General features: G+C 38.0%; 48 protein-coding genes and 6 tRNA genes (1 of these 54 only partly in view). 13 read left to right on the plus strand and 41 right to left on the minus strand.

What is annotated here, in order from left to right; genetic code table 11:
- A protein-coding gene (locus GKE48_RS01690) for a 6-phosphofructokinase (protein WP_055286929.1) crosses the window boundary here: on the plus strand, window positions 1-422 show its 3' portion. 802 nt of this gene lie to the left of the window's left edge; only the last 422 of its 1,224 coding nucleotides appear in the window; its start codon lies off the left edge, out of view; it ends in the stop codon at window positions 420-422.
- Window positions 423-485: 63 nt separating this feature from the next.
- Here the strand turns inward: GKE48_RS01690 and GKE48_RS01695 are convergent, their stop codons facing one another.
- From GKE48_RS01695 to GKE48_RS01710, 4 genes are all read right to left on the minus strand, one after another.
- Window positions 486-2,384, minus strand: a complete 1,899-nt coding sequence (locus tag GKE48_RS01695; RefSeq protein WP_154300333.1) for an ABC transporter ATP-binding protein — start codon at window positions 2,382-2,384, stop codon at window positions 486-488.
- Window positions 2,385-2,394: 10 nt separating this feature from the next.
- Complete coding sequence (locus GKE48_RS01700) at window positions 2,395-4,140, minus strand: ABC transporter ATP-binding protein (RefSeq protein ID WP_022099200.1); 1,746 nt, start codon at window positions 4,138-4,140, stop codon at window positions 2,395-2,397.
- Complete coding sequence (locus GKE48_RS01705) at window positions 4,134-4,589, minus strand: MarR family winged helix-turn-helix transcriptional regulator (RefSeq protein WP_022099199.1); 456 nt, start codon at window positions 4,587-4,589, stop codon at window positions 4,134-4,136. The genes GKE48_RS01700 and GKE48_RS01705 overlap by 7 nt, the downstream gene beginning before the upstream one ends.
- Window positions 4,590-4,729: 140 nt before the next feature.
- On the minus strand, window positions 4,730-5,959 hold the full coding sequence (locus GKE48_RS01710) for a 6-phosphofructokinase (RefSeq protein WP_055216959.1): 1,230 nt from the start codon (window positions 5,957-5,959) through the stop codon (window positions 4,730-4,732).
- A 449-nt stretch (window positions 5,960-6,408) separates the two neighbouring features.
- Between GKE48_RS01710 and dtd the strand changes: the two genes are divergently transcribed.
- Together dtd and GKE48_RS01720 are read left to right on the plus strand one after the other, a co-directional pair.
- Window positions 6,409-6,855, plus strand: a complete 447-nt coding sequence (dtd, locus tag GKE48_RS01715; protein ID WP_055286921.1) for a D-aminoacyl-tRNA deacylase — start codon at window positions 6,409-6,411, stop codon at window positions 6,853-6,855.
- Window position 6,856: 1 nt separating this feature from the next.
- The gene (locus GKE48_RS01720) at window positions 6,857-7,129 is read left to right on the plus strand and encodes a hypothetical protein (RefSeq protein ID WP_012738333.1); all 273 of its coding nucleotides are present in this window, start codon (window positions 6,857-6,859) and stop codon (window positions 7,127-7,129) included.
- A 190-nt stretch (window positions 7,130-7,319) separates the two neighbouring features.
- Here the strand turns inward: GKE48_RS01720 and GKE48_RS01725 are convergent, their stop codons facing one another.
- The 3 genes from GKE48_RS01725 to GKE48_RS01735 all read right to left on the minus strand — a co-directional run bounded on the left by GKE48_RS01725 (window position 7,320) and on the right by GKE48_RS01735 (window position 9,281).
- Window positions 7,320-8,282 (minus strand): D-2-hydroxyacid dehydrogenase, encoded by a 963-nt coding sequence (locus GKE48_RS01725; RefSeq protein WP_022099196.1) that lies wholly within the window; start codon window positions 8,280-8,282, stop codon window positions 7,320-7,322.
- A 33-nt stretch (window positions 8,283-8,315) separates the two neighbouring features.
- Window positions 8,316-8,510 carry a hypothetical protein gene (locus GKE48_RS01730; RefSeq protein ID WP_022099195.1) on the minus strand — a complete coding sequence of 65 codons (195 nt, stop codon included), beginning with the start codon at window positions 8,508-8,510 and terminating at the stop codon, window positions 8,316-8,318.
- 78 nt (window positions 8,511-8,588) lie between these two features.
- Window positions 8,589-9,281 (minus strand): 5'-methylthioadenosine/adenosylhomocysteine nucleosidase, encoded by a 693-nt coding sequence (locus GKE48_RS01735; protein WP_012738330.1) that lies wholly within the window; start codon window positions 9,279-9,281, stop codon window positions 8,589-8,591.
- Between the two features lie 245 nt (window positions 9,282-9,526).
- Between GKE48_RS01735 and GKE48_RS01740 the strand changes: the two genes are divergently transcribed.
- The 6 genes from GKE48_RS01740 to GKE48_RS01765 all read left to right on the plus strand — a co-directional run bounded on the left by GKE48_RS01740 (window position 9,527) and on the right by GKE48_RS01765 (window position 14,593).
- On the plus strand, window positions 9,527-9,793 hold the full coding sequence (locus tag GKE48_RS01740; protein ID WP_465220344.1) for a TIGR03905 family TSCPD domain-containing protein: 267 nt from the start codon (window positions 9,527-9,529) through the stop codon (window positions 9,791-9,793).
- A complete protein-coding gene (locus GKE48_RS01745; RefSeq protein WP_154300334.1) occupies window positions 9,786-10,589 on the plus strand; it encodes a radical SAM/SPASM domain-containing protein in 804 nt (267 codons plus the stop codon). Before GKE48_RS01740 ends, GKE48_RS01745 begins: the two co-directional genes overlap by 8 nt.
- 52 nt (window positions 10,590-10,641) lie before the next feature.
- On the plus strand, window positions 10,642-11,706 hold the full coding sequence (locus GKE48_RS01750) for an undecaprenyldiphospho-muramoylpentapeptide beta-N-acetylglucosaminyltransferase (protein ID WP_022099192.1): 1,065 nt from the start codon (window positions 10,642-10,644) through the stop codon (window positions 11,704-11,706).
- 18 nt (window positions 11,707-11,724) lie between these two features.
- Window positions 11,725-12,126: a Fur family transcriptional regulator gene (locus GKE48_RS01755; RefSeq protein WP_012738326.1), complete on the plus strand. Its 402-nt coding sequence runs from the start codon at window positions 11,725-11,727 to the stop codon at window positions 12,124-12,126.
- 168 nt (window positions 12,127-12,294) lie between these two features.
- Window positions 12,295-12,843: a ferritin family protein gene (locus tag GKE48_RS01760; RefSeq protein WP_055216971.1), complete on the plus strand. Its 549-nt coding sequence runs from the start codon at window positions 12,295-12,297 to the stop codon at window positions 12,841-12,843.
- A 169-nt stretch (window positions 12,844-13,012) separates the two neighbouring features.
- Window positions 13,013-14,593 carry a glucose-6-phosphate isomerase gene (locus GKE48_RS01765; protein WP_154300335.1) on the plus strand — a complete coding sequence of 527 codons (1,581 nt, stop codon included), beginning with the start codon at window positions 13,013-13,015 and terminating at the stop codon, window positions 14,591-14,593.
- A gap of 42 nt (window positions 14,594-14,635) precedes the next feature.
- Here the strand turns inward: GKE48_RS01765 and GKE48_RS01770 are convergent, their stop codons facing one another.
- The 7 genes from GKE48_RS01770 to GKE48_RS01800 all read right to left on the minus strand — a co-directional run bounded on the left by GKE48_RS01770 (window position 14,636) and on the right by GKE48_RS01800 (window position 19,230).
- Complete coding sequence (locus tag GKE48_RS01770) at window positions 14,636-15,586, minus strand: HipA domain-containing protein (RefSeq protein ID WP_055216974.1); 951 nt, start codon at window positions 15,584-15,586, stop codon at window positions 14,636-14,638.
- Window positions 15,583-15,912, minus strand: a complete 330-nt coding sequence (locus GKE48_RS01775) for a HipA N-terminal domain-containing protein (RefSeq protein WP_055216976.1) — start codon at window positions 15,910-15,912, stop codon at window positions 15,583-15,585. Before GKE48_RS01775 ends, GKE48_RS01770 begins: the two co-directional genes overlap by 4 nt.
- A complete protein-coding gene (locus GKE48_RS01780; protein ID WP_022099187.1) occupies window positions 15,912-16,112 on the minus strand; it encodes a type II toxin-antitoxin system Y4mF family antitoxin in 201 nt (66 codons plus the stop codon). The genes GKE48_RS01775 and GKE48_RS01780 overlap by 1 nt, the downstream gene beginning before the upstream one ends.
- Window positions 16,113-16,295: 183 nt before the next feature.
- On the minus strand, window positions 16,296-17,234 hold the full coding sequence (gene cysK / locus GKE48_RS01785; protein ID WP_055216978.1) for a cysteine synthase A: 939 nt from the start codon (window positions 17,232-17,234) through the stop codon (window positions 16,296-16,298).
- Window positions 17,235-17,391: 157 nt separating this feature from the next.
- Window positions 17,392-18,192, minus strand: coding sequence for a tRNA threonylcarbamoyladenosine dehydratase (locus tag GKE48_RS01790; protein ID WP_022099186.1), 801 nt, complete (start codon window positions 18,190-18,192; stop codon window positions 17,392-17,394).
- Window positions 18,193-18,338: 146 nt separating this feature from the next.
- Window positions 18,339-19,070 carry a type II toxin-antitoxin system PemK/MazF family toxin gene (locus GKE48_RS01795; RefSeq protein WP_022099185.1) on the minus strand — a complete coding sequence of 244 codons (732 nt, stop codon included), beginning with the start codon at window positions 19,068-19,070 and terminating at the stop codon, window positions 18,339-18,341.
- Window positions 19,057-19,230: a hypothetical protein gene (locus GKE48_RS01800; protein ID WP_022099184.1), complete on the minus strand. Its 174-nt coding sequence runs from the start codon at window positions 19,228-19,230 to the stop codon at window positions 19,057-19,059. Before GKE48_RS01800 ends, GKE48_RS01795 begins: the two co-directional genes overlap by 14 nt.
- A 292-nt stretch (window positions 19,231-19,522) precedes the next feature.
- On the opposite strand from GKE48_RS01800, the gene trhA reads away from it, so the two are divergent.
- Complete coding sequence (trhA, locus tag GKE48_RS01805; RefSeq protein ID WP_055216998.1) at window positions 19,523-20,173, plus strand: PAQR family membrane homeostasis protein TrhA; 651 nt, start codon at window positions 19,523-19,525, stop codon at window positions 20,171-20,173.
- Here trhA and GKE48_RS01810 read toward each other — a convergent pair whose 3' ends face one another.
- The 11 genes from GKE48_RS01810 to GKE48_RS01860 form a co-directional block, all read right to left on the minus strand.
- Window positions 20,174-20,350 (minus strand): hypothetical protein, encoded by a 177-nt coding sequence (locus tag GKE48_RS01810; RefSeq protein ID WP_154300337.1) that lies wholly within the window; start codon window positions 20,348-20,350, stop codon window positions 20,174-20,176.
- 3 nt (window positions 20,351-20,353) lie between these two features.
- Window positions 20,354-21,157, minus strand: a complete 804-nt coding sequence (locus GKE48_RS01815) for a M23 family metallopeptidase (protein ID WP_022099182.1) — start codon at window positions 21,155-21,157, stop codon at window positions 20,354-20,356.
- Between the two features lie 141 nt (window positions 21,158-21,298).
- Window positions 21,299-23,773: a glycogen/starch/alpha-glucan phosphorylase gene (locus GKE48_RS01820; RefSeq protein WP_055216982.1), complete on the minus strand. Its 2,475-nt coding sequence runs from the start codon at window positions 23,771-23,773 to the stop codon at window positions 21,299-21,301.
- Window positions 23,774-23,928: 155 nt separating this feature from the next.
- On the minus strand, window positions 23,929-26,025 hold the full coding sequence (locus GKE48_RS01825) for a hypothetical protein (protein ID WP_154300338.1): 2,097 nt from the start codon (window positions 26,023-26,025) through the stop codon (window positions 23,929-23,931).
- A gap of 7 nt (window positions 26,026-26,032) precedes the next feature.
- Window positions 26,033-27,409 (minus strand): hypothetical protein, encoded by a 1,377-nt coding sequence (locus GKE48_RS01830; RefSeq protein WP_022099180.1) that lies wholly within the window; start codon window positions 27,407-27,409, stop codon window positions 26,033-26,035.
- A gap of 110 nt (window positions 27,410-27,519) precedes the next feature.
- Window positions 27,520-28,818 carry a sensor histidine kinase gene (locus GKE48_RS01835; RefSeq protein WP_022099179.1) on the minus strand — a complete coding sequence of 433 codons (1,299 nt, stop codon included), beginning with the start codon at window positions 28,816-28,818 and terminating at the stop codon, window positions 27,520-27,522.
- Window positions 28,803-29,516 carry a LytR/AlgR family response regulator transcription factor gene (locus GKE48_RS01840; RefSeq protein WP_022099178.1) on the minus strand — a complete coding sequence of 238 codons (714 nt, stop codon included), beginning with the start codon at window positions 29,514-29,516 and terminating at the stop codon, window positions 28,803-28,805. Before GKE48_RS01840 ends, GKE48_RS01835 begins: the two co-directional genes overlap by 16 nt.
- A 147-nt stretch (window positions 29,517-29,663) precedes the next feature.
- Window positions 29,664-32,861: an isoleucine--tRNA ligase gene (gene ileS, locus GKE48_RS01845; protein WP_334296461.1), complete on the minus strand. Its 3,198-nt coding sequence runs from the start codon at window positions 32,859-32,861 to the stop codon at window positions 29,664-29,666.
- A 469-nt stretch (window positions 32,862-33,330) separates the two neighbouring features.
- The gene (locus tag GKE48_RS01850) at window positions 33,331-34,314 is read right to left on the minus strand and encodes a cytidylate kinase-like family protein (protein WP_154300340.1); all 984 of its coding nucleotides are present in this window, start codon (window positions 34,312-34,314) and stop codon (window positions 33,331-33,333) included.
- Window positions 34,315-34,330: 16 nt separating this feature from the next.
- On the minus strand, window positions 34,331-35,722 hold the full coding sequence (locus tag GKE48_RS01855) for a sodium:proton antiporter (RefSeq protein ID WP_243138414.1): 1,392 nt from the start codon (window positions 35,720-35,722) through the stop codon (window positions 34,331-34,333).
- Window positions 35,723-35,782: 60 nt separating this feature from the next.
- A complete protein-coding gene (locus tag GKE48_RS01860; protein WP_022099174.1) occupies window positions 35,783-36,796 on the minus strand; it encodes a sugar kinase in 1,014 nt (337 codons plus the stop codon).
- A gap of 159 nt (window positions 36,797-36,955) precedes the next feature.
- On the opposite strand from GKE48_RS01860, the gene GKE48_RS01865 reads away from it, so the two are divergent.
- Both GKE48_RS01865 and GKE48_RS01870 read left to right on the plus strand, forming a co-directional pair.
- Window positions 36,956-37,393: a MarR family winged helix-turn-helix transcriptional regulator gene (locus tag GKE48_RS01865; RefSeq protein ID WP_012738310.1), complete on the plus strand. Its 438-nt coding sequence runs from the start codon at window positions 36,956-36,958 to the stop codon at window positions 37,391-37,393.
- 30 nt (window positions 37,394-37,423) lie between these two features.
- Window positions 37,424-37,582 (plus strand): hypothetical protein, encoded by a 159-nt coding sequence (locus tag GKE48_RS01870; protein ID WP_154300341.1) that lies wholly within the window; start codon window positions 37,424-37,426, stop codon window positions 37,580-37,582.
- A gap of 199 nt (window positions 37,583-37,781) precedes the next feature.
- On the opposite strand, the gene GKE48_RS01875 is transcribed toward GKE48_RS01870, so the two are convergent.
- A complete protein-coding gene (locus GKE48_RS01875; protein WP_154300342.1) occupies window positions 37,782-40,103 on the minus strand; it encodes a hypothetical protein in 2,322 nt (773 codons plus the stop codon).
- A 16-nt stretch (window positions 40,104-40,119) separates the two neighbouring features.
- Window positions 40,120-42,210 carry an efflux RND transporter permease subunit gene (locus GKE48_RS01880; protein WP_055216988.1) on the minus strand — a complete coding sequence of 697 codons (2,091 nt, stop codon included), beginning with the start codon at window positions 42,208-42,210 and terminating at the stop codon, window positions 40,120-40,122.
- A 401-nt stretch (window positions 42,211-42,611) separates the two neighbouring features.
- Here GKE48_RS01880 and GKE48_RS01885 point away from each other — a divergent pair, with 401 nt between their 5' ends.
- Window positions 42,612-43,229: a TetR/AcrR family transcriptional regulator gene (locus tag GKE48_RS01885; protein ID WP_055216990.1), complete on the plus strand. Its 618-nt coding sequence runs from the start codon at window positions 42,612-42,614 to the stop codon at window positions 43,227-43,229.
- Window positions 43,230-43,233: 4 nt separating this feature from the next.
- Here GKE48_RS01885 and rsmI read toward each other — a convergent pair whose 3' ends face one another.
- The 14 genes from rsmI to GKE48_RS01955 form a co-directional block, all read right to left on the minus strand.
- Window positions 43,234-44,112, minus strand: a complete 879-nt coding sequence (gene rsmI, locus GKE48_RS01890) for a 16S rRNA (cytidine(1402)-2'-O)-methyltransferase (RefSeq protein ID WP_022099170.1) — start codon at window positions 44,110-44,112, stop codon at window positions 43,234-43,236.
- A gap of 13 nt (window positions 44,113-44,125) precedes the next feature.
- Window positions 44,126-44,845, minus strand: a complete 720-nt coding sequence (locus GKE48_RS01895; protein WP_055216991.1) for a tRNA1(Val) (adenine(37)-N6)-methyltransferase — start codon at window positions 44,843-44,845, stop codon at window positions 44,126-44,128.
- Window positions 44,838-45,752: a PSP1 domain-containing protein gene (locus tag GKE48_RS01900; RefSeq protein ID WP_022099168.1), complete on the minus strand. Its 915-nt coding sequence runs from the start codon at window positions 45,750-45,752 to the stop codon at window positions 44,838-44,840. Before GKE48_RS01900 ends, GKE48_RS01895 begins: the two co-directional genes overlap by 8 nt.
- 14 nt (window positions 45,753-45,766) lie before the next feature.
- On the minus strand, window positions 45,767-46,762 hold the full coding sequence (locus tag GKE48_RS01905; RefSeq protein WP_022099167.1) for a DNA polymerase III subunit: 996 nt from the start codon (window positions 46,760-46,762) through the stop codon (window positions 45,767-45,769).
- A gap of 51 nt (window positions 46,763-46,813) precedes the next feature.
- Window positions 46,814-47,254 (minus strand): YaaR family protein, encoded by a 441-nt coding sequence (locus GKE48_RS01910; RefSeq protein WP_012738300.1) that lies wholly within the window; start codon window positions 47,252-47,254, stop codon window positions 46,814-46,816.
- Complete coding sequence (locus GKE48_RS01915; RefSeq protein WP_012738299.1) at window positions 47,244-47,846, minus strand: nucleoside/nucleotide kinase family protein; 603 nt, start codon at window positions 47,844-47,846, stop codon at window positions 47,244-47,246. The genes GKE48_RS01910 and GKE48_RS01915 overlap by 11 nt, the downstream gene beginning before the upstream one ends.
- Window positions 47,834-49,237 carry an aminotransferase class I/II-fold pyridoxal phosphate-dependent enzyme gene (locus GKE48_RS01920; RefSeq protein ID WP_154300343.1) on the minus strand — a complete coding sequence of 468 codons (1,404 nt, stop codon included), beginning with the start codon at window positions 49,235-49,237 and terminating at the stop codon, window positions 47,834-47,836. Before GKE48_RS01920 ends, GKE48_RS01915 begins: the two co-directional genes overlap by 13 nt.
- A 20-nt stretch (window positions 49,238-49,257) precedes the next feature.
- On the minus strand, window positions 49,258-50,298 hold the full coding sequence (locus GKE48_RS01925) for a L,D-transpeptidase family protein (RefSeq protein WP_154300344.1): 1,041 nt from the start codon (window positions 50,296-50,298) through the stop codon (window positions 49,258-49,260).
- 91 nt (window positions 50,299-50,389) lie between these two features.
- Window positions 50,390-50,462 (minus strand) — tRNA-Phe (locus GKE48_RS01930).
- A gap of 4 nt (window positions 50,463-50,466) precedes the next feature.
- Window positions 50,467-50,540: transfer RNA gene (locus GKE48_RS01935), tRNA-Met, on the minus strand.
- A 49-nt stretch (window positions 50,541-50,589) separates the two neighbouring features.
- A tRNA-Tyr gene (locus tag GKE48_RS01940) sits at window positions 50,590-50,671 on the minus strand.
- 45 nt (window positions 50,672-50,716) lie between these two features.
- Window positions 50,717-50,788 (minus strand) — tRNA-Thr (locus GKE48_RS01945).
- A gap of 8 nt (window positions 50,789-50,796) precedes the next feature.
- Window positions 50,797-50,869, minus strand: a tRNA-Val gene (locus GKE48_RS01950).
- 53 nt (window positions 50,870-50,922) lie between these two features.
- A tRNA-Asp gene (locus GKE48_RS01955) sits at window positions 50,923-50,996 on the minus strand.
- Window positions 50,997-51,171: the final 175 nt, after the last annotated feature.

Raw genomic sequence — 51,171 nt, forward strand, 5'->3', positions numbered from 1 at the left:
GCCACAAGCAGCTTGCTGGTTCAGCTAAATTCCTTGCTAACAAAATTGGTGCTGAACTTGGCATCAAGACTCGTGCTATCGAGCTTTCAACACTTCAGCGTTGTGCAGCTCATATGACAAGCCGTACAGATATCACAGAAGCATACAACGTTGGTGGTGCTGCTGTTAAGGCTGCATTTGAAGGCGAGACAGGTAAGGTTGTCGTTCTTAAGAGAGTTTCTGATGACCCATATATGTGCATCACAGAGACTAACGATGTTCACCAGATTGCTAACATCGAGAAGAAAGTTCCTCTTGAGTGGATTACAGATGATGACTTCGTAACAGACGACCTCATCCACTACATCAGACCACTTATCCAGGCTGAGCTTTCACCAATCATGGTAGACGGTCTTCCAAGACATCTTAATATTAATTCATAATAATATTATTACATAACAAAAAGCAGGTAGGGAATTTCCTCACCTGCTTTTTTGTTTCTGTCTCTACGCTGATATGCTCTTACCAGTATACAACTGATAATATCTGCCCTTCTCTTCCATGAGCTGGTCGTGTGTTCCACGCTCGATAATTCTTCCCTGTTCCATAACCATAATACAGTCTGCATTGCGGACTGTAGAAAGTCTGTGTGCAATAACAAATGATGTTCTTCCTGACATAAGCGCATCCATACCCTTCTGGACAAGTCGCTCTGTTCTTGTATCAATAGATGAAGTAGCTTCATCAAGAATAAGTACAGGTGGGTCTGCTACCGCTGCTCTTGCAATTGCAAGAAGCTGTCTCTGTCCCTGGCTTAAATTAGCACCTCCGCCATGAAGCACAGTGTTATAGCCATCAGGAAGTCTCTTGATGAATCCGTCAGCATTGGCAAGTCTTGCTGCTGCGATGCATTCCTCATCACTCGCCTCAAGTCTTCCGTATCTGATATTATCCATGATTGTACCCGTAAATAGGTTAGTATCCTGAAGAACGATACCAAGGCTTCGTCTTAAATCATTTTTCTTAATATTGTTGATGTTAATTCCATCATATCTGATCTTACCATCCTGAATATCATAGAACCTGTTGATAAGATTAGTAATTGTAGTTTTTCCTGCTCCGGTACTTCCGACAAATGCAATCTTCTGTCCCGGTGTAGCATACATTTTAATATCGTGAAGTACCATTTTGTCCGGATTATAGCCAAAGTCAACTCTGTCAAATGTTACATCACCAGCAAGTCTTGTGTACTCTGCACTGTTACCATCCTTTGCAGGCTTCTTCCAAGCCCACATCTCAGTATTTTCTTTAGTCTCAATAAGCTCATTGTTCTTGTTGTATCTTACATTTACAAGCTCAACGAAACCTTCGTCAACCTCCGGCTTCTCGTCACATAACTCAAATACTCTTCCGGCACCAGCCATCGCCATAACGATACTGCTCACCTGCTGGCTTATCTGGGTTACAGGCTGTGTAAAGCTCTTGTTAAGACTTAAGAAAGCAACAAGTGTACCAATTGTAAGTCCTGAAAAATCACTCAGAGCAAGAATACCACCAACTATTGCACATAATACATAGCTGATATTACCTATATTACCATTAACAGGCATTGTGATATTAGCAACCTTGTTAGCGTTATTGGCACTCTCACGAAGCCTGTTGTTAATCTCCTTAAACTGCTCAATACTCTTATCCTCGTGGCAGAACACCTTGACAACCTTCTGTCCTTCCATCATTTCCTCGATATAAGCATTAACCTTACCGATATCCTTCTGCTGCTCAACGAAATATTTTCCGGAAAGTGCACTCAGCTTAGAAGTTACATAAAGCATAATAACAACCATCACAACCGATACGATTGTAAGCGGAATATCAAGCACAATCATACTTACAAATGTAGATACAAGTGTAATGCATGAATTGATAACCTGAGGTATACTCTGACTTATAAGCTGTCTTAATGTGTCAATATCGTTAGTATATACTGACATGATATCGCCGTGTGCATGAGTATCAAAATACTTAATAGGAAGTGACTCCATATTAGTAAACAGCTCTAATCTCAACTTCTTTAAAGTTCCCTGACCAACATTTACCATAATTCTGTTGTAGCAATATGAACATAATACACCGACCATAAGAACTGCAGCGAGCTTGATAAGTGCGCCTGCAAGCGGTGCATAATCATGTACTGCTGACTGTGTCAGCGGAATAATATAACTGTCAATAAGCTTCTGGATAAACAGCGTTGCTATCAGTGTTGTAAGCGCTGAAACAAGAATACACACAAGCACTGCTATACACGAAAACTTGTAATTCTTTAAAATATATCCAAGCAGCCTCTTCATAAGAGGAAGTGGATTTTCTTTATTCTTTTTATTCTTCATATCAATATTCTTATCCATATGCTGCCTCCTATTCTCCTGCCTCGTCAAAATCACCGCCGCCCTGTGTCTGGACCTCGTAGATTTCGCGGTAAACCTTATTGTTCTCAACAAGATTTTCATGAGTATCAAAACCACTCACACAGCCATTCTCAAGCACCAATATTCTGTCTGCGTCCTGAATACTTGAAATTCTCTGTGATACGATAATCTTGGTAGTTCCTGGTATCTTTGTTGCAAATGCTTTCTTAATCTTAGCGTCTGTGGCTGTATCAACAGCACTTGTTGAATCATCAAGAATAAGAACCTTAGGATGCTTAAGCAGTGCTCTTGCAATACAGAGTCTCTGTCTCTGTCCACCGGAAACATTGCTTCCCCCCTGCTCAATCCATGTATTGTATTTGTCAGGCATTCTCTCAATGAATTCATCTGCACAGGCCTGACGGCAGGCTTCTATGCAATCCTCCTCACACGCATTTTCATCGCCCCATCTCAAATTATCAAGAATAGTTCCTGAGAAAAGCACATTTTTCTGAAGAACAACTGAAACCTCATTACGAAGGGTTTCAAGGTCATAGTCTCTTACATCAATTCCGCCTACACATACGGAACCGTCCTTAACATCATACAGACGGCTTATCAGATTAACGAAGCTTGATTTACCACAACCAGTTCCGCCGATAATACCGATTGTCTCACCCGCATTTATATGGATATCTATATCTTCAAGGGCATCCTTGTCGCTGTCCTTCTTGTATGTGAAGTTCACATGGTTGAAATCAATTCTTCCATCAGGTACTTCCATCACCGGATTCTCAGGATTAGTTATATCTGCCTTCTCGTTAAGAACCTCAGCAATTCGTCTTGCACTCGCTGCACTCATTGATACCATAACAAATATCATAGAAAGCATCATAAGTGCCATCATCATGCTCATTACATAGCTGAACATTGATGTCAGATTACCCGTTGTCATAGTTCCATCTGTAATAAAATGTGCCGCAAACCACGAAAGCGCAATAATACTTCCATATATAACAAACATCATAATAGGATTGTTGAAAGCAAGCCATGATTCTGCCTTAACAAATATCTTATAAAGATTCTCGGCAGCCTTACTGAATTTCTTATTCTCATGGTCTTCTCTTACAAATGCTTTGACAACTCTGATTCCTGTGATATTCTCCTGGACACTTGCATTTAAATCATCATATTTGGCAAAACCTTCTGTGAATATTGGAGTCACCTTATATATAATAAAGAAAAGTACAAACCCAAGAAAAATAAGCGCACCTAAGAATATAAGACTTAATGTAGGATTGATAACAAAACACATAACCATACTACATATCATCATAAGTGGTGCTCTTACTGCAATTCTTAAAATCATCTGATATGCATTCTGCACATTTGTAACATCAGTAGTCATACGGGTAATAAGACCTGCTGTGCTGTATTTGTCTATATTAGAAAATGCGAAGTTCTGGATATTCGAATAGATTCCCTCTCTTAAGTTACATGCAAATCCGGTAGAGGCCAAAGCCGCATATTTTCCTGCCTGAATTCCAGCAAACAGACTTATAAATGCAAGCACAAGCATAAGTCCGCCATACATTAACACCTTGCTCATGTCTCCCGCCTGAATACCCTTATCGATAATACTTGCCGTAACAAACGGAATAAGTATCTCCATAAGAACTTCAACAATTATATATATTGGCGTCTTTATCGAGACTCTTTTATACTCACCAATATATGCCGATAAAGTTTTTAACATTTCTTACACTTCCTTTCACAGTTATTCACATCATCGTATACTTTTTGTAACAGACGGTGTAATTCTTCTTTTTCATCAGCAGAAAGCGCTGAAAGAAACCATTTTTCTTTGTCATGCATTGCCTTGCCTGCATGAACGCACATGGCTCTGCCCTTGTCTGTTATTCTCACATGCTTGACTCTCTTATCTGAAGGGTCATAGAAGCTTTCTATCATCCCCTTCTTTTCAAGCCTTGCTGCTGTTCCCGCTATTGTCGCCTGGGCTACGCCAAAGTGCTTCTCTAGCTCCTTAAGCGTAATACATTCATCTTTAGTTTCATTAATTATCATAAGCATCTTAACCTGTGAAGATGTCATGTCATCTGCTCTTAACTCCTCATTGGCACATCTTCCAAGAATATCATTAAGACGCTTTATAAGTTCTCCACAATGGAGTGACTCTCGCTGCATATCTGCTCCCTTCGTAACAAAACGACATACGAACCTGCCATTCTTTTAATAAAAATCTTAAGTCGCTTTGCTATATTACAAAAATGACAGCACGCTGTCAATAGCATGCTGTCATTTTTATTTTTATTTAATATTTAATCTTATCTGTAATAAGCAGGCTTCAGATGAACCGGAACACCATCTGAGTATTCAGCAATATTAGTTCCCTGAATAAGTGGCCTTACATACTTAATATACTCATCAGAAATATCTGTTCCCTCTGCGGTTATCCACTCTGCTGGGAACTTCTTTTCCTTATTGCATATATCGTTCACATCTGCAAGTCCGTAATTAATCTCATATCCGTTAGTATCATCTCTTACAAACGTAATCATTTTTCCAGTTTCACCGTCAAGAGCTGCTACAACCGCTGCCTTTCCTGCTTTTTCGGCTTCATCAATATCTGTTGCTGAAGCAAGAAGTGATGAGCATCTCTGTGGAAGATTAAGCTCAATACTTCTGCATTTGATTCCAAATTCTGCTTTAACATAATTTTCAAGATACTTTCCACAGCCTGTAAGCATCTTATGTCCAAAGCCATCAACCGATGCCGCATCTGCATATTCACATATGAATCTGCCGTCTTTGTCCGCAATTCCTTCCGATACGCACACAACAACTGCAGTTTCCTGTTCAAGTGCCGCCTTAAGTGACTTCTTGAATTCTTCCATATCAAATGCATGCTCTGGCATATATATAAGATAAGGATTTCTGCTATACTCTGTTCTAGCAAGTACTGAGGCCGCTGTAACCCAGCCTGCATGCCTTCCCATAAGTTCAACAATTGTCACAGACGGATGTGCATAACATGTTGCGTCAAGTATAATTTCTTTTAATGTTGAAGCAACATATTTTGCAGTTGAACCATACCCTGGAGTATGATCTGTCATTACAAGATCATTATCAATTGTCTTAGGTACACCTATAAATCTAATGTCCGATTTCTTCAATAATGCCACTCTTGATAATTTTGACACTGTATCCATTGAATCATTGCCACCAATATAGAACACATATCCAATGTTCATCTGTGCAAATGTATCAAACAATTTATCATACACCTTATCCCCTAAATCTTCTGGAAGCATATACCTGCAACTTCCAAGAAAAGAAGCCGGTGTTATCTTTAATCTATCAATTGGCTCATTATCTGCCACTTCAGAAAGATTAATGAAATTGCCTGCCAGAAATCCCTCAATTCCATGCACCATGCCATACACAGTGCCAATCTTTTCCTTATTTCTAAGTCCTTCCTCAATCACTCCATATAATGATGAATTAATAACCGCTGTCGGTCCGCCTGACTGACCTACCAGAATATTCTTTAACATACTCATGCCTCCTATACCTTGTTGCTGTTGCTGTTGCTGTTGCTGTTGCTGTTGCTGTTGCTGTTGCTGTTGCTTAGATTGTATCATCTGTTGATTATTGATTGCAACATGATACCTATCGGTAGTCGCATTTTTTATTTTCTTATAGGAACATTTCAGCCATTTTCTATCATTTAAGCTGTCTACACAGCAAAATGTTCCTATAAATTCTGTTTTTGAAAGTCATCTTATAGGTCTTTTTCTGCATTTTCACAACATTTTTTTCAAAATACACCTATTTTTCTCAAATTCCACCTATAAAGTTAACTTATTTTTAAATTTTATAGGAAACGGCGGCTAAATCGGCAGACAGAAGATAAAACTCATATAATAATAATGTTCCTTAACAAGTTGACACATTTCCACTAAGCGTATAATATTCAGTTATTCACACATTTAAGGAGTTTAATATGAGATTCGTAATACAGCGTGTTAATCATGCAAATGTTAAGATAGATGGCGAAGTTGTTGGAAATATCGGACATGGGCTTCTGATTCTTTTCGGGGCTGGTCAGGACGATACAGAAGAAATGCTTCCAAAATATGTAGACAAGATATGCAAAATGCGTATTTTTGAAGACGAGAATGGCAAAACTAATCTGTCGCTGGCAGATGTCAGTGGCGAGCTGCTTATTGTAAGCCAGTTTACACTTTATGCGGACTGCCGCAAAGGCAACCGTCCAAGCTTTACCAATGCCGGCGCGCCTGATATGGCTAACGCCCTCTATGAAAAATTCGTCGCAATGTGCCGTGAACGTGTTCCTAAAGTTGAAACCGGCAGATTCGGTGCTGATATGAAGGTCAGCCTTGAAAACGACGGACCATTCACAATACTGATAGATAGTGAGGATTTCTGATATGTTTAGAATGTGGTGTAAGCTCTTTGACGACAGAGGGCATCTTATCAAAGACACTGTAATTAAAAATGCGGATTCTGATTTAAACAGAACCCGCAAAATATTCGCTGCTATTCATGACGCATGCTATGAATTCGACCTTGCCGAGCCAATCTGGCTCGATTCCAATGTTTCAGAATTCCAGCGCCACTCGAAAGTACGCTTCACTAAAGATAACTTTGTTGAAGATATCGAATTTGCTTATATGGAAATTGAGGTTATTGAGGAAGATTAGAAATACATTGACTTTTTGCGCGAAGAATATCAACTTTCATCCGCAATATATCAATTTCGTGCGAAGAATATCAATTTAATTTGATATATTGCGTTTTAAAAAACATTCTTCTTTTTAACATCTAATTATAGTGAAAATGCGGACTCCAACCGGAATCCGCATCCATCTCATATATATTTATTACCATACATTATACAATAACATTTCGCTCTTCCCCAGCCATAAATGCCTTGATATTAAGATATATCTCGTCCATCAGGCGGGTTCTCGCCTCGTATGTCGCCCATGCAACATGAGGGGTAACGATAAGCTTGTTGCTGTCCTTAATTGTAAGAAGAGGATTGTCCTTAGCAACTGGCTCAGTAGTTATTACATCAAGTCCTGCCGCTGCAATCACGCCTTCATTAAGCGCTTTTACAAGGTCTGCGTCATTAACAATCGGGCCACGTCCAAGATTCAGAAGAACTGCGCCGCTCTTCATCTTCTTAAGTGTCTCATAATTAAACAGATTTTCTGTATATTTGTTAAGCGGTGCATGAATTGACACGATGTCCGATTTCTTCAAAAATTCATCAAGCTCATATCTTTCGTATGGCACATCATAGCTGTGACCGCTTGCTGAATAGTATATTACATTACAGCCAAAGTCTGCCGCAATCTTGGCAACGCCTCTTCCTATATTGCCAAGTCCGACAATTCCCCATGTCTTTCCTGCAAGTTCATGGAACACATTTGCAAAATGTGAGAAGCAAGGCCACTCGGCATACTCACCGCTCTTTACGAAGTCATCATAATATCTCATCTTCTCGATAAGATAAAATGCAAGTGCAAATGTGTGCTGTATAACTGACTGTGTTGAATATCCAGCAACATTGGCAACCCTTATTCCATGCGCTTTGGCATATTCTGTATCAATATTGTTGTAGCCTGTAGCTGCCTCTGCCACCATCTTAAGATTAGGCGCAGCTGCCATGCACTCTGCGTTCATGTTAGTTTTATTAATAATAACGACATCAGGATTATGCTCTTTCATTCTTGCAACAGCTTCCTCATAAGAACTTAAGCTGTATGTCACAACTTCGCCAAGCCTGTTAAACTGCTCAAGCGAAATATCATCTCCGTATGTCATAGTTTCCAACATAAGTATCTTCATATTAATCCTCCGTTTCTGCACATTTTTGCATAATCATCGTACATTTTTAATAATTTCCCTGTACTGTTTATTTAGTTTCACAAGCTCCCTGTCTACATTTTTTAGTAAAAAAAGTCGTCCTGCACCTTTCATTTTCTTAAATGGTTTTACAGTCAGCCTGCTATGTATATCGACATTTCCGCTGTCATCATCTGCATAATTTCTGATTGCTATTAATACAGTCTGCATATAAACCTCCCAAAAGACATTGAATACTACCGCATTATACAACTTAATTAAAGCAGATATTGTCGAACCACCGTCTGATTAAATATTTGCAACAAGTTCCTTCATAACCTTGACATTGTTAGCAATTGCGAGCTTTTCAAATGCCGGGTAATCCATTGTTGCACTGTCATCAGCCTTATCTGATATGGTTCTTAATATTACAAATGGAACTTTATTAAGGTAAGAAACCTGTGCTATCGCTGCTCCCTCCATCTCTGTACAGAAGCCATCGAAATTGCTGCTGATTCTCTCCTTAACAGCCTTGTCTGATATGAACTGGTCGCCGCTTACAACTCTGCCGACATGAACTCCGATTTCCGGAACTGCATTTTTACAAGCCTCGCCAGCAAGTTTAATAAGTCTTTCGTCTGCTGCAAATGAAAGTGTATCCATTCTTGGAATCTGTCCTAAAGGATATCCAAATCCTGTCGCATCCATGTCATGATGAAGAACATCTGATGAAATAACAACATCTGCAATATCAATCTCTGCCTTAAGTGAACCAGCGATTCCTGTATTAATAATGTAGTCTGCTTTGAAGTCATCGACAAGAATCTGTGTGCATGCCGCAGCATTAACCTTACCAATTCCGCTTCTTACAATAACAACATCTTTCCCGGCAAGCTTTCCTGCTTTAAATGTCATGCATGCCTTAGTTTCCTCGCGGGTAATCTCCATTACCTCAACAAGCTGTTCTACTTCTTCGTCCATTGCGCCAATAATGCCTATCATAAATCCTCCTTATATATCCATTTCAAACTGCATACATTATAATTGAACATTTGCAATAAAACAACTTATGCTTTTTCATATCCTGTAAAAGTGTTATACTGTAATTAGGTATATGTACTAACATTGTGAGAAATTGATAGATTATCGCATAGCACGCTAAGTGCCGGCGACTCCAAAGCACTCTGCGCTAATCTGTCAATTTCTCACAACAATACATATACCGAATAACTAATAATGCAAGAAAGATAAGTAAGGAGATTTTTATGAAATTTAAGACTTCAGGCGTATGTTCACGTGCAATAGATTTTGATGTTGTTGATGGAAAGGTTGTTAATGTGCATTTCACTGGCGGATGTGCCGGCAATACTCAGGGCGTTGCTGCTCTTATCGAGGGCATGGACATTGACGAAGCTATCAAAAGAATGGACGGTATCAAATGTGGCTATAAGGACACATCATGTCCTGACCAGCTTGCTAAAGCCTTAAAGGAATATAAGAAAGATAATGAATAGTGTCGCGCGATTTAAAAGAGTTTATGTCGAGATAACAAGCAGCTGCAACCTGCACTGTTCTTTCTGTCAGGAAACTCTGAGAAAACCACATTTTATGAGTGTGGACGAATTCCGCACAGTGATTGAAAGAATCGGACATTATACTAATTACATTTATCTTCATGTTAAAGGTGAGCCGCTTCTTCACCCACAGCTTGGTGAAATTCTTAAGATATGTCAGGATGCTGATATGACAGTAAATCTTACTACCAATGCAACGCTTATTAAAGAGAAGCTTCCGGTTTTACTGGAGTATCCTGTGCATCAGATTAATGTGTCGCTTCACAGTGCTGACGATAACGACTGCATTGACATGGATTCTTATATTCATAATCTTTTTGAATCCTGCGAAACGCTTCTTGATAAGACTGACACTGAGATTTCACTAAGACTCTGGAATACTAAGAAAGAGCCATTTCTGTTTGGTGAGAAGAACTGCACAATCAAGAGACATCTTTATATAAATGTTCAGTCTCCGTTTGAATGGCCTGATGTGAACAGCACTTATTGTAATGAGCGCGGATTCTGTCAGGGACTCCGCCAGCATATGGCTATTCTGTGTGACGGCACTGTCGTTCCGTGCTGTCTTGACGGTAATGGAGTGATGGCTCTTGGCAATATTCTTGATTCAACACTTGAGGAAATCCTTTCAAGCCCACGAAGCGTTGCATTTATGGAGGGATTCAAGAAAAAGACTGCGGTCGAACCGCTCTGTATGCATTGCAGCTTTAAGGAAAGATTTGCTCATAAAATGTAATGATACATTTGAACAAATCGCACATTTTATTATATTTTCAGGAGAATGACCTATGAAAAAAATAGTACTTACCGGTGGTGGTACTGCCGGACATGTAACACCTAATATTGCCCTGCTTCCAAGCCTTAAGGAAGCCGGCTACGAGGTTTTCTATATCGGTTCATATACCGGTATTGAGAAAACTCTTATTGAAGATCTTGGAATTCCTTATTATGGTATTTCATCCGGCAAATTAAGAAGATACAGAAGTCTTAAGAATCTGTCTGATCCATTCCGTGTGCTTCATGGACTTTTTCAGGCTAAGAGACTTATGAAAAAAATCAAACCTGATATCGTATTTTCTAAGGGAGGCTTCGTGTCTGTACCTGTTGTTCTTGCCGCCGGAAGCCGTCATATTCCAGTAATTATCCACGAATCTGATATGACACCAGGACTTGCCAACAAGATTGCTATGAGAAAAGCAACTAAAATATGCTGCAATTTCCCAGAGACACTTAAGTATCTTCCAGAAGGAAAAGCTGTTCTTACAGGTTCTCCTATAAGACAGGAGCTTTTGCTTGGCAATAAAGCTGCCGGACTTGACCTTTGCAACTTCACAACTGACAAACCGATCATTCTCGTCGTTGGCGGAAGCACTGGTGCTGTCCATGTTAATGAGGCTGTAAGAAGCATTTTACCTGAGCTTCTTAAGGATTTTCAGGTTGTTCACCTGTGTGGAAAAGGCAAGATGGACGAATCTCTCAATGGAACTCCCGGCTATGTCCAGTTCGAGTACATAAGCGAACAGATGCGCGACCTTTTCGCAATCAGTTCTATCGTTATCTCGCGTGCAGGTGCCAATGCCATATGCGAACTGCTTGCTCTCAAGAAGCCTAATCTTCTGATTCCGCTTTCTGCTAATGCAAGCCGCGGCGACCAGATTCTTAATGCCAATTCTTTCAAGGAGCATGGTTATTCTATGGTTCTTACTGAGGAGGATATGAATAAGGATACTTTACTTGCCGCAGTCCGCAAGCTTTACGCTGACAGACACCAGTACATCATTAATATGGAAAAAAGTGAGCAGCAGGATTCTATTGACAAAATTATGAATTTAATTAAAGATAATAGTAAATAATAATCCGGAGGTGATTTTATGGGCGCTGTTAAACATAGCCGTCAGCGTGACGCTATCAAAACATTTCTTATGTCACGCAAAGACCACCCAACTGCCGATGTTGTATACACATTTGTCAAAAATGATTTTCCAAGCATAAGTCTTGGAACAGTTTATAGAAACCTTTCCTTTCTTGTGGAGCATGGCGAAGCCGTTACTGTTCCATGTGAGGACGGTTTCGTTCATTATGATGCCAATACGAAGCCGCATCTGCATTTTCAGTGCAGAAGGTGTAAATGTTTAATTGATATCACCAATCCATCTGACAATGAAATCCTTGAAAACCTCGGAGCTAATGTTTCATCACATTTTCCGGGCAAAATCGAGGCTGGTTCAGTCTGCTTCTATGGATTGTGTGAAAAATGTGCTTCGGAAAATTAATATTTTTATAAGTCAACAAAACAAAAATAGGAATCATTCCTATTTTTGTTGACAAACTGATTTATTTCTGTTATATTCTAGTTACGAACTGATGAAACATTTTCAGAAGTTCCGATAAGTAGAGTTCAGGCTTATGCCTGTTATGTTTATAAACGAAAGGAGATTATTATTATGAAGTATGTATGTACAGTATGTGGTTATGTTTATGAAGGAGAATCTCTTCCAGCAGATTTCGTCTGTCCAGTATGTAAGGCACCAGCAAGCAAGTTTGCTGCACAGACAGGTGAGAGAGAATGGGCTGCTGAGCATGTTGTTGGCGTAGCTAAGGGCGTAAGCGAGGATATCGTTGCTGACCTTAGAGCTAACTTTGAAGGTGAATGTTCAGAGGTTGGTATGTACCTTGCTATGGCAAGAGTTGCTCACAGAGAGGGTTATCCAGAAATCGGTCTTTACTATGAGAAGGCTGCCTGGGAAGAAGCTGAGCATGCTGCTAAGTTCGCTGAACTTCTCGGCGAAGTTGTAACAGACAGCACTAAGAAGAATCTTGAGATGAGAGTTGAAGCTGAGAACGGCGCAACAGCAGGTAAGACTGACCTTGCTAAGAGAGCTAAGGCTGCTAACCTTGACGCAATCCATGATACAGTTCATGAGATGGCTAGAGATGAGGCTAGACATGGTAAGGCATTCGAGGGACTTCTTAAGAGATACTTTGGTTAATTGTAAGACCAATTGAATCGCATAATATAAGGATTCAAAGAGGAATAAGTTTTTGGACTTATTCCTCTTTTTAATTTCTCCTTTTCCTTGAATTCGACAATCTTAAATAGTATAATTTTGTTATGATTTATTGTGTAATTAAATATTTGTAGAGAAGGAGATATGGATTATGGTTTCATGGAACAATTTAGACACACTTTCATCTTACAAGGAGTTAGCAGATGTTAAGCCAGCCTGTCTTACAGAAGTTATGTCTGGTGATAATGGTGCAGAACGCGTTAAGAATTACAGCATACCTATGGCTGCCGGCCTTTCATATAACTATGCATCTAAGCAGGTTGATGAAAATGTACTTGCTGCACTTGAAAAGCTTGCTGATGAGGCTCAGCTTGCAGACAAGTTTAAGGCTTTATATAACGGAGAAGTTGTTAACACTGGTGAGAAGAGACTTGTTCTCCATCACATGACAAGAGGACAGTTAGGTGACGCTGTTGAAGCTGATGGCGTTGATAAGAGAACATTTTACAAGACACAGCAGGAAAGAATTGCAGAATTTGCTAACAAGGTGCATAACGGTGAGATTACCAATGCAGCCGGCGAGAAGTTCACAACTGTTGTTCAGATTGGTATCGGTGGAAGCGACCTCGGTCCTCGTGCAATGTACATAGCACTTGAGAACTGGGCTAAGAAGAACAATGCATTTAAGATGGAAGCTAAGTTCATAAGCAATGTTGATCCTGATGACGCAGCCGCAGTGCTTGCTTCTACTGATGTTGCACATTCTATATTCGTACTTGTTTCCAAGTCAGGTACAACACTTGAGACTCTTACTAACGAATCATTTGTTAAGGACGCATTAAAGAAGGCAGGACTTGATCCTTCTAAGCATATGATTGCCGTAACAAGCGAGACTTCACCACTTGCCAAGAGTGATGATTATTTAGACGCATTTTTCATGGATGATTATATCGGAGGTCGTTTCTCTTCTACTTCATCAGTTGGCGGTGCAGTATTATCACTTGCTTTCGGACCTGAAGTATTTGCAGAATTCCTTGATGGTGCTGCAGAGGAGGACAAGTTATCAGCTAATCCTGATATGCGCAAGAACCCTGAGATGTTAGATGCCCTTATTGGTGTATACGAAAGAAATGTATTAGGTTATCCTTGTACAGCCGTTCTTCCATATTCACAGGCTTTAAGCCGTTTCCCTGCTCATCTTCAGCAGCTTGATATGGAATCTAACGGTAAGTCAGTAAACAGATTTGGTGAGCCTGTTACTTATCCTACAGGACCTGTTATCTTTGGTGAACCGGGAACTAACGGACAGCATTCATTCTATCAGCTTCTTCATCAGGGAACTGACATTGTGCCATTACAGTTCATCGGATTTAAGAACAACCAGTTAGAAACAGATGTTACAATTCAGGACAGCACAAGCCAGCAGAAGCTTTGTGCAAATGTTGCTGCTCAAATTGTCGCATTTGCATGCGGAAAGTCAGATGAGAACCTTAACAAGAACTTCAAGGGCGAAAGACCTTCAAGCATTATTATCGGAGACAAGCTTACTCCTAAGACACTTGGTGCTTTACTTGCCCACTTCGAGAACAAGATCATGTTCCAGGGATTCGTATGGAACATCAACAGCTTCGACCAGGAAGGTGTTCAGCTTGGTAAAGTACTTGCCAAGAAGGTACTTGCTCATGATACAGATGGTGCTTTAAAAGTATATAGTGATTTACTTAATATCTAACGAAAAAAGTCAGGGACTTAAGTTTCATTAAGTCCCTGACTTTTATTTTTCTAACACACTTATTCTTTTTTCCAACAACTCTACAAATTCATTCTTTAAATGTTCCGGCAACAATGACTCCATACACATATTAATAAATTTGTCTTTCTTCTTAACAATACTTTCAATCATTTTTTCAGCCGATACTTTGGAAATTCCACATTTCTCAGCATATATCAGAAAATCTTTTCTTCTTATGTTCTGCTTTTTTCCATTCATTGTAAGTGCAAATTGTTCTTTATCTTCCGGCATTATCAGATTAACCGGAAGCAGGTCATATGCTGGAGAAAGAATATATTCTCCACTTCCTTCTTCGGTCTCTATAAGAGAAAAATTCTTCAAATGCATATCAGAATTACCAACTACATATGAAAAAACTATTCTAAGATATAACTCCGTCATATCCAGACCTTGTCTGCTTGAATACTTGTCTACTATTTTAGCACATCTCTCATATGAGCCTTTATATTTATCCTGCGTAAGTCTTAAATCCAACTGACAAAAATCTTCCATAGCTATCAATTGAACATTATCTTTACTTATCTTACGGTCAATTCTTTTTGTAATATACGCATAACTACCATTGTTCTGAATTAACGCATGTGGCACAGTTACTATCCCCACAATATCTGCCATACACATAACAAGCTGCTCTGCCTCAGGTAACGCCTCAAATTCATCAACCTGTGGTTTCAGAATGAATCCCGTTGGATAATTAACCATCGTAAGTCTTGCTTTCGTCTTTTCAGAGAACAAATGTAACGATAATTTTTTCTGAACGCCAGTAACTGTATATCCTTTTGTTGTAGCTTCTAAAGCTATTTTTTCTATTATACTTTTATTTATATCGATTTCCGGAATCTCATTTGTTCCAAAAAATTTTTTAATACATTTTTTATGCCAGCCGTCTATTCCGCCATTATTTAATGTTTTTCCGCAACATAAACAATTCATTCCTTCACCTCTTTTATGCTGACATTTCCTATACAATCCTTACAAGAAACAATAAGCAGACCAAATCTATCCTGTATATTTATTTTCCAATTTCTACTCACAACCTGAAGCATCCACCCCTCTGGAATAAGTCCATCAAAAAAAGGAAATAATGTTTTCGAAGTATATGTCTGTTTGTAAAGCGGCATTGTAAGCGATACCGCACTAGCACCATAAGATTCAATATAATCACTGTCATAACTAAACAAATATCCATCATCTGTTTCACATAATTCCCCTGCATATACATTTCTAACATACACATAGGCAGTCCTTAAAATCTCCATTATTTTTCCTTTCTTCCTGGTACTGCTTCCATTCCAAACATTGATAATGCAACATTAACTTTATCCATTCTTACTGTTTCTTTTCCCTGCTCCAATTCCCGGACAAATCTTAATCCCAATCCTGAACGAATCGCAAATTCTTCCTGAGTAAGACCATTTGCTTTTCTATTTTGTTTTATAAACTCAGCAATTTTGTTCATTATTATTCCCTCTTCTTGTCTGTATATACATTTTATTACACCTTTTCGGGTATAATGTCAATATTTTTTAAGCAAAAAGCACCCGATAGGGTATATTTCATCAACAAAATTGTATATTACACCCTAAAGGGTATAAAAATAGCAGAGACTTAAATTTCAAGTCCCTGCCTTTTTTCTAATATATTACTGTTCATTAAAAAGTGCTGTTGAAAGATATCTGTCACCTGAATCTGGAAGAAGTGCAACAATTGTCTTTCCTGCATTCTCTGGGCGGGCTGCAAGTATCTGTGCTGCCTTAAGTGCTGCACCTGAAGAGATACCAACAAGTATACCCTCGCTCTTTGCAAAGCTTCTACCCTCTACGAATGCATCTTCATTCTCGATTGCGATAACTTCATCATATATCTTAGTATTAAGTGTATCTGGAACAAATCCTGCACCAATACCCTGAATCTTATGTGGTCCTGCCTCTCCCTTTGAAAGAACCGGGCTTGTAGCTGGCTCTACAGCAACAATCTTTACATCCGGGTTCTGTGACTTAAGGTATTCACCAACACCTGTAACAGTTCCGCCTGTACCCACACCTGCAACAAATATATCAACCTTTCCTTCTGTCTGCTCCCAGATTTCAGGACCTGTTGTAGCCTTATGAACTGCTGGGTTAGCTGGATTTACGAACTGGCCTAAGATTACTGAACCAGGATTCTGCTCCTTTAATTCCTCAGCCCTAGCGATAGCACCCTTCATACCCTTCGCGCCTTCTGTAAGAACAATCTCTGCACCATAAGCCTTAAGAAGATTTCTTCTCTCAACTGACATTGTATCTGGAAGAGTAAGAACTGCTCTGTATCCCTTAGCAACTGCAACTGCAGCAAGGCCAATACCTGTATTACCTGATGTAGGCTCTATAATCATTGCTCCTGGCTTAAGCTCACCCTTCTTCTCAGCGTCCTCAATCATAGCAAGGGCAACCCTGTCCTTAACTGAACCGGCTGGGTTAAGATACTCAAGCTTTGTAAGAAGTGTAACTCCTTCAATTCCTGCATTCTTAGCGTAACGGCTTGCGTTAAGAAGAGGTGTGTTTCCAATAAGTTCCAATGCACTGTTAATTACTTTACTCATACTAATCCTCCTTGTTTTGCGAAGCAAAATCCGAGTCCTTTGACGAGGAGAGGATTTTAGCCTCCTTGTATTGAATGCATTTGCAAATATGCTTTTGCGTTCCTATTAACCTACTAACTTGATGTGTAAATGTGTTGTTGAATATAAAATACCACTATCAGCCTTCAATGTCAACACCATTTTCATGACGAGTTTTAACCATTGCATCATGTGTAATATCTTTAATAACTTCACTGGCAATTATAAGTCCTACAACAGATGGTACAAATGCGGTTGAACCCGGAATATCGCGTCTTTCTGTACATTTGTGGGCTGCTCCCGGAGGACATATACAGTTAGTACGACAGCTGATTCCCATATCCTCAATAGGACGAACGGGCTTTTCCTTAGAGTATACGACCTTAAGGTGCTTAACATTCCTCTTCTTTAATTCTCTTCTCATAACTTTGGCAAGCGGGCATACCGATGTCTTATATATATCAGCAACCTCAAATTCCGCCGGATTAAGCTTATTACCAGCACCCATACTGCTTATAATCGGGGTTCCTGCTTCCTGACACGCCATTACAAGTGCAATCTTAGCCGTTACAGTATCAACTGCGTCAACTACATAATCATATTTTGAAAAATCAAACTGATTCTTAGTCTCTGGAAGGAAGAAACATTTGTGTACTGTAACCTCACAATTTGGATTAATATCATGGATTCTCTCTTTGCACACATCTGTCTTATACTGTCCTATTGTTTTTCTTGTTGCAATAATCTGCCTGTTAAGATTGGTAAGACACACCTTATCATCATCTATCACATCAATCGCACCTACACCGCTTCTTACAAGTGCCTCCACTGTATATCCACCAACGCCGCCTACACCAAATACTGCGACACGGGAATTTTCCAATATATCCATAGCTTCTTTACCAAACAGAAGCTCTGTTCTTGAAAACTGATTTAACATAGTTTGTCCTTTCTTTGCTTTTTGTATCTAAATTTTAATTCCTACTTATATGGTATGTCAATAATATTACTATCAATTTATCTTATAACAAAACCCCTAATAATTACATTTTCATGTAATCATCAGGGGCCTTTAGTTTTATAATCTTAGCAACACCTTTTCTTTACAAAAGCTATTACATCATCATTTTTTGACATAATATCAAAATCTTCCTCCATCTCTCCGATTGACAACCATTTAAATACTTTATCTCCAATTTCAAATTCATCCTTATCCATATATTCTGGCAACTCATCTAATCTAATCATATATAACTTATGATTATAAATCTTATATACTCCATCACTTACAGAATATTTGCAATGCTTTGCTTGAGCTATATATTTGGTAGATAATTGTATTTTTAGTAAATTACTTATACTCAAATCAATATTTTCTTTATTATTATTCTGTGTACTTCTAAAATAAGGAAACAGCCAGCACTTCCATCTATTATCATATATTTGCAAAAATCTATTATTATTTTTTATTGCAGCTAAAGAAAATTCATGAAAAGTCTCTGTTGTTATCTCAGCTACTAATTGTAGAATTTTAAGTAAATCTCTTTCTGTTAATTTTCCTATTTTACGGTCAAGATTCCACTCACTTATACTTATTATTCTATCAATTCTTGCCCATGAAACTTTACTAAGTCCTGTCTGCTCCCAATCAGTTATCTCTATACTATAAGGAGTTTCCTTATCTTTACTTGTAACATACATAGCCAAAATAGCGATTTCATCATCATTAATTACAATTGCCGGGCGATGTTTCACAATATTACTATTTTCAAAAGGAAAATGCGTCCACCATACATCACCTATGTTATACTTTCCCATTATTCTTCTCCTCTTGCTGATAAACAGCCTCCCACTCATCTTCTTTCATCCACTCATCTTCTAATGTAAGTTCTTCGGCTTTAATTGCATTTGAATATATATTATTATAATTGGCATTCATGAAATCCTTAAAATCCTGTATTGTTCTAATTGCTTCCATATTACACCTCTTAAAATTTATAAATTATATTATATATCTTACACTATATCAACAACGGTTTCAACTTTTATTTTATTCATATTCAAATATTATTATTTATAGTAAAAATTTCAATAATTATTAATTTTATATAAAACGCTTGCATTATCAAACCATTTGTTATATTATCATGTCAACAAGATGTAGTTTTTAATACTACATGTCATTATAGGAGGAGGGATTTATTATGACAACTTTTGCACCAGCACTTCATTTACAGAATGATAATATACACACTAAGATAAAGGCACAGATGATTATTAAAGACCCTGGCAGTTCGATAACACATTTTATCGGCATGCTCTGTGCAATTGCAGGATTATTCCCACTTATTCTTAAAGCAGCCTCTTATGGAACAACCGTTTCTATTGTTTCAATGACTGTATTTATGGTAAGTATGATTCTTCTATATGCAGCAAGCACAACTTATCACACATTTGATATATCAAGTAATGTCAATATTGTGCTGAAAAGGCTTGATCACTGCATGATTCCTGTTCTTATCGCAGGCTCATACACTCCAGTCTGCCTAATTGTACTTCATAATATATATGGCTATGTTATGTTTGGAATTGTGTGGGGAATCGCCATTCTTGCTATCGCATTCAAGCTTCTCTGGGTAACTTGTCCTAAGTGGATATCTTCAGTTCTCTACATTGTAATGGGCTGGACATGTATTATGGCTCTTCCTCAGATATATTCAGCACTTGCCGGAGCCGCATTCTTCTGGCTTCTCGCCGGCGGAATCTTCTACACTGTTGGCGGCGTAATATATGCAATTAAGATGCCTGCATTTAACGCAAAGCACCCTAACTTCGGAACACATGAAATCTTTCATGTATTTGTTATGGCTGGAAGCCTCTGCCACTTCATACTGATGTATAACTTCGTTGCTATTATGTAATCACCACACACCTATAAAATATGTAAGCGGCGGATTCCCGCCGCCTTTATCTATATTAAGCACCTGCTTTGCCCTTTCAGGCGTTATCCCACTTATATAATGGAGACTGCCGGCTGTTTCTCCGCACACATTGCTTGTAAAATCATAAGCAGGTGCTGATTTTACACGTATTGTCAACAATTACTCGCCGAGGTAATCCATAGGATTCACAGGAATACCGTCCTTTGTCATTGCAAAATATATTCCTGGGCCCTCTTCTTTATAGTATGCTGTTGGCTCGGCCACGGTACCAAGAAGCTGACCGGCTGTAACTGTATCTCCAATCTTAACATTCACATCTGAAAGCATACCAGTTGTCATCTCATATCCATTACCTGCTGCAACCCTTACAGTAAGTCCTGTTTCAGTATTCTCTGCAACATCAACAACTACACCTGATACCGCTGCACATACCTTAGTTCCAACATCTGAAGCAACTACCATACCAGGACTGCATTTGTACATGCCAAGAGTCTTAAAATACACAGTAGAATCCATATTATATCCAAGCGTAACAGTTCCGCTGACAGGCCAGTATATAAGCTCTCCCTGGTCAAATGTATACTTACTTATAGCATTTGCCATAACCTCAGCTTCAGTCATAGGCTTGACCGCCTGTTCCTCTGTCTCCGGCTCCTTTGTCTGCTCCGTAACCTCATCCTCAGTTCCATCACCATCATCAGACATGCTTGCTCTTGCGTTGGCATTAATAATATCATCATCACCAACAGTTGGTTCTTCCACTGGAATATCCGGGTCGTCATCTGTCTTGATAGCCACATTTCCTTCTGTTTCATTCAGATTCACAAGATTGTTGTTCTTAGATTTCTTAACATTCTGTGCTACTGAAAATATCCCAAACACAAGCGCAACAATAACCGCCAGCGTAATAACCGCTGACACAACCTTAACCTTGTCGGTTCCTCGCGTTCTTACATTCGCCATACTAACATCCTCCTATCATTTCGCAAAGCTTTGATGTTAATATGTTTTCCAGATTCGTAAAGTTTATACTGTTTTTAAATGTAAAAATCCCCGCACACAAAGTGCGGGGAAATATTCAATAATCTTCTGACAAATCCGATATTACATCTCAACAGGAGTCTTAGTAAGCTTCCAGATTTCTGTAGCATACTCTTCAATAGTTCTGTCTGATGAGAACTTACCTGCCTTGGCTGTATTAGTCATAACAGTCTTGGCCCAGCCGTTAGTATCTCTGTATCTCTCATCAATCTTTCTCTGAGCCTCTGCATATGAACGGAAGTCCTTAAGAATAAAGTAAGTATCTGCTCTTCTGCCTCCATCATTGTTAAGAAGAGAATTGTAGATATCTCTGAACATCTCTGTATCCTCTGGAGAATACTTTCCATTGATAAGTTCCATAAGAACATCTCTTATTTCCTGATCATTGTTAAAGATTTCCATAGGATCATATCCGCCCTCATTCTCGAAACGGATAACTTCATCAGAGCTGAGACCAAATATCTGTGCATTTTCAGCACCAACTTCATTAACGATTTCGACATTAGCTCCATCCATAGTACCAAGAGTAATTGCACCGTTAAGCATGAACTTCATGTTACCTGTACCTGAAGCCTCCTTAGAAGCTGTAGATATCTGCTCACTTACATCTGCTGCCGCAAATATAATCTCACCATTAGATACTCTGTAGTTCTCAATGAATACAACCTTAATCTTGCCCTTGATAGAAGCATCGTTATTAATAACGTTAGCTACATTATTGATAAGCTTGATTGTCTGCTTAGCAATCTTGTATCCTGCTGCTGCCTTGGCACCAAAGATAAATGTCCTTGGAACCATATCATAATCAGGATTTCTCTTAATCTGATTGTACAAATACATAACATGTAAGATATTAAGTAACTGTCTCTTATATTCATGAAGTCTCTTAACCTGTACATCAAAGATAGAATTAGGATCAACATCAATTCCGTTATTTTCCTTGATATACTTGGCAAGACGAACCTTGTTCTTATACTTAATCTGCATGAAATCCTGATGAGCCTTAGGATCATCAACATAGAGCATAAGCTTTTCAAGCTGGCTTAAATCTGTAACCCATCCATCACCAATCTTATCTGTAATCCAGTCAGAAAGAAGTGGGTTAGCATGCTTTAAGAATCTTCTCTGAGTAATACCGTTAGTCTTATTATTAAACTTCTCTGGCATCATTTCATAGAAATCTCTTAACTCCTGCTTCTTTAAGATTTCTGTGTGGAGCTTTGCAACACCATTAACAGAATATCCGGCAACAATTGCAAGATTAGCCATCTTAACCTGTCCGTCATAGATAATAGCCATCTTACGAACCTTCTCCTGATTTCCAGGATATTTAGCCTTAATCTCTTCTACGAAACGACGGTTAATCTCTTCTACAATCTGGTAAATTCTTGGAAGAAGTCTTGAGAACAACTCAATAGGCCACTTCTCAAGTGCCTCAGCCATAATTGTATGGTTAGTATAAGCAACAGTCTTAGTTGTGATATCCCATGCCTCATCCCATTCAAGTCCGTTCTCATCCATAAGGATACGCATAAGCTCTGCAACTGCAACAGTTGGATGTGTATCATTAAGCTGGAAAGTAACCTTCTTATAAATGTTCTTAACATCCCCATTATTCATTGACTTATATCTGTCAACAGCTCTCTGTACACTTGCTGATACGAAGAAATACTGCTGCTTAAGTCTTAATTCCTTACCGGCATAATGGTTATCATTAGGATAAAGTACCTCAACGATATTCTTTGCAAGGTTCTCCTCCTCAATAGCCTTCTGGTAATCACCCTTATCGAAAGAGTTAAGGTTAAATGTATTAACAGGCTCTGCGTCCCAGATTCTAAGAGAGTTAACAGTGTTATTGCCATATCCAAGAACAGGAATATCATATGGAACAGCGATTACAGAACGGTAATCTTCCTGAACAAACATATCTCTTCCAGTCTTTTCATCTCTGTAAGAACGAACATATCCACCGAATTTAACTTCATATCTGTATTCAGATCTCTTAATTTCAAATGGGTTGCCATCCTTTAACCAGTTATCAGGAACTTCTACCTGATATCCGTCCTTAATCTCCTGCTTGAACATACCATATTTATAACGGATACCACATCCATATGCAGGATATTCAAGAGTTGCTAAAGAATCCATGAAACATGCAGCAAGACGGCCAAGACCACCATTACCTAAAGCTGCGTCCGGCTCCTGATCCTCAATAACATTAATATCAAGACCAAGCTCGTCAAGTGCTTCCTTAATCTCATCATAAGCACAGAGATTAATCATGTTGTTACCAAGTGCACGTCCCATAAGGAACTCCATAGACATATAATAAACCATCTTAGGATCGTCCTTCTCATACTGCTTATGGGTGGCAATCCATTTATCAATAATAATATCCTTAACAGCATAAGAAACTGCCTGGAAAACTTCCTGATCATTAGCCTCTTCAATATTCTTTCTATAAAGAGACTTACAATTACTGATTACATTCTTCTTGAATTCTTCCTTACTGAAATTCTGTGTTAAACTTGTCGCCATGTATTTAAAACTCCCTTCTGAATATGGACGGCTCCCCAATACGCCGATAATACCTTGTAAAAATTATAATCCGCCCCACAATAGATGTTTTAATTATACATAATAATATTTACAAATGCAAACTTTATTATTCAATTGTCCTCAAACTATATTTTTCAATATTTTCCTATAATTCTTCCAAAATCCATCAGAATCTCGACAGATAAATACTTCATAGAATTAATACCTAATTTGAATAACAAATATGGCATAACAAGCACCATAAATGTAATTACAAGACAGCCTTTATAATCTAAAATCTTTGTAATTCCATATATTCCAATTGATATTATTAATAATAAAACAAGTCTGAACGCCTGACCAATTACCATATACCAAGCTATGCTGATATTAAAAGGAAGGTCATAAAAAATCTGCAGGCTCTGAATTGGTGCTGACAACTGTTCTAGTTTGTACAACTGACATATATTAAAAATATCAATAAATGCAGAAAGTCCCCATATAAAAAATGATATCATAAGTATTTTTAATAATTTAACAGCCTTTACCCTGCTTCTCTCTTTTGAAGTGTTAAGAAAAGCTATCATATGACATCTTTTTTCATATGCATATTCGCCTGATATTATGAGAATAAGAAATATTACGCATACAAGATTCTGACTTTCCGTGTTCTGATATTTCCTTGAGCCAAATATATCCTCATAAGCAGCGGGATTTACAATTCTCGCTTCTATCCCTTTTTCCTCATTAACTTTTCTTACATAATTCAGACAATTCTCCATATTTTCAAGAGTCTGACTTGCTTCACGAAATTTATATTTATAATTAGCATCTGTCTCTGCTTTTTTGCCTAATTCTTCGACAGCATTACGACATTCCTCAATATATGCTTCACACTCTTTATCTCCGGTATTTCCACTAAACATAGAATAAAAATTATTCATTGAAAAATCCGTATTACTATAATCAACACCTCTGTACATTCTGCATGATATCAATAAATAAACAGCAGCAGCAAGAAGTATTATTCCCTTTTGTAATATAAGGGTCTTATATAATTCAGATACAAATAAAGGTACTTTTCCCAATAACATCTGGATAAACTGAGAGCATTTTTCTATTATTTTTGTTATGGCACTCTTCCTGCCCTGTGCATATTTATGAGAATATGTAATATATACTCCAATCAATCCTGTTATTGCCAGTAATATTGTCAGAAGCCAAGTCGTACTCTGAATATCTGTAATAAAATTATCCGTTCCCCAGTTTTCATATATGTAATATGACTGCCCCGGAAACAATACATTTGAAATATTTATGTATTTTAAAAATGCAAATGCACTCTTAGATGATATATTAATATTAATTATATATTCAAAAACTAAAAACAACCCTGTTCCTGCTATTGATAATTTGTAATTACCAGTAATAAGGAAAACAAAATATACCAGCCATGACAACACACTCATAGCTATCGCAAATGTTATACAATATATAATAAAAAATGTAGCTACATTTGTCTTTAATTGGAACATATTAAACATATAAGAATTCTGTATCAGACTTCCCATATTACAGCCATAAATATTCTTATATATTGCCAGAATGACGCCATTAAAAACAAACGAAAGCACTATTGATATAAGCAATATAATAAAACATCTTTTTACCGGTAATACTTTTCTGGAATTTTTACTGCCTCTAATCTGAAGAAACATATTATTTTCAAACTCTTCCATAAAAGTTATAAGCACAAATATCATCATCACCAGAAAAATAACTGGAAGTTGTTTGTCTGATACCAGTTTTTCTATAGCAGTAGTGTTAGTAATAGAGAAATTGATTTCCCCTCTGCTTTCCAAATCTGCCATATACTTTTGCGCATTAAGTACATAGTAACTTTGCTCCTCCGCAAATAATGTGCTGTTAATAATTTTCTTGTAATTATTCTCTGCCCTTGACATATCAGAAGAATAAACATATTGATATTTTTCCTGTAAAAGTTTTATTGCTTCTTCAATATATTCCCTGTCTGCTTCGTAGTCATCTGTTTTATCATGTACATACTTGCTGTATGTTAAGGATTCAATCATTTCCGTTTGATTATCATATTCATACATCAACTGATTATAATAAGCATATACTTTTTTATCATTCGTATTATTAATCTTAAAAATGCTCAACCAGATTATTATTCCAAGAAAAATAGCAATAAATACAACACTTTTCCGTAAAACCCTCAATAATTCCATTTTGCTCCTATTCCGGAGTAATCTGTATCCACTCCTTGTTTCCTGTTCCAATGTCAGCTTTGTCCAACACTGCACTTAAACATACCTGTGCCAGTTTACTCGAACCTTCAGTTTCCATTCTCTTTTTCAGTTCTTCATATTTACTCATTAATTCTGAAGATGCTTTGAACTGTTGAATATCCGTATCTGTTGTTGTTACTAACAGATATCTTCTATCTCCTCCCAATATATTTACATCAGCAGTCGTCTTAGTACTTTCCTGATTAAATTCTAATGTATCTTTTATCTCGCCATTTGTATCTAATATATAAACAATATTTTTATCATCAGTTGTAATATTTTTTATTCCTTTAGAAAGGTCTGGTTTATCAAATACATAAAAATACTGTCCATCATATCCTGCAAGTTTTGTATAATTTCTGGTTGATTTATTATCCAGTTTAAATACTTCACTTATTTCCTGTGTTTTAAGATTCATTCTATAAAGACACCATGCACTTGAATCTACTCCTGCAAAATACATGTTGCCATCTTTATCATAAAATAATTCTGATGTAACCCAGTGTTTAGAATCTGCCTTCTTAGATAATTCGTCATCACTACTTATATCAATAAGTGTTTCTACATTCCCTGTATTAGTATCGAGACAATCCACGATATATTCTTCTGCCTCTAATGATATACTTGTTCTCCAGTTAATATAGAGTTTGTCACCTATTGCGTTAAGTGACGCAAGACTAACCCCTATAAAATCTGTTCCACCATTGAATGCTGCATTATATTCTTTTACTTTTTCCGGTTCAGATGAACTATTAATGTCCACCTTATACATTACACACCCCGAATCACTATATAAAAGATAATACATATATCCATTGACAATATCTGCATATTTAATGTCACCCCATGCTGATGACAAAGACATACCTTCTGTTGATAATGTCTTTTCAGATTTCTTATCTCTTAATGTTTTATCATAAGACACAAGGATATCCTTCTCCTTTGTCTTTTCTATCATGTATATTCTTCCACCATAATACCATATAGTACTACCCAGACATTCTTCATCTGACAAATATGCCTCGCACTCTGCATTATCATGTGTACAATTTACATTTGAACATAACGCTACACTATTGGCATTAACCATATCGTAGTAAAACATAAATTTATATTCTTCACTGCTAACTGGAGACTTTGCAAGATAATAATACCCTTTTTCCGCAGCCGCAGCATTTTTTTTCATATAAAATTGAGCCTCATCTTTATATTCATAATCAGAATATTTATAAACATTGTCATCATTCTTAACCGTATTATTATTACCACATGCTGTTAATACAGCCATTCCTGCAATCAATATTGCTAATACTGCCTTTTTCAATAGAATCTCCCCCTTCTTATCCCAACTACATTCTGACTCCACTTTACAACATTCCCAATATTTTTCAATACGATTTACGCGAACGGTCATTTTTTAACGCGAATTGTATTTCACTTTCCCAATGACAGCTCAACTCTGCACATAATATAGTCCGGTCGACGCATTTCATACGATATTTCCCCATTATATTTATCAACAACATCTTTAATATTCTTCAAACCATATCCATGCTTTCTGCTGTCTTCCTTAGTTGTCTGAGTATCTGTATTTATTTCCTTAATGCCATTCATTACCGAATTGCCTATATTAAAGCTCAATGTATCTTCTGTCCTGCATATCATCACATATATCTCCGGTTTGTCTGTTTTCAGGCTTGCTTCCATAGCATTATCAATAAGATTTTCTAATATTACATACATATCTATATCAGCTATTGATTCCTCCACATTTCCTAATACAATACATGTTTTCTCAATTCTAAGTTCTTCACACTGTAATATTTTTCTGTTAAGAAGATAATTAAGTACAACATTTGAAGAACATATTACTTCCTTTTCTACAGACTGCTCACCTGTGTACTTCTGCGTAATATTCTTTATTTTTTGCATTTCCCCCTTATCAGCTAAATCCGAAATCAGACTTAATATGTTCTTTTCATCATGCTTATACTTGCTATATCTTTCCTGAAGTTCAATTATCCCCTGAATGTCCTTCTCTTTCTGTCTGTATGCCTCTACAAGAAGTTCTTCCTCTGTATTATGTTCGTAGACTTTTCGTTCAATAGACATCAGTACCATATTTATAATATTAACCGTGATTATTCCCACCACAGCAATCAGCGTATATAATGCTCTAATGCTTTCACTTTTATTTTCCTGATATACTATCAGACAGCATATAATTACTGAAACAACCGGAACTATACTTAATACCATCATGTATCTGTTATCCATATGCTCATTCATTGTCTTAAACTTAATTATCATATAGAAAAATATGCATAAAATCACCTGCGTAAGTACAAGTGAAATATACCTGCTTGATTCTCCATATTGTCCTACTTTTAAGAAATCTGTTCCTTTTATTACTCCTACAATTCCAGCGCCTAGCATTGCGGCACATACAATTGCCACCATCATCACAACATTATACATAATCTTCTGGGCAACATTCCCACATAAGAATACTGCGCTAAACGCCAATGATACAACTAGATATATAAGCACTCCCACGCTCTCAAAAAAAATAATTCTGTTCATAATCTCAAGATACAGAACTGTTACTATAACTCCTGTTATATATGCACATTTTCTATTCTTCCCCTCTTTCACGCCAAGACATTTTATAAGATAATATGTTATTGCAAATGCCTGAAAAATATTTACAAACACTTCTACCGCCTCGTACATAATTCATATTCCCTTCTCACATTCTTTCGTCTGCTTCTGCTGATTTTACAAATACTACCATTTATCATGACAGCTTCATCACCGGATATATTTTTTATATATCTTGGATTGAGCATAACTGAGCGCGATATTTTAATAAACCCATACTCTTCAAGTTTCTCTTCATATGTGTGCAACGAACCACTAAGTATCTTTTCTCCATCTTTTAAAGTAATCTTTAATTCATGGTCATACACTTCAAATACAACTATTTCATCTGCTGCCAGCTCATATTTTCTATCTTTTCCTGTAATCTCTACTCTCTGCGCCCTCTTACGAACATGATAAACTGCATCATACACAAACTTTTCAAGGTCACTTTCAAGGCATTTCTTCTGTACAAATCCTATCGGTCTGCCAACAAAAGCATTATATACATTCTCCGAATATCCAGTAATATATATAATTGCCGGGTCGGACTCCCTAAATGTAAGCTCACGCCCCACCTCATATCCTTTACAGTCACCGAGGTCTATATCAAGCAGAAATATATCTGCACCGTCTTTCTTATAATTATCCAGCAGTTCCTTTCCCGAATGATATCTGACGACCGAATATGTTTCATCTCCCATAGTACATTTATTAAAAATGTCTATTATCCGTTCATCATACTTATCCATAAAATCAATGTCATCATCACATATTGCAATTTTTATCATTATGATTTCTCCGCATACAACATTTTTCTTAATTAAATAGTAACATTTACAATAATATATATCAATATTTCTATAGCATAAAAAAGCTGTGCACCAGCCTCAAAGACCAGCACACAGCTTAATATAACTTTTATTCAATTACCTGCATTAAGCAAGCTTCTCAACAGCAAGTGTAACCTTCTCACCATTGATATCCCACTCCTTCTCAAATCCTGCAGTCTTTCCAGTGATAATATCCTGTGCAAGAACTACAGTCTTAACCTGAGCGGCATTTCTGTTAACAATATCAGCTATCTTGTCGTTGCCTGATACATAGAGATTAATCTTATCCATAACCTCGAAACCAGCGTCCTTACGCATAGTCTGAACCTTAGAGATAACCTCTCTTACGAAACCTTCCTCGATAAGCTCTGGAGTAAGGTTAGTATCAAGAACAACTGTGATACCCTTGTCGCTGCTTGCAACAAATCCTTCCTTCTGAGTCATCTCGATAAGAACGTCGTCCTTAGAAAGCTCGATAGTCTGACCTTCAACATTTAACTCAAAGCTTCCTGACTCGTTAAGCTTATCCATAGTTGCGTTACCGTCAACCTCTGTAAGAGCTGTTCTGATTGCATTAAGAAGCTTTCCGTATTTTGGTCCGAGAGTCTTCATCTGTGGCTTGAATGAGTAAGATGTAAATGCTCTTACATCATCTGTGTATTCAACTTCCTTAACATTAAGCTCGTCAGCGATAATAGCTGTGTAGAACTCATCAAGCTTCCAGTCTGCCTTAATGAACATCTTGCCGATTGGCTGACGGTTCTTGATATTAGTTGAATTACGGCATGCACGTCCGATAACAACTGCGTCTAATACATCATCCATAGTTTCCTCAAGCTTCTTGTCAATGAACTGCTCATTAACCTTAGGGAAGTCGCATAAATGTATTGAAATAGGCGCATTTTTATCAATGCTGCATACAAGATTTCTATAAATGCTTTCTGTCATGAATGGAACCATTGGTGCAGAAATCTTAGCCAGAGTTACAAGTGTTGTGTAAAGAGTCATGTAAGCATTAATCTTATCCTGCTCCATTCCCTTAGCCCAAAATCTTTCACGGCTTCTTCTTACATACCAGTTAGAAAGCTCGTCTGTGAAGTCCTCAAGAGCTCTTGCAGTCTCTGTAATCTTGTAATTCTCAAGGTTAGTATCAACAACCTTAACTAAAGAATTAAGCTTTGATAATAACCATTTGTCCATAACTGAGAGCTTGTCATATTCAAGCTGATACTTAGTAGCGTCAAAATCATCAATATTAGCATACAGTACGAAGAATGCATATGTGTTCCAGAATGTTCCCATGAACTTTCTCTGACCTTCTGAAACCCACTCGTCCTTGAATCTGTTAGGAACCCAAGGAGCTGAATTCTCGTAGAAATACCAACGGATTGCGTCAGCACCATGCTTCTGTAATGCGTCAAATGGATCAACAGCGTTACCCTTTGACTTACTCATTTTCTGTCCGTCTGCATCCTGAACATGTCCGAGAACAATAACATTCTCATATGGAGCTTTGTTAAAGAGCAGTGTTGAGATAGCAAGTAATGAGTAGAACCAGCCTCTTGTCTGGTCAACAGCCTCAGATATGAACTTAGCTGGGAACTGCTGCTCGAATACTTCCTTATTCTCAAATGGATAGTGGTGCTGTGCAAATGGCATTGAACCTGAATCGAACCAGCAGTCGATAACTTCTGGAACTCTCTTCATTGTTCCCTGACACTTAGGACACTTGCATGTAACTGCATCAACATATGGTCTGTGAAGCTCAATATTATCTGGACAATTGTCTGATTTTTCCTTGAGTTCTTCGATACTTCCGATAGACATCATCTCACCGCAGTCCTCACACTGCCAGATATTAAGAGGTGTACCCCAGTATCTGTTTCGTGAAATTCCCCAGTCCTGAACATTTTCAAGCCATGCTCCGAAACGTCCTGTACCGATTGTCTCTGGAATCCAGTTGATTGTCTTATTATTAGCAATTAAGTTAGCCTTAACTTCTGGGTCTGTCATCTTGATAAACCATGACTCTCTTGCATAGTAGATAAGTGGTGTATCACATCTCCAGCAATGAGGATATTCATGCTCTACCTTAGGTGCTGAGAAGAGGATTCCTCTGCCCTCAAGTTCCTTAAGAACCTCAACATCACAGTTGATAGCGCCTGCTTCCATCTCTTTCTTAGTTGGCTTAGCACGCATTCCTGCAAATGGAGTCTCAGGCTTCATAACACCAGCCTCGTCTACCATCTGAACAAATGGAGCGTCATATTTTCTACCAACTCTTGCATCGTCTTCACCAAATGCAGGTGCAATATGAACGATACCAGTACCATCTTCCATAGTTACATAATTATCGCAGTATACGAAAAATGCTTTCTTGTGCTGCTTGTCAGCGGCATCCTTTGCACACTGGTAAAGTGGCTCATATTCCTTATATTCAAGGTCTTTACCCTTATATTCTTCAATAATCTCATAAGCAGGAGTTCCTTCTTCTCTCTCGATTCCTCCAAGAACCTTGTCAAGAAGTGCCTTTGCCATGATGTATGTGAATCCATCTGCTGCCTTAACTCTTGCATAAGTCTCATCTGGATTAACACAAAGAGCAATATTAGAGCAGAGTGTCCAAGGAGTTGTTGTCCATGCAAGGAAATATGCATCCTCTCCAACAATCTTGAATCTTACAACTGCTGTACGCTCTTTAAGAGTCTTGTAGCCCTGGGCAACCTCATGTGAAGAAAGAGGTGTACCACAACGAGGACAGTAAGGAACAATCTTGAAGCCCTTATAAAGAAGACCCTTATCCCAGATCTGCTTTAAAGCCCACCATTCAGACTCGATAAAGTTATTGTCATATGTTACATATGGGTTATCCATATCAGCCCAGAAACCAACAGTAGATGAGAAATCCTCCCACATACCCTTGTATTTCCATACAGATTCCTTACAATGCTTGATAAATGGCTCGATACCATATTCTTCAATCTGTTCCTTGCCATCAAGACCTAACATCTTCTCAACTTCAAGCTCAACCGGGAGTCCATGTGTATCCCATCCAGCCTTACGAGGAACCATGTAGCCTTTCATTGTTCTGTATCTTGGAATCATATCCTTAATAACTCTTGTAAGTACATGTCCAATATGTGGCTTACCATTAGCAGTTGGAGGTCCGTCATAGAATGTGTAAGTTGGGCCTTCCTTTCTGTTATCAATACTCTTCTGGAAGATATCATTGTCTTTCCAGAACTTTTCAACTTCTTTTTCTCTGTCTACGAACTTCATATCCGCAGAAACTTTCTGATAAATCATTGCAGCTTCCTTTCTTGCCTTCTGGCTATAATCATTTTTTCGTAAGCCAAGCCTCTCCGTGACTTCGTCACTCCCGAGTCTTGGTAATTCACAACTCCCGGACTTCGTCCTTCGTTGTTCATTACGGGCATTCGTCATATAAGCAGCCACACAAGCAAGCTTGATGGCTGCTTGCATGACTCATTGCTTACGAAAAACCCCTCTGCCGTAATACAACAGAGGGGTAACATACTTATCCTAAAATCTGAATGATTACGACATACTATCATATGCGTCCCTGGCTTTAACCTGACGATGGGATTACCGTCCCCGCTTAGTCTCGTAATGATTTCAGCGAAGATGCTCAGAAGTGATGTTCAGATGGATAGTACTCGCACCGGCTCTCACCATCCCGGCTCGCTCATGCTTTTCACTCCAACCTACTGTCTTCGTCAATGCATTTGATTAGATTTTATATAATAAATGTTTAGTTGTCAAGCTGATTCTTAGCCACAATTCTCATTATCAGATCAACGCTTCCGTCAATTCCATAAGTAGAACTATTGATTGTGAGGTCGTAGTTATCTGCTTCGCCCCACTTCTTGCCTGTATAGAATGCGTATCTTTTAAGATGTGCCTTATCCTCTTTTGAAACATACTTCGCAGCCTGCTTATAAGTAAGCTTCTCTTTGCTTGTATGGTAAGTTCTCTGTATACGCAGCTTCTTAGGAGCTGTGATAAATATGCTTATATGAGGAATGTGGTTCTTAGTAAGAATATTATCCGCATATCTTCCCATGATAACATATGGTTCCTGCTTTGCTAAATCGACCAGCTTCTTAGATGTATTAAAGAACTGTACATCAGACCTTGAAAGACCATGGTACTTCTTAAAATCTCTCCACCACTGAGCCGGTGTTCTTGCTGTTTTATTCTGGAATAAAGCTCTGTCAGTTTCTTCATGTTCTTCATTACGCTGTAATATCTCATTCATGATAGATACATCATAATAGCTGATTCTTAACTTATCAGCAAGCCTGAAACCAATATCTGTTCCGGCACAGCCATATGAACGGCCTATGCATATAATAAGATTGTCGTCCTTTCCAAATCTGTTTGCAAGATTGGACATATTAAGCTCTGCATGCTCCGGGTCAATAATATCATTTCCCTCTCTCGCTTCCTGCATAGCCATTGCTTCATCAAATATCTCACCATATTCATGCATTATTTCTTTATGAAGCTGAGGATTCTTTTTAGTGGTTCTTGCCATATTACTTATAAGAGCAAGCTCACTTCTAAGAACTGAAGAATCCGCACTGGATTTAATCAAATCTCTTAAATCATTAATACATTTTTCCTTGTTTCCCTGATATACACGTCCCAGATTAGAACCTGTAGCTTTATATACTTTCTCGTCCAGTGCGTATATTCTGTTCGCAAGTTCAGTTATTTTATCATTATCTGCCATAATGCGCACCTCCTAATTATATAAAGAATAATAGTGTGTCAATAAGGAATACCGGTACAAGGCAGCACAATGACCACACAATATAACCAAAGAAGCTTGGCATCTTAACACCATTTTCATCTGATATTGACTTAACCATGAAATTAGGTGCATTACCGATATAAGTCATTGCTCCCATAAATACCGCGCCACATGATATTGCCGTAAGCATTTTTGCAGGAACAACTCCAAGTGCAGTTGTAATACCTGACGCAAATCCCATTGAACCAGCCGTTGTGAGGAATACAAGATAAGTTGGTGTATTATCAAGGAAACTTGAAAGCGCACCTGTTACCCAGAACATCTGTGATGGATGTGTAAGTCCAAGCTCTGCGCCTGCACTCTTTAAAATCATAAGAGCTGGCTGCATAGTAATAAATATACCTATGAAAAGTACAGCAACTTCCTGAATGGCACCCCATGTGAAATGGTTTTTCTTTCTTATCTCTGCATTAGTTGTCTTGAATGATAAAAATGCGGCTAAAAGAATCATAACTACTTCAATAAGTGAAGTAATTGCAAGCTTAACCTCTCCAAATATAGGAATTGAGATTACCTCGCCGGCAGCATTCTGGAAAAATGGTACATCCGGAAGTACTCCGCTTAATATAACTGCTGCTACAATAATTACGATGAATATAATATTATGTAATCCCTCAAATCTTATAAGTGGCTCATTTTCCTTAATCTCTGGCATATAACCTGCTGCTATATCCTTCCTGTATGCTCTCTTGTCAAGAAAATAAAGCACTGTAAGAAGAATAATCATATTAAGGAGCAGTATCGGAAAGAATCTTATACTCCAGAAGAAAGGAACACCTCTTGAGAATCCCATAAGAAGTGGTGGGTCACCGATAGGTGTAAGACTTCCTCCCATATTAGATATAAGAAAAATGAAGAACACCATTATGTGAGCCTTATTTCTTCTCCATGAATTCATCTTAATAACAGGTCTTACAAGAAGCATTGACGCACCTGTAGTTCCAATCCAGCTTGAAAGAAGGGTTCCTATTCCAAGAAGAATAACATTTACTCTTGGTGAACCAACAAGACTTCCCTCAACTGTTATGTTACCTGCTACGCAGAACAGACCGAAAAGCAGTACAATGAATGTAAGATAATCATTTACCAGACATTCAAGTACAGTCTCTGCTGCTGTTCCAGCACCATACTTAACTGCGAACGGAATTATGAAAAGCAGTGACCAGAATATTACAGCAAATGGTCTGTACTTTTCCCACCATTCTCCTTTTACAAGTGGAATTATGGCTATACACAAAAGCAGACATGCAAATGGTATACAAAGCCATAAAGGCACATTCGTCAGCTCGGCTGCCAGTGCAACCATTGGACAAATATTAATACTCATAACTTAAGCCTCCGTAAAAAAACCTGTTCCACACACGGAACAGGTAATCTTAATATTAAATTATCTCTGCACATCGAAAGACGAATTCTTCATAAGTCTCTTAATGTGGTCAACACATGTGATATTAGTATCACCTCTGATAGCATGCTTCATTACTGAAGAAGCAACAGCGAAGTTAACAGTATCTTCAGGAGTCATATTGTCCATAAGGGCATAGATAAGTCCTGATGAAAATGCATCGCCTCCACCAACTCGGTCTACTATCTCGAAATTAATTGTCTTACTCTCATAAGTCTCTCCATTAGTATAATAGAAAGCCTTTAAAGAGTTGTTGCTTCCTGAGTGTACATATCTTACAGTTCTTGCAATAGCCTTCATATGATACTGCTCGTCTATTGCCTTAAATACTCTGTCCATGTCCTTAAATGATGGGTCCATTGTAAGACCATCTTTAACATCAGTTCCATCTTCTCTGTATACATGGATAGGTTCGATTCCAATAAGCACATCAACATAAGGAAGGTACTTACTAAGAACATCTCTTGCAGTCTCGAATGACCAGAGCGTACTTCTCCAGTTAGGATCGAAGCTGACAGTAAGTCCCATCTTCTTAGCTGCCTTAACTGCCATATCCATCATCTTACGGCAGTTGTAAGAAAGAGCTGGAGTGATACCGCTAATATGGAGCCAGTCATAATCCTTAAGAATCTCCTCGAAATCAACATCCTTATAGTCGTATTCTGCAAATGCAGAATCAGCTCTATCATATATTACCTGTGAAGGTCTGACAGAAACACCTTCTTCCAGATAATAAAGTCCCATTCTTCCTTCTGATCTTATAATGTGCTTGGTATGCACATCATTAGACTTAAGATAATTAATAGTTGACTTTCCAAGGTCTGAGTTAGGTAATACTGTAAAAAATGTTGAATCAACACCAAGGTTTGCAAGGGAAACCGCTACATTTGCCTCTGCTCCGCCATAATTAACTCTGAAATCATGTGTAGTTACAAGTTTTTCATAGTTAGGTGGTGATAGTCTCAACATCAATTCACCAATTGCTATAAATTTCATGTCTTCCTCCAACGTCATAATAGATTAAGGGTATCAAATACCCAGTTTTGCATATTCCAATGACATATTACACCACATTTGTACAAATTGCAAACTTGCATATTACTTTTTAATAAGATATAATTATTTTATTAATAAGTAAGGTTAAGGTACGTGTTTATGGATATATTTGAGTCTCTGAATTCTGTGCTTGTAGACTTGTTCAATGATATCTTGAACATTGAAGAAAGGGCTCTTATCACAGAAGAATTTAAAGATATTTCTGTTACAGACATGCATATTATAGAAGCAATCGGCATTGAAGAACCTCGTACTATGTCCACAATTTCCAAGTCACTTGGAGTAACAATGGGAACTCTTACAGTTGGAATCAATGGACTTGTCAAGAAAGGCTATGTGATAAGAAAGCGCGGTGAGAAAGACCGCCGTATAGTCTATGCTTCTCTTACAGACAAAGGAATTGCCGCATACAGACATCATGAGAATTTTCACAAGGATATGATTGGACATATCACGAAGGATTTAACAAAAGAAGAAGCCGAGGTTCTCACGAAAACATTTATACGACTGGAAGATTTCTTCCATCAGATTCCATAATAACAATCAGCTTAATAAAGGAGGGGTATTATGCCAGACAACAAGAATTTACTCAATTTAGATGATTTAGCTGATGTATTTGCACAGCTTAACGATATTGAAGACGCGCCAAAAGAACTTACTGAGGAAGAAAAAGCTTCCCAGCGCAGATATGAAGAGATAATCAAGAAACATAAGAATAATAATTAACCAAATGAATCTAAACGACTGTCCAAAATATTCAAAGGCAGTCGTTTTTATATGTGTTATAACGCAAATCCCCGTTAGTATAGATTATACCTTGTAATATTCACATTTATTCGTATATAACATATTGAAACAGCCACCCGCGGGGAAACCCAAGGGTGGCTGTTCCATCTTTATATGAAAGTGTTTGAAAGAAAAAAGCTTATTTATTGGCTGTGATACCTGCTGTCTTGTAAACAAATGTTACACTTCCGGCTTTGTCATCTGACTTGCCTAAGAATGAATTGTATTCCTGACCTGCCTTAACTACCGCCTTGATTGTATCAACGGCTGTCTGTGCGTCTGAGTCTACAAGCTTTGTGATAGGCTCGATTGCTTCGCTGTTAAACTGTGCCATTCCATCCTTTAATGTAATTGCACCTTCGTTTAACTGTGTAACTCCATCTGCAAGTGTTCCTGAACTATCCTTTAATGTAGCTGTTCCATCTGCAAGCTGTGAAGCTCCGCTCTTTAATGTATCATTATTAGCTGTAAGCTGTGAAAGTCCGCTCTGAAGGACTGCTGTTCCTTCCTTCTGAAGTTTTCCTGCATTAAGATTTAATGCATATAAGCTTGAGCAGAGAGTTCCTTCCTTGTAAGTTGAGAATGAACCAACTGATATGCTGAGTGTGTTAAGACCTGTACTTAATGTTCCAAGTCCTGCCTTAAGCTGCTTAGAACCAGCACTTAACTGTCCTGCACCTGTGCTTAACTGGTCAATTCCTGCTTTAAGCTGTGTTGCACCAGAATTAGCTGACTTAATACCAGCATTAAGGTCGCTCATACCATCAAAATATCCGGCATCTTCAAGAGATGATAATGTTGTATTGCAATTGTTATATGCCTGATAAGCCTGTGAAAGTCCGCTTGTCATTGTAACAATCTGCTCATCTGCCTTAGAACTTACTGTCGCTTCATCAAGCTGTCCGCCAGCTGCTGCACTTACAGTAGCAGCAACTACCTGCTTAACAGATGCATAGTTCTTTAATATATAACCTGTTGCCAATGCGTACTGTGTCTTACTTGTTACATCAGGTGTCTGTGATATACCAGCCTGTGCCAGAGCTGCTGCGATTACTGCCTGCTGCTGTGGTGTTGCTGAATTAGGATTAATTCCCTGACTCATGCATGTTACTGCAAATGCTACTTTATAGAAACTTCCATAAGCTGTGTTATAATTTTCTGTTGCCTTTGTCTTTCCAGCTTCAAGATCAGTCTTTAACTTATTAGTTCCTGCTGCAAGCTGGTCAGAACCAGCTTCAAGTTTTGTAAGACCGCCTGATAATGCATCTGCTCCGGTAACTAACTGTCCAGCACCTGCTAAAGCACTGTCAATTCCTGCATCAAGTGTTACAGCACCTGCAGCCAGCTCACTTGCTCCATCTGCTGCCGAAGCAACACTGCTGTCAAGATTATTATCCTTAAGAGTATTGTAAAGAGTTCCGATTCCGTCAGCATATGTCTTCATGTTGTCATTAAGTGAAACTGAACCCTCATATGCACTTGCAGCGCCATCTGCGTATGCATATATACCATCCTTAAGAGAAGAAGCACCTGTATTTAACTGGTCAACACCATCAGTAAGTGCTGGAATTGCATCACTTAACTGCTGTGTTCCATCCTGTAATGTAACTGTTCCGTCTGCAAGCTGTGTTGCTGCATCATCTAATGAAGCAACAGTTTTCTTTAAATCATCTAAAGTAATGTCATCAGCATTCATATCCGAAAGAAGATTAGATGTTGCTACAGACATTGTCATATCGAGTGAGAAATCCTTAACATCTGCTGTTAATTCAAAATACTCAGGAATATCAAGGTCAAGTGACTTATCATTAAACTTAAGATTCATAGTATCCTTAAGTCCTGGCATTGTCATACCGACTGCCACAATATTGTCTCCAACCTTAGTAAGCTTACCATTAGTAACCTCAACATTTGAGAATACATCTGTTGGAAGCATCATGCCTGTAATCATTGTAAATGGTACGGCAACTGTCTGCTTCTTACCATTAATTGTTACAGTTTTCTTCTGATTATTAGTGTAATCAAAACGTATTGTAACCTTTCCGCTCTTTCCGGCCAGGTCCTCCGGCTTAATTTCCTTGCCATCAAGCTTGTAAGTAACCTTCATTGTTACTGGCGCATTTTCACTTGACTCAGTCTTATTAAGAGTCTCATTGCCGTTAGCGTCTGTAATCTTTTCGTTGACAGTGATGTGATTCTTATTACCTGAAGCGTCATTGAATACATAAACTGTTTCCTGTCTTGTGTTAGTTGCAAGTGTGCTCTTGTTAGACACTGCAAGCTCATTAGTTATTGCCTGTGTAATCGTAGCCTCTGTACTGCCTGCTGCCATCTCTGTTACATAAGCTGTATCTGTTCCTGTTGTTGCAGCTGTATTAGCACCGCAGCCAACAAGGCTTGCTGCTGTAAGAACTACACACATTAAAACTGAACTATATCTGAATAAATTCTTCTTTACCATAATAATCTTCCTCCTATTAATTCTGACTGTTCTTCTTAGGCTTAAAACCTAAACTTGTATGAATAATCACCTTATCAAGCAATACGAAAAGTGATGGAAGAACAAATATAACAACAAACATACTGATGATTGCACCTCGTGCCATAAGTGTACAAAGTGAAGCAATCATATCAACACTGGCTATCATACCTACACCAAATGTTGCTGCGAAGAAACCAAGTGCGCTGACAATAATAGATGGAATAGATGTTCCAAGTGCTATTGATATAGCCTCTTTCTTAGAGTTACCAGCAGCTCTTTCTCTCTTATATCTTGTAGTCATAAGAATTGCATAATCGACTGTCGCACCAAGCTGAATAGTTCCGATTACTACCGAAGATATAAATGGTATCGTTGTTCCTGTATAATATGGAATACCCATATTAACAAATATAGCAAATTCAATAGCAGCAACCAGAATAACCGGAAGAGATATTGACTTTAAAACGAAGAAAATAATAAAGAATATCGCAACAATTGAAACTGCACTAACTGTCTTAAAATCCTTATCAGTAATAGTGATAAGATCCTTAGTACAAGGAGCTTCTCCAATTACCATAGATTTAGCATCATACTTCTTTGCAATCGCATCAACCTTATTAATCTGGTCATTGATTTCATCAGAAGCAATTGTGTAATTAGTTGATACCATCATAATCTGGTATTCATCACCCTTAAGCTCTGAAACAAGCGAATCAGGAAGCATTTCCGTAGGTATTTCTCCACCGAGTGCTGAGTCAATACTTAATGCAAATGAAATTCCATCCAGATCATTTACCTCATTCATCATTGCATTAGAATCCTCTGCTGAAAGATTACTGTCTGCAAGAATCATATATATAGAATTAGTTCCGTCAAAGTTCTCGGCAAGCATCTTGTTAGCCTGCGAACAGTTAAGCTTCTCTGGAAGTGTATCAGACAAATCATAGTAAACCTTAGTATTGTTATATCCGTAGATTGCCGGACCAAGAAGCAGAACGAATATTATAAGGAATATCCATGAATGATTAACAATCCATCTTGCCGGCTTATCAAAATTCGGCATAATCTCTCTATGCATTGTTTTCTCAAGAGCCTTGTCAAATGTAAGAATAAGGGAAGGAAGTATTGTAACACAACCAATAACGCCCAATACAACACCCTTTGCCATAACAACACCAAGGTCAAGACCAAGTGTAAAGCTCATAAAGCAGAGTGCTATGAATCCTGCAACTGTTGTTATGGAAGAACCAACAACTGATGTTAGTGTATTCCCAATAGCAACCGCCATAGCTTCGTGATGATCATCCGGGGTTTCTTCCTTAGCTTCCTTGTAACTGTGCCATAAGAATATAGAATAATCCAGAGTTACACCAAGCTGAAGTACCGCAGCCAGTGCTTTCGTTATGTATGAAACCTCACCTAAGAAATAATTAGAACCAAGGTTATACACAATTGCCATACCTATACTTAGCATAAAGAATACTGGTACAAGGAATGAATCCATAAATATAGCAAGTACAATACATACCAGAACAACCGCTACAAGTACATAAAAAGGAGTCTCCTTTTCTGCCATTGTCTTAGTATCTGTAACTACAGCAGACATACCGGCAATATAACACTGATTATCCGTAACATCTCTTACTTCCTGAATAGCCTTCATTGTATCGTCACTTGATGTTGTATCATCAAAGAATATTGCAAACAATGTAGCTCCTGAATCCTCGTTTTCAAAATAAGAACGGAACTTATCAGGAAGAATTTCTGAAGGAACATCATCTCCTACCACTCCACTATAAGAGATAACTGACGCAACATGGTCAACCCCCTCAACTTTCTTTACCAACTTAGAAACATTTGACTTATTCATTCCGTCAACGACGACCATTGCATAAGCGCCCTTTCCGAAATCATCAAGCAAAATGTCCTGTCCCTGCATAGTGTCGATATCACTTGGCAGATAATACAGGATATCGTAATTAACCCTGGTATTAAAGTAACCAAGAACTGATGGAATCAACAGCAGGAAGCTAAGAACCAGAATTGGAATTCTTAACTTAACAACAACTTTTCCAAACTTTTTCATATAAATAACCACGCCTTTCTGTAAGATGCAAATGCCAACAACCCTTAGTCATATAAGTATTCATGTCTTTAACAAATATGACCGATAGTCATTTTCAATTTCAGTTGACATTATAGCACCTCAAAACACATAGTCAATAGAAAATTGACCAAAAGTCATTTTTTAATATTTATTTTATAATTGGATTGGTGTATAATGTATTTATAAATGAGTTGGCATGGTAATCAATTTCAGGCACGCTTGCGCTGCTTGTCGCTCACAGCGGACACTAAACTCGTTGCAGTTCCTGCAACTTGTTAAGTGTCGGTGGCTCCAAAGCACCTGAAATCAATTACCATACCAACTCATAATACACACTATAACCAACTAATAATTAACACTAATAAAGGTGAGTGATTGATATGGGAAAGCTTGAAACTAACAAACAACAGAAACTTACTTCTCTGCTGAATACTGCATTTAATCTCTTTACTACCCAGGGGGTTACGAAGACTTCTATTGCGGAAATTTCTCAGAAAGCTGGAATTGCTAAGGGTACATTTTATCTGTACTTTAAGGACAAGTATGATATAAGAAACCGTCTTATATCACATGAATCAAGTAAATTATTTAAGAATGCCGTCGCTGATTTAGAGGAATTTTCTAAAGAAAAGAACGAACAGTTAGGTTTCGAAGAAAAAATAATATTTATAATTAATCATATTGTAGATGAGCTGAATTCTAATCAGACTCTTCTGACATTTATATCAAAAAACCTTAGCTGGGGAATCTTCAAGGAAGCTCTCACAACTAAGGTTGCATCTGATGATATTAACTTTAAAGATGTATATTATGAAATGATTAACGCTGAGGATATCTCACTTGAAGAGCCTGAAATAATGCTCTTCCTTATTGTTGAGCTTGTAAGTTCAACTTGCTACAGCGCAATTCTTTATAAAGAACCTGCTGACATAGATACAATTAAGCCTTATCTTTTCAAGACAGTACGTGCAATCATCAAAGAGCACACTATCCGGTAGCTGCTTACGCTTTCCCTTCAAGCTCCTGGTATATATCCCTTTTTGACACACCCCTGTCCTTTGCCGCAGCTTTCATGGCTTCTTTCTTATCCATGCCCTGCGACATATACATCTGCACATGTTCTGCCACACTCATGTTTTCCCACTGCTTTCTTGCCTCGGCCTTTAACTGCTCACGGCTTTTACCGGCAATCACAAGCACATATTCGCCTCTCGGCTCATTATTTTCATAATATTCACATGCAGATTCAAGCGTGAATTCCATCGAATTCTCATATCTCTTGGTAAGTTCCTTACATATAGTAATCTGTCTGTCACCGCCAAGCGTATCTTGTAGTTCCGCAAGTGTCTTAGTAAGTCTGTGCGGTGCTTCATATATAATCATAGTCCTTGTTTCACATGCTAACTCTGCAAGAACTTCTTTTCTCTCATTCTTATCCGCTGGTAAAAATGCTTCAAATGCAAATCTTCTTGTCTCGCGTCCTGACATTGTAAGCGCTGTTATGCATGCTGCCGGTCCCGGAAGTGAAGTAACCCTGATACCTGCTGCCCTGCATTGCTTTACAAGCTCCTCACCTGGATCAGATATTCCCGGAGTTCCAGCATCCGTAATTACAGCCACATCCATTCCACCTAATATTTTATCAACAAGAACCTTTGCCTTATCATACTTATTAAATTCATGATAACTTGTCATAGGTGTCTTTATTTCAAAATGATTAAGCAGCTTAATACTGTTTCTTGTATCCTCTGCTGCAATCAAGTCTGCCTCTGAAAGCACACGCAAAACCCTGTAAGTAATATCCTCAAGATTACCAATAGGCGTTGCACACAGATACAGCATACCCGGTCCGTCTTTCTTTACATTTCTCTCATTATCCATAATAAACCTCTATCTATTCATACATTTTTAGAAGCGCATCAGTGTAGGTACCGTCCGTCTTGTATACAATAAGCGGTTCTTCAACAATAAGCTGGGAATTACCTCCCTTAACCGCTTCTATAAGCACCATATTGGCAGCCTTATTCACATAAGGATACACCAGCCTCATTCTCTTCGGCTCAAGATGATACTTTCTCATAGTGTCAAATATATCAACAAGTCTGTTCGGTCTGTGAACCATATACATTTTCCCTTTGGATTTAAGACAACGGCTTGCTTCCCTTATAACATCATCAAGACTACACAGAAGCTCATGCCTTGCAATTGCCTTGGCACTGTCCGGATTAACAATACCGTGATTTTCATTCATATATGGCGGATTGCTCGTCACAACATTAAAAGAAGCTTCCCCAAATATAGTGGAAGCTTCCTTAATATCACCCTTAACAACACTGATTCTGTCCTCAAGATGATTAAGCTCCACATTTCTTCTGGCAAGCTGTGCGCTTCCCTCCTGAATCTCAAGAGCACTATATGTGCTACCTGGATTCTTAGACTGCATAAGCACCGGAATAATACCATTACCGGTACCCATATCCAGCACCCTGTCCTTCTTCCCTGCCCTGGCATAAGTAGACAACAGCACTGCGTCCATTCCAAAACAAAAAATATGTGTATTCTGTATAAGCTTTAGTCCATCTCTCATCAAATCATCAATTCGTTCATTAATCATCACTAATATGGGCTTTTCCTTCTTTTCTTTCTAATTCCTCAAGTGCCTTAAGTTCCTTATCATCATCAATGCGGACCTTATCAAATCTTCTTTTTCTCTTAAAACGAAGCTCCTCAACCGGATATTCCTTAAGTTCCTTTTCGTCATTATCATGAGTTATTAATACCTTAACTCTCTGCCTTAAAACATTGACACTTGAAACCTCACCAACCAGTTTATCTGGTGTAGTAACAGAATCTCCCACATTAGGCAGATGACTATTTAATTCCTCATATGTATCCTGCTCATTCTTTAAACAACACATAAGTCTTCCACACACACCTGAAATCTTAGTTGGATTAAGTGACAGGTTCTGCTCCTTAGCCATCTTAATAGATACCGGATTGAATTCTGGTAAAAATGTGGCACAACATAAAGGTCTTCCGCAGGAACCAATTCCACCAAGAATCTTAGTCTCATCCCTTACTCCAATCTGTCTTAATTCAATTCTTGTCTTAAATACTGCAGCAAGATCCTTAACAAGCTCTCTGAAATCAATTCTTCCATCAGCAGTAAAATAGAACAACACCTTATTATTGTCAAATGTATACTCAGCCTTAATAAGCTTCATGTCAAGATTATGCTTTGCAATCTTCTCAAGACATATCTTAAATGCTTCTTTTTCCTTTTCTCTATTTTTTAATTCTCTTTCATCATCTTCTGGTGTTGCAACCCTTATAATTGCCTTTAGAGGCTGGATAACCGCTGTATCTTCTACTTCTCTTTCACCTAGAACAACCTGTCCATATTCAACTCCTCTGGCAGTCTCAACAATAACATGCTGTCCTGTTTCAACTGAATATTTCCCAGGTGCAAAAAAATATATCTTTCCAACCTGTCTGAATCTAACTCCAACAACTTTAGTCATCTATACTCTCCATTCTATGAATTTTCCTTAATCGCCATAATAAGCAATTCAATAACCAGATCAAAATTAACATTTGCCTGAAGTCTCACCTTAACCCTGTCAATAGAATTAATAATATCCTGTAAACCTTCATATGACATAGTCTGTGCCTGACTCTTTATCAGTGTCATCTGGTCATTAAATATGAGCAGATTAGTATCATTCGTACTCTTAAACATAAGTACATCCCTGTACCACATAAGCATAAGGTCAAGGTAATCATCAATAGTCAGCTTATAATTGGTAACTCTTTTCACCGATGTCATAATATCAGCCGAATCCATATCCTTAGCATTCTTAATAACATCCATTACATCACGTCTTAACTCTGCAAACTCAGTAGATTCAACCATAGTCATTGCCCTGCCGATTCGTCCAGCTGCAAATCTTGCTGCAAATTTACACTCGTAATCACCGATATTATCATAGTGATCTTTAAGATATTTAATAACTACATCATCCTTAAGTGGCTTAAGATCAAGCACAACGCATCTTGACAGAATAGTCTGTAAGAAAACATCCGGATTATTAGCAAGCAGAATAACAATTCCATAAGCCGGCGGCTCTTCAATTGTCTTAAGCATTGCATTTTGTGCTGCAACAGTAAGCTTGTCTGCTTCATCAATAATGTATATCTTGTAAGGACTGCTGTAAGGCTTAATCTGCATATCCGATACAAGCTGGTCTCTTATATCATCAACACCAATACTTCCCGGCTTCTCATGTCCAACCCAGATAATATCCGGCTGGTTCCTGCCTGCTGCCTGCACACAGGAATGGCACACCCCACAAGGCTCAACACCGCCCGCCTCACACTGCAGTGTCTGTGCAAATGTGCTGGCAATAAGCTTCTTTCCTGAACCAAGTCCTCCGCTGATTACATAAGCATGAGATACCTTTCCCATAGATATTGCACTCTGCAAATGTTCTTTAATAGTCTCATATCCATATATATCTGAAAAATTACCCATACTTATTCCTCTTTTCATTACTTATCTGTAATATTATAACACATATTGCTCCTATGTTGAAATATCTAATAACAATCCCCTTATATCATCAATAGCTCCAACTATTGCAAGATGATCCTTTTCATCTTTTACCAGTTCTCTGGCAAGATTATCAAGATTCTCATCTACCATCTTAACAATTCCATACACCCTGTGTCTTCCTCTCCTGTCAAGAAAGTTCTCTCTTGAAAACTTGTGTGAACGGTTTACAACTTCATTTAGGAATCCCTTAACAAGCTCTCTGTACTTCTTCATATCTCTTATATCCATATGCTTTGCAATCTTTTCACCCTGCTCGGTAATTTCCTGCATCATATTTCCCAGTTTTTCCTGAAGGTCTTTCTCCTCAATATTGCTAATCAGTGTAAACTTAAAACTATCATCTGATTTTTCCTGTGCTTTAACCGGAGTGGTCTGATTAGCCGGTGCTATATCTTTAACCTTAATATCCATACATACCTCCTAATATGGCACTCTTAACTTCACTAATGCAATCCTCTAACTCTCCATTATTGCTAAATCTTCTTGTAATACCAGCTTTAGCAATATTCTCTTCTGAAAAATCCTCACTGTCTGCAAGAAATCTTCTGCACATTTCCTCATAGTGTGGATTATCCTGTTTCTGTTCTCTGTGGATAGCCCTTGTGAGTCTCAATCCATCTTCTACTTCAATGTATATCGGCATAATATGCTGTTTTCCATAGAATTCACAGAATTTATCATACGCTTCAAGCGTTCCTATAACCAGATACCTGTTACCACTGTTAAGGTCAATCTGTCCGTCATCAGCTGTAAAATACTTCCACACACCATACACAGTATTATATTCTCTCAATTCAACAATCCTGCCGCTCTCCTGCATCTTAACAGCTGTCTCATCATTTACAAAAAAATACTCAACCCCATCGGTCTCCCCGGCTCTCATTGGTCTTGTTGTATACAATATAACAGTATTAAGCTTCAGACTTTCATCTTCAATTAGGTTTTTATATATCTTATCCTTGCCGGACGCGCTTTTTCCCATAATAAATGCTATCTCAGGCATCTTATCTTTCCTTCCTTAAGACCGGGTACTTCCAGCCCGGCATTTATCGCACTCTTAATAATTCTGCATACATCACCGGTAATCCGCTCGCCTACATTAACAACAGGCATTCCCGGTGGGTATATAAGAACCGATGACATACTTATTCTACCACATATATCAGATGAATTAACAGATAAATCTTCATATCCATTTTCATCCATTAAATCAATTGCATCTGCCGGACACATACATACTTCTGGCTTGTTGTTAATCGCATACCCTAAGCTTTCTTCTACATCATTTTCACTGTCTTTGCTTTTAACTTTCCAGCTTTTATCAATCTCCTTCAATGCACTAAGAAATCTGTCATAATACTCCTGTTTATCAGCAACTGAAGTCATTGCAATAACATATTTAAATGATGCCATCTCAAGCTGCACCTTATATTCATCCAATAACCTGTCATATAGGTACTTTCCATCATCACATATAAGAATAATCTTAGAAATATCATCACTATCCATCAACCTTATATTATTAAGTTTTGCAATATTTTCTCTTAAATTCTTAAGTCTGTTTATATATTCCTTAAAAATATAATCTCCCTGCCCTTCAATAATTCTCATACACCTGTCAATACTCGCCATAAGAATATATGAGGGGCTGGTTGTCTGATATATATTCCAAAATCTTTCCACTTTATCATAATCTACATAATTTCCAGAAATATGTAGCAGTGCAGTCTGTGTAAGTGCCGGTAATGTTTTATGAATACTGTTAATTACAATATCAGCCCCAGCTTTTACTGCCGACTCTGGAAATTCCTCACTGAATTCAAAATGTGCCCCATGCGCTTCGTCAACTATAAGTGGTATTCCTTTTTCATGCAGATAACTGGCAATCTCCCTTACCTCTGACACAACACCTTCATAAGTCGGAGAAGTTATAATAACCGCCTGTGCATCCCTGTTATTTTCAACACATTTTCTAATCTGTTCTAATGATAGTCCTCTGTATATTCCTGTATCATTATCAACCTCCGGTATAACATATACTGGCTCTAACTGTGCCATAATCAATGCATTGTACACTGACACATGACAGTTTCTTGCAACGATAATCTTTCCTTTTCTTTTCGTCGCACCGCATATAGCTGATAATATTCCTGCTGTACTTCCATTTACAAGCATCAGTGTTTTATCTGCTCCATACAATTTTGCTGCCCTGTCAGACGCATTTTTAATAATACCATCCGCATTATGCATATTATCAAATCCGTCAATCTCGGTAATATCAAGTTCTGAAGTACTTGCATATTCAGTATTGCGCTTTCCTCCCGGCATATGCATTGGCACATAACCAGCTTTTGAATACTCTTCAAGTTTTTCCAGAATATCTATATTTCCCATCAATACAACTCCATTATCTCTTATTCTGTAACCATAAGCTTTACTGTTACTTCATCATGGCTTCCAATTGCATCTGTAACTTCATACTTAATATCATAAGTACCTGTCTGGTCAAATGTATATCTTCCAACAGTCACAATCTTTGCAGTAATATCATTACCACAAGTATCAGTTGCAGTAACCCCTGTCATTACATCTACACTCTGACCAATCTTTGTCTGAATGTCCTTTGCCCCTTCTATCTTAGCACTATAAGCATTCCACGGATTATTCTCGTCAGGGTCTGTAGGATCCCAGCCGGCATATGCACTGTCCTCTGGAATCTTTATAGAATCCGGCTTACCAAGTGGTCCAGGATTAACTGCATCATCATATATAGTTACACCTGTTCCCGATGGACAGTTATCATATATCCACTTTACATCCCTAACGCACATTCTAACGCATCCAAGAGAAGCATAATCACCAAGCTTATTGTACTGTCCATCCTCCAGATCACCCTTATTCATTGAATAATATGGAACAGAATGGAACAGATAACCTCCACTTATTCTGAATGCATAACGTCCATAAGTACCATCAACCATATATCCCCATTCGTACTTATCTGATGTTACATAATTCTCACCCACAATAGTTTCGTCGCCTGCTTTTCCACATGATGTTGCAAATGCTTTGACTGGTATGGTGTATTCTCCATTCTCATCAATCCCATACACTGTAGCACAGTTAGCAGCTCTGTTTACTTTAATAAAATATGGAAGATAAACTCCTTCTGGTGCAATGTATTCTTGTTCTTTTGATTCAGGCTCTTTATTATCAATCCACACAACTTCCCTTGCCGCTGTTGTCTCTTCTGTTGAAACAACTGTCTGTTCATCATTACTCCCATGATTATCATCCTGTTTTTCCTTATTATAATGAGACAACATAATTCCAGCAGTTACTGCTCCTGCAATAGCAATCACAGCAACAGCAATAAATATAACAAGTGTCAGATTTCTCCTGAACCATGACTTTCTTCTTTTTAAATATTTATAATTAATATTTCCTTTTGACATAATATCCTCCTTTGTCCATTACAAAAATTAATATGTGTTTATAAATGTTTTTAACGCAAAAAAAGCTGTTTCATCACGAAACAGCTTTAAGTGCCTAGAACCGGAATCGAACCAGTGACACGAGGATTTTCAGTCCTCTGCTCTACCGACTGAGCTATCTAGGCTTAGTAGCGGGGACAGGATTTGAACCTGTGACCTTCGGGTTATGAGCCCGACGAGCTTCCGAGCTGCTCTACCCCGCGGCATTCACTATATATATTATGTTAAATAGATGTAAAATATACATCAAAGTGGGCGGAGAAGGATTCGAACCTTCGAAGGCAGTGCCAGCAGATTTACAGTCTGTCCCCTTTGGCCACTCGGGAATCCACCCATCTATTAAATTAATACTAATAATGCTCTCACATTATTAATATAGAGCCGACTGTCGGAGTCGAACCAACAACCTGCTGATTACAAATCAGCTGCTCTGCCATTGAGCCAAGTCGGCAAAATTGATGGGGCCTACAGGGCTCGAACCTGTGACCCTCTGCTTGTAAGGCAGATGCTCTCCCAGCTGAGCTAAGACCCCATATATAATTGTAAGCTGTTTCCAGCAAGTTATCATCTGGGAAATGATAACAACGACCCGGATGGGGTTCGAACCCACGACCTCCGCCGTGACAGGGCGGCGCTCTAACCAGCTGAGCCACCAGGCCAATCGCTTTCGCAATTAAGAGATAAACTCTTTTGAAAGATTGCTCCTTCAAAACTGCACATTAAATATATCATATCATATCTGTCTTTGCAAATACTTTTTCATCCGATTACTCTTAAGAATAACTCTCTTTGTTCTATCCAAACCGTCTTAACCTTTTCTCTTGGTTAAGCCCT

This window comes from Lachnospira eligens, from assembly GCF_009680455.1.
In the GTDB taxonomy this organism is placed as follows: domain Bacteria; phylum Bacillota; class Clostridia; order Lachnospirales; family Lachnospiraceae; genus Lachnospira; species Lachnospira eligens_A.

Bases quoted from the DNA above. Each gene is read 5' to 3' on its own strand.
- GKE48_RS01695 (WP_154300333.1), bottom strand. From the start codon at position 2,384: ATGGATAAGAATATTGATATGAAGAATAAAAAGAATAAAGAAAATCCA.
- GKE48_RS01700 (WP_022099200.1), bottom strand. From the start codon at position 4,140: ATGTTAAAAACTTTATCGGCATATATTGGTGAGTATAAAAGAGTCTCG.
- GKE48_RS01705 (WP_022099199.1), bottom strand. From the start codon at position 4,589: ATGCAGCGAGAGTCACTCCATTGTGGAGAACTTATAAAGCGTCTTAAT.
- GKE48_RS01710 (WP_055216959.1), bottom strand. From the start codon at position 5,959: ATGTTAAAGAATATTCTGGTAGGTCAGTCAGGCGGACCGACAGCGGTT.
- dtd (WP_055286921.1), top strand. From the start codon at position 6,409: ATGAGATTCGTAATACAGCGTGTTAATCATGCAAATGTTAAGATAGAT.
- GKE48_RS01720 (WP_012738333.1), top strand. From the start codon at position 6,857: ATGTTTAGAATGTGGTGTAAGCTCTTTGACGACAGAGGGCATCTTATC.
- GKE48_RS01725 (WP_022099196.1), bottom strand. From the start codon at position 8,282: ATGAAGATACTTATGTTGGAAACTATGACATACGGAGATGATATTTCG.
- GKE48_RS01730 (WP_022099195.1), bottom strand. From the start codon at position 8,510: ATGCAGACTGTATTAATAGCAATCAGAAATTATGCAGATGATGACAGC.
- GKE48_RS01735 (WP_012738330.1), bottom strand. From the start codon at position 9,281: ATGATAGGCATTATTGGCGCAATGGACGAAGAAGTAGAACAGCTTGTT.
- GKE48_RS01745 (WP_154300334.1), top strand. From the start codon at position 9,786: ATGAATAGTGTCGCGCGATTTAAAAGAGTTTATGTCGAGATAACAAGC.
- GKE48_RS01750 (WP_022099192.1), top strand. From the start codon at position 10,642: ATGAAAAAAATAGTACTTACCGGTGGTGGTACTGCCGGACATGTAACA.
- GKE48_RS01755 (WP_012738326.1), top strand. From the start codon at position 11,725: ATGGGCGCTGTTAAACATAGCCGTCAGCGTGACGCTATCAAAACATTT.
- GKE48_RS01765 (WP_154300335.1), top strand. From the start codon at position 13,013: ATGGTTTCATGGAACAATTTAGACACACTTTCATCTTACAAGGAGTTA.
- GKE48_RS01770 (WP_055216974.1), bottom strand. From the start codon at position 15,586: ATGAATTGTTTATGTTGCGGAAAAACATTAAATAATGGCGGAATAGAC.
- GKE48_RS01775 (WP_055216976.1), bottom strand. From the start codon at position 15,912: ATGGAGATTTTAAGGACTGCCTATGTGTATGTTAGAAATGTATATGCA.
- GKE48_RS01780 (WP_022099187.1), bottom strand. From the start codon at position 16,112: ATGAACAAAATTGCTGAGTTTATAAAACAAAATAGAAAAGCAAATGGT.
- cysK (WP_055216978.1), bottom strand. From the start codon at position 17,234: ATGAGTAAAGTAATTAACAGTGCATTGGAACTTATTGGAAACACACCT.
- GKE48_RS01790 (WP_022099186.1), bottom strand. From the start codon at position 18,192: ATGTTAAATCAGTTTTCAAGAACAGAGCTTCTGTTTGGTAAAGAAGCT.
- GKE48_RS01795 (WP_022099185.1), bottom strand. From the start codon at position 19,070: ATGGGAAAGTATAACATAGGTGATGTATGGTGGACGCATTTTCCTTTT.
- GKE48_RS01800 (WP_022099184.1), bottom strand. From the start codon at position 19,230: ATGGAAGCAATTAGAACAATACAGGATTTTAAGGATTTCATGAATGCC.
- trhA (WP_055216998.1), top strand. From the start codon at position 19,523: ATGATTATTAAAGACCCTGGCAGTTCGATAACACATTTTATCGGCATG.
- GKE48_RS01815 (WP_022099182.1), bottom strand. From the start codon at position 21,157: ATGGCGAATGTAAGAACGCGAGGAACCGACAAGGTTAAGGTTGTGTCA.
- GKE48_RS01820 (WP_055216982.1), bottom strand. From the start codon at position 23,773: ATGGCGACAAGTTTAACACAGAATTTCAGTAAGGAAGAATTCAAGAAG.
- GKE48_RS01825 (WP_154300338.1), bottom strand. From the start codon at position 26,025: ATGGAATTATTGAGGGTTTTACGGAAAAGTGTTGTATTTATTGCTATT.
- GKE48_RS01835 (WP_022099179.1), bottom strand. From the start codon at position 28,818: ATGTACGAGGCGGTAGAAGTGTTTGTAAATATTTTTCAGGCATTTGCA.
- GKE48_RS01840 (WP_022099178.1), bottom strand. From the start codon at position 29,516: ATGATAAAAATTGCAATATGTGATGATGACATTGATTTTATGGATAAG.
- GKE48_RS01850 (WP_154300340.1), bottom strand. From the start codon at position 34,314: ATGGCAGATAATGATAAAATAACTGAACTTGCGAACAGAATATACGCA.
- GKE48_RS01855 (WP_243138414.1), bottom strand. From the start codon at position 35,722: ATGAGTATTAATATTTGTCCAATGGTTGCACTGGCAGCCGAGCTGACG.
- GKE48_RS01860 (WP_022099174.1), bottom strand. From the start codon at position 36,796: ATGAAATTTATAGCAATTGGTGAATTGATGTTGAGACTATCACCACCT.
- GKE48_RS01865 (WP_012738310.1), top strand. From the start codon at position 36,956: ATGGATATATTTGAGTCTCTGAATTCTGTGCTTGTAGACTTGTTCAAT.
- GKE48_RS01870 (WP_154300341.1), top strand. From the start codon at position 37,424: ATGCCAGACAACAAGAATTTACTCAATTTAGATGATTTAGCTGATGTA.
- GKE48_RS01875 (WP_154300342.1), bottom strand. From the start codon at position 40,103: ATGGTAAAGAAGAATTTATTCAGATATAGTTCAGTTTTAATGTGTGTA.
- GKE48_RS01880 (WP_055216988.1), bottom strand. From the start codon at position 42,210: ATGAAAAAGTTTGGAAAAGTTGTTGTTAAGTTAAGAATTCCAATTCTG.
- GKE48_RS01885 (WP_055216990.1), top strand. From the start codon at position 42,612: ATGGGAAAGCTTGAAACTAACAAACAACAGAAACTTACTTCTCTGCTG.
- rsmI (WP_022099170.1), bottom strand. From the start codon at position 44,112: ATGGATAATGAGAGAAATGTAAAGAAAGACGGACCGGGTATGCTGTAT.
- GKE48_RS01895 (WP_055216991.1), bottom strand. From the start codon at position 44,845: ATGATTAATGAACGAATTGATGATTTGATGAGAGATGGACTAAAGCTT.
- GKE48_RS01900 (WP_022099168.1), bottom strand. From the start codon at position 45,752: ATGACTAAAGTTGTTGGAGTTAGATTCAGACAGGTTGGAAAGATATAT.
- GKE48_RS01905 (WP_022099167.1), bottom strand. From the start codon at position 46,762: ATGGGTAATTTTTCAGATATATATGGATATGAGACTATTAAAGAACAT.
- GKE48_RS01910 (WP_012738300.1), bottom strand. From the start codon at position 47,254: ATGGATATTAAGGTTAAAGATATAGCACCGGCTAATCAGACCACTCCG.
- GKE48_RS01915 (WP_012738299.1), bottom strand. From the start codon at position 47,846: ATGCCTGAGATAGCATTTATTATGGGAAAAAGCGCGTCCGGCAAGGAT.
- GKE48_RS01920 (WP_154300343.1), bottom strand. From the start codon at position 49,237: ATGGGAAATATAGATATTCTGGAAAAACTTGAAGAGTATTCAAAAGCT.
- GKE48_RS01925 (WP_154300344.1), bottom strand. From the start codon at position 50,298: ATGTCAAAAGGAAATATTAATTATAAATATTTAAAAAGAAGAAAGTCA.